Origin of the sequence: Leptolyngbya sp. FACHB-321 (genome assembly GCF_014695975.1) — a bacterium.
In the GTDB taxonomy this organism is placed as follows: domain Bacteria; phylum Cyanobacteriota; class Cyanobacteriia; order Leptolyngbyales; family Leptolyngbyaceae; genus Stenomitos.
The window spans coordinates 115,344-173,014 of sequence record NZ_JACJPI010000065.1 but is presented as its reverse complement, the minus strand read 5'-3'; the positions used below and the strand labels follow the sequence as shown (position 1 = coordinate 173,014).

Here is a 57,671-nt window from a genome sequence, read left to right as displayed (position 1 = left end):
TAATGGGTAGTTCATTATATTCTTTATGCTGCCTCACTTTCGCAGTCAGTGTTAACCCATCTAAATTCGGCATTTGTACGTCAGAGACGATCGCGTCAAAAGTACGAGTTGGCAGCTTATTTAGTGCATCTAAACCATCAACCGCTGTAATAATTTCATAGCCTGCACTTTCGAGAATGCGTTTTTCCTGAGTCCGAATCGCGATCGAGTCTTCAACCAGCAGTACCACTTGCTTCTGGTTAGCTGCTTGCATGGAAGTTTGAGCATGATCAACAATCGTTCTCTTTTGCACCGAGGCAATAAGATCAGTCGGATTCAGCACCATACATACTTCTCCCGTCCCTAAAATGGTCGCTCCAGAGACGTTTCGGACTCGTTGCAGCAACTGGCTTTGTGCTTTTAAGACGACATCTTGTTCATCTACTAATGCATCAACCAAAAGCCCTAGTCGTTCTTCACCAACCTTGAGAATGATGCAGGGGAAAGAAGCTTGGGGTGCCGCTTTGGGAACGAGTGAGGGGGCTTTTAGCTCTAGTAAATTGGCGAGCTTAACGATCGAAATCGGCTGTTGAGCAAACAGGAAAGCTGTTTGACCCTCGATTGTAAATAGATCGCTTGGCTGCATTAACAACGAGGTTTCAATAAACTCGACGGGAATGGCGTAAGAAACGCCCTCGACGACGACCAATAGAACGTGGGCAGTTGCCAGGGTTGGACGAAGCTGAATCTGAAAGGTGGAGCCAACATTGGGGCGTGATTCCACCTGGATCGTCCCTTTAAGGCGATCAACATTCGTTTTTACAACATCCAATCCCACCCCACGTCCAGAGACTTCGGTAATTAACGAGCGGGTGGAAAAACCAGGTGCAAAGATGAGCGCTTGAATCTGACGATCGCTCATTTTTGCAAAGTCATCTGGACGACAAACACCTCGCTGCACCGCTGTTTGCTTGATGGTTTCAATCATTAAGCCGCAACCATCATCGCTCACTTCAATCACAATATTTGTTGCGGTTTGGTAGCCGCGCAGGTAGAGAGTGGCAGTGCGCGGTTTACCCAAGTGTTCGCGTTCATCCGGCAGCTCAATGCCATGATCGATCGCATTTCGCAGCAGATGCATCAACGGATCTTTCATCTCTTCGAGAATGCGTTTGTCAGCGCGAGTGTCGCCACCTTCAATCACCAACTCGATCGCTTTACCTTCCTGCCGTGCCAGATCTCGAACCATGCGAGCGAACGGCTGAAACAGAGTAGACAACGGCAAGAGACAGAGAGCCTGAATACCCGCTTCCAGCTCCGTGACAACGCTTTCTAGCCGTGAACTATCTTCATAGGCAGCCTGCCGTAATTGATTGAGCCTCTGTCCCACCTGCTCTAGCCGCTCTTGATGGCGCTGCTGGGAACCTTGCCCTGATGAAAACTGCCCTTTAACACCCCGCTGCCCTTCATACCACGCAGTACGATGGCTGAAGGCATCACGGTTCCAGTCTTCCCATAGCGTCAGCAGTTCTTCAATGTCTACCAGACGGTGATTGATCCGAGTTTTAGTAACGGTCAACTCACCTGCCTGAGTCATCAGCGTGTCAAGCTTTGCCGTTTCTACCCGAATAGTATTGATGCGGTGGACTGAAGTGGAGAGTGAAGCTTTGGGGGCATGGAGAAGTGAGGGAGTAGCATACTGAAAGGGTTCTAGATCTCTGTGCTGCCATGTTTCTATGTCTCGCTGCTCTGCGTCCCTCTCTTCTATGTCCCTCTCGTCTTCCCTAGTGCTAAGGGTTGCTAACTGCACAGGCTCTAGCAGAATGGCTTTTCCATTGTTTTCATGCTCAATCGCTTGCTCTGGCTCCTTGGGTGCACCCATCAGGTAAGCCATCACATGGATCACGTTGGTTTCAGCAGTTTCTCCCGTAACGGCTGCATGCACGAGTTGACCCATTGCATCCAAACCTTGATAGAGGCGATCGCTCAACTCAGTTGAATAGACAGTTTCTCCCCGTTTGACTGATCCTAAAATATCTTCAAACTGGTGAGCTAGGGTACCAATATCCTTGATGCCCAGCATATTAGCATCACCCTTGAGAGAGTGAATTTCGCGCAGCAGGTTTTCCAGTGTAGCGCTATCATCTGGATATTTTTCTAAATGGAGAACATTTGCTTCCATTTGCTGCAAGTGTTCTTCACTAGTAGCTTTAAAGATGTCACGAAGCTCATCATCGTCAATAAACATAATATTTACCATTCCTTAAACGATCGCTTTTAGATTCAAAGCAGCTTCGTTCAGTTTTTGCGTGCCAACTTTGGTTTGAGTAATACCAGACGCTGTTTGGATAGCGTTCTGATTGAGAGTGCTCATCGCGTCACCCACCTGTTGAATGGCGATCGCCTGTTGCTTGGCTGTCAACGAAATTTGCTGACTGGTCAGGGCAATGTCATTCACCGCTGAAATAATCGTCTCCACCGTTTTACTACCTTCATCCGTCACCATTACGGTCGAATTCGTAGCATTTTTAATGTCAACAACGAGTGCATTAATCCGCTCTGCTGATTTCTTGCTTTGGTCAGCTAGTTTACGAATTTCAGCTGCTACCACACCAAAGCCTTTTCCATGTTCGCCTGCTCTCACTGCTTCGACAGCAGCATTGAGTGCCAGCATATTAGTCTGATTTGCTAGATCGCTCACTAACATCGAGATAATGCCAATCTGACCCGTTTGTTCACTTAAATGCAGAATCTGATCGGTGATTTGTCCCACTTTCTCACGCAAACTAGACCCATTGCTGCTCATAGAACCTGCTTGTAGGTTCTGTCTATCGACGAGAGTCAACACCTGCTTGGCACCATTGGCTGCGGCTTCTGCTTGGTCTGCTGATTGACGCGAGGACGCACTTAGTTCATCCATCGTAGTAGTGGTTTGATTGACAGAGACAGCCTGTTCTGATGCAATCCGCTCTTGTTGCTCAATCGTTGCTGCAATCTCTGTAGACGAACTCACAATGGCATTGACGATCGACGCAATTTTGGCTCCCAGTGGTTTAGCAATGGTTCTGCTAAAGTAAATACCGAAGATAATTGCTGTTGTAGGACCAACAATCATGCCGAAGATAACCCAAAAAGCAATGCGAGAGACATCCTGAACCGCTAAAGTCTGAGCGTTTGCAGCTACATCACTGTTGATTTCCAAAAGCTGAAGCAACTTGGCTTCTGCCACATCAAAAGAAACACGCACCTGGCTGTCTAAGAAATTATTGAGCGTGCTCAGTTCCTTGGCCGAAAGACCACCAACTTGAGCCGTTTGGTACAGCCGCAGAAACTCTGTATGGTCTTGCTTCCACTTTTCCCAATCCGATTGAAAGCTTTTATAAAGCTCAGACTCTTCTTGTGTTTGAGGAGTCGTTTCGTATTCTCTAAAGCCTTCATCAATCTGTTGCCAAGCTCGGCTAACTCGAGTCAGCTCAAGGCTTTTATTATTCTGACTCACAATGGGATTTGTCACTGCTCGTTCGGAAGATTGAATTTGAGTTTGCCCTTCGTTAATTTTCCACAAACCACGAATGCTCGGTACGCTATTTTTGCCCAACACGTGGATGTGCTGGCTCAATTGAGCACTACCGCTCCATCCTACGAGGGCTACACCTAATACGATGGAACCCATAAACATAAATGAACCGATTAACCGATTTTGAAGGGTCATGTTCTTAAGCATAAGTTCTATCCCCTATTACTAATTAAGCAATTATCTCTATCGTTCCCAAACTCTTATATGGTTCCCAAAGCTAAAGCAAGGAAGTAAAAAACTTATTAATATCTCAGATGCAAGCTTTGAAGAAAGACACAAGCCTCTTAGTAGTAGTTTGCTCGATCGAATTCATAAGTTTGGATGACAGCGCGAAACGTTAGCAATAATCAACAAACGTAGACCGCAATAAGTTTTAAGCTTTAAAGCGGTAGCTTATGAGGCACGTTGAAGAAACACTGAGGCGACCCATAATCATTACCTGAAAATGAAAATGCCTTAAACGATCGCTTTTAGATTCAAAGCAGCTTCGTTCAGTTTTTGCGTGCCAACTCTCGTTTGGTTAATACCTGATGCCGTTTGAAGGGCTCCCTGATTAAGGGCATTCATGGCATCGCCAACCTGCTGAATGGCGATCGCTTGTTGTTTTGCAGTCAACGAGATTTGCTGACTGCTCATCACAATATTGATAATGGCACTCACTATCTTTTCAACTGTCTTTGTTCCTTCATCCGTCACCATGACTGTAGAGTTAGTTGCATTCTGCACGTCGGCAACCAGACCATTAATGCGTTCAGCCGACTTCTTGCTTTGATCGGCTAGTTTGCGAATTTCGGCAGCAACCACGCCAAAGCCTTTGCCATGTTCACCGACTCTAACAGCTTCTACGGCTGCATTCAGTGCCAACATATTGGTTTGGTTTGCCAAATCACTGGCGAGGGTTGAAATGGTGCCAATCTGATTAACCTGCTCACTTAAACGCAGAATTTGTTCGGCAATATCGCCAACTTTCTCGCGTAGACTGGAACCGCTGCTCAGATTATCTTGACCTCTACCATCCACTAATATCATTACCTGCTGAGCACTTGCTGCTGCGGTTTCCGCCTGCTCAGTAGACTGGCGAGATGAGGCTCCCAGCTCATCCATGGTGGTAGTAGTTTGATTCACCGCTGCTGCCTGATCTTGGGCAGTGCGCTCTTGTTGCTCAACGGTGGCAGCAATTTCTGTAGACGAGCTAACAATTGTGCTTGCTACTTGATTAAGCGGTCGCACAACTTTGCGTGTAATAAACAGCAGCAGTATGGCACCTAACGTAATAGCAATTAGAGTGGTGCTGATGGAAACCCAAGTCGCAAATTGTTCAGTCCGGCTTGCCTCTTCCCGACGCTCAGTTAAAAGCTTATCCTCTGCATCAGTCATCTCGGTAATCTTACTACGGAGTTCATCCATGTATTTTTTGCCCTTTTCTGAGAGCACCAACGCTCGAAGCTCCCGTTCCTGCCCTTTCCGCTTCAAGCTAATAGTCTGTGCTAATTCATCCTGCTTGAGTTGAGATAGCTCTTCAACTTGATTCAATCGTTCAATTTGTTTGGGATTGTCCCGCATCAGCTTCCTCAACTCGGCAAAGCGAGCCTCTAAAGCTTGTAACGATTTATTGTAGGGTTCTAAGAAGCTGTCTTTATTGGTAAAAATAAACCCTCTTTGCCCCGTTTCTGCATCAACAAGGTCTTTTTCTAATGCCTTTAAATTTGCTTCGACTTCATAAGTATGTGTAATCCAATTGATGGATTGCGTCAGTCCATTCATGCTGATTTTAGAGATAACGCCTACGCCAATCATCATCACTATAATCGTCCCAAAGCCTGTCTGGACAGCTCTTCCAAGTTTAAGAGTGCGTTTCATTTGTTGCGTGTTCATAATTATGATCCTTCAGAGGTAAGCAAAGACACGAGTGCGTCGATTGGTATGTTTGCTTGATTGAGTTTGTGAGTATCGATCGAGGAAATGAACCGTTTGCAATGATCAATCTGGACGGTGATTGACGTAAGCTGTGAATCAATGGGTTACAAGCCGTGCTGAATAAACTGGCAGTGACATAACCAATTTAGAGATACCTAAAAAATCACCGTAGGGATGGCATATCCTAGAAGCGGCTTGCCCTTACGTTTAAGGCGAGAAAACAGCAGTAGCGTCCTTGGGTCTATACGTGTTCATTGACAACTAGCTCCCCTTGAGTGAAGAGCCTGGGTAAATCTAAGAGAGTCATCGTTTGGTTACCGAAAGTCGCTGTGCCTCTGGCATAATCTCGGCTCTTTGCATAAGCAGCAGTGGGAACTGACTTGATGCTTGATGGGTTAACGTAGGTAACATCCAACACATCATCAACAGTAATGCCAGCAGTAATGTCGTCAACCTTGATCACAACTGCCTTACGCTTACCTGATGGAGACACATTCAGCTTGTGATGAAGCGATAGTAGGGTAACGATTTCGCCACGTAAGTTCATGTTGCCAAGGATGTAATCTGGACAGCAGGGAATGGGGGTGACATTGCTGATGTCTGCAAACTCACGCATAACCGCTGTTTCAACGCCAAAATATTCATCTCCAATCTTTAGAACTGCAAATGATAGGAGTCCCGTCAGTGCTTCAGTTTCGGTCTGCTGCCTTAAATTGTGGGCACGATCGCGCAAGATCGCCTGTTCTTCTAACGAGGTATGTGAAAAAAATGTCGTTTGCGATCCAGTGCAAGGTGTCGCTTCCTGAGCTACCGTTGGCAGCACAACTGATTGAAACAGACTCTCAACGTTAAGCAACGTCACTAAATCGCCATCAATTCTGGCAATTCCAGCGGTGGGAGAAGCCTGCTGATTGGTGATTGCTTTATGGGCTAGTTCTGTATCAATACACGCAAAATCAATGAGCTTCACGTCATGCACTTGATTGACGATGATTCCCATCAACTTGTCTTGGTGTTCTAGAAAAATAATGCGATCGCTTAACTGGTATGCGCTAGGTTGATGCCCAAAATGCAAATCCAGATCCATAATCGGAACAATGCTTGCACGCAGATCAATCATGCCTACAATGTCAGTTGGCGCTGAGACCATAGGCATAAATTCGGGTAAGAGAACAATCTCACGCACGCGCAAGGTCTCTACGCCATACAGTAAGCCGTGCAAACTAAATAAGAGATAGAACTGGTTTTCCATTCCAATTTCGATTAAATGCAATATCAGAACGTTGCGTTCAGCAGTTGAGTTAAATGAAATGTTAGAGGCTCAGTCTTAAAGCTCAAAACCTGCTTAAGTAACTGTTAGCCATGTTTCTCTAATTTCAAAAAACCACTTTTGGCGTTTATTCCTAGCGCTAGTATTCCCATACCTAGGGCGTTTACCTATTGCTAAAATAAGTGCTTACAAATCGTTACTTGGGGGAAGATCAGCAGCAAAAAGCTGTCTCAAACTAATTGAGTTTGAATTAATCTACTAAGTAGGATGGCTAAATTAATCATCGCTTAGAGACCGAGTTTCGACCGCGCTTAACCCACCTAAACATAGGACTGAGAGCATTGAGACTTCTACTGCGCGTTCGACCTGAGCGCTCATGCCGGAGGGCACTCAGACTTTGACGTTGAGCTAGCCGAAACGTTGAACGCGCAGTCGAAAGGCAGCTTATCAATAATTATGCTCAGCTACTTATTTATCAGAAGGCTGCTTGAGCTTAACGTGCTGGCACTTCCAAAGCAGATTGCTGCATTAGCTCTAGAGCAGATGCCTGCATTTTTTTCGCTCTACTTACATCTCCTTCTTGCGTGTAGAGAGAGCTTAATTCTAAGTAAGCAGTAATAGCCGTAGGGTCTAAGTAGATGACTCGCTTCAACATATTCTTTGCTTGCTCTAGCTGACCCTGCTCACGAGCAATATGAGCAAGCAAGTAGTAGGGTGAAATGGCTAAGGGATTGATGACGATCGCTTTTTCGCAGTAATACTTTACCTGATCGTTCTCTCCCAAACTAGCATAAGCTTGAGCAGTCAAATGATGTAATTCAAATGAGTGTTGATTCTGAGCGATCGCTCGTTGAGCAATTTGAATAGTGTCCCTATAATCCCCTTTGCAAAAGCATTTTTCTGCTTCAGATAGGGTATCTTGCTTGGACTGCGACGTTGTTGTAGTGGACGCGATCGCGTAATCGAGTTGAAAAGGCGTCCAATCTAAATTTGTAGCTTGCGTGTTTAATTGAGTCTTTATTGTCTTGCTGCGATCGACAGCTACAGGCTGCTTTCTTTCCAAAGTATCGTCACAGCGCTGGTAAACGAATGACTCAGGGAAAATTTTGGTTTGTAAGCACTCCACCGTTTGACCATGTAGTTCAGCATGACCCGTCATCAAATAGCCATCTGAACTGAGCGCTCCACCCAGCTTTTTTAACACATTTGCAATCACTTCGGAGGTGAAGTAAATGAAAACATTACGGCAAATAATCAAATCAATATGGCTGAGGTTGATCTGAAAATCTGAAAAATGATCGGTTACTAGATTACCTGGGGCAAAGGTCACCATTTTGCAGATTTGCTCATCCAGTTTCCAGCCATCTCGATGAGCACGAAAATATTTTGCTTGTGTCTCTTCATCCAAAGTGCGAAAAGACCAGGAACTGTAAAAGCCTTCTTTAGCTTTTGCGATCGCGGCGGCATTAATGTCTGTTCCTAGAATTAAGAGGTTCCAGTTTGCCAGATCGGGAATTAATTGATGTACCAATATTGCTAGCGAATAAGCTTCTTCACCGGTAGAACAACCTGCACTCCAAAGCCGGAGAGAAGGCTTGATGCCATGTGCCGCTGCATAGTGTGATCGCTCACGGATGAGTTCAGGCAATAGTTGTTGCCGCAACAATCGGAACTGCCCGCGATCGCGAAAGAAATAGCTTTCTCCTGTTGTTAACAATTGAATGAGTTGTTGCCACTCATGGTGGACTTTTAGGAAGTCCGTCTTGCCTATATCTAAATGACTAGCTAGATACTGATAATACTGTTCAGGCGATGCCAATTTCAACACTCGCATTCGTACTTGAATTTTCTGCCAAAGAAGGCTAAGGTCTTGCTTCCGAACGTGCAGCCCTGTGTAGCCTTCAATTATTTCTGTAAACTGCTGAATAATCACACGCTACAACCAGAAAAATGTACGTTCCAACCACTTCTTTAAAGTCAGTGCAGCAAAGCATGAGCTGTGATCAGCCTTCTGATGATTTGGCGTAGTTGATCAGCATCAAATGGTTTGGTCAGATAGTCTGTTGCGCCTGCTAATCGACCTTGCACTTTATCAAAGGCACCATCACGACCCGTTACCATCACAATCGGTAGATCTTGAAATTTAGGAATACTCCGAATGGTGCGGCAAAAGTCCAACCCATCAATTTCTGGCATAGAAATATCGAGTAGTAGAACGGAAATATTCTCCTGATAAATTATTGACAACGCATCGATCGCACTGCAACATAACAGCACTTGATAATCATCAGCTAAAGCTCGTTTAATTAGCTGTTGAACCGTGATGCTGTCATCGACTGAGAGAATCTTGGAGCGCATTTGCCCATTGATACACATCTATCTAACTTCCTTGCTCTAAAATCCTTGGTTCATATCCTGGAAGGCATTGTCGGTAATTGGATGGGAATCTGTAGTAAGAACTCCGTTCCTTGCTCCAAGACGGATGAACAACTCAAACTACCACCATGTTTTTCAACTACAATCTGATAGCTAATGGATAAGCCCAGCCCTGTTCCTTTGCCAACAGGCTTGGTTGTAAAAAAGGGATCAAACAGTTTTTGTTTAACGTCATCGCTGATGCCACTACCATTATCTCGGATACGAATAGCAACTTGAGGTGTACAGGCAACCTGCTCCTCATTTGAAGCGTCGAAATCAGGACAATGAATTACATCGGTTTGAATCGTAATGATAGGGTCCGAGCAATCGTCTACAGCGTCGATCGCATTACTCAAAATATTCATAAAGACTTGATTGATCTGACCTGCATAGCATTCCACTACGGGCAATTCACCATATTCTCGGTCTATCCGAATTGGGCGGCCTTTGCTCGTTGCTTTGATTCGGCTTTGCAGAATCAGTAGAGTGTTGCCAATACCCTCGTGGATGTTAACGGGTTTTACATCTGCTTCATCTAGTCGAGAAAAGTTTCGTAACGACAGCACAATTTGACGAATGCGGTCTGATCCCATTTCCATAGAAGCAAGCAACTTCGGCAAGTCTTCAGTGAGAAACTGCAAATCGATCGCATCTGCTTTCGCTTGAATTCTACTCTCTGGTGTTGGATAGCATTCTTGATAAAGTTTTAAAAGTTCCATTAAATCGCGAACGTAGCTGGCAACATATGTAATGTTGCCGCTAATAAAATTAACAGGATTATTAATCTCGTGAGCGACTCCTGCAACGAGCTGCCCCAAGCTAGACATCTTCTCGTGCTGGATTAACTGCGCCTGAGTCTGTTGCAGCTTTTGCAGTGCCTTGACTAAATATTCGGCTTGAGTTTGAGCCGCCAGAGCTGTCGCTCGTGAGCGAGACAAAAGCTCTGCCTGGTCAAGGGCGACTGCTAGCTGCTCAGTGACCGTTTGGAGTAATTGCACTTCACGGTCTGTCCATGTCCGAGAACCATGTCCGTCGCTGCAAACAATGGCTCCCAACTGTCCTGAATTTGTTTTAAGGGGAAGCACTAGCTCTGAGATAATGCCCAATCGAATCAGTTCTGCTTGAGCCTCTGCTGTTAGCTGTGTATTAGCGTAAACATTGTCAATTTTCAGCAGCGCCTGATTAGAAATGGTTGTAGTTAAAAATGATCCGTATTGATTAGAAAAATCATCTAACAGACTTGGCAGCGTCGGTGTTTTCGCTTCATGAGTTATTGTGGAAGTAAGCTGATCACCATCAGACATACACCACAAAAAATGACAGCGATCGACCTTTAGTAAATTGCGAATTTCGTTAACGGCGGTTTGTAGAATAGTATTGAGTTCCAGAGAGTTACGGAGCTGATTTCCTAAATTCAGTAGAATCAACTCTTGCTGGTTGAAAAAATCTTGTTCAATAAACTGCTGCTTGAGCTGTTGAATCTCGACCTTTGTATTCTGGAGGTTGGTTGTATGCCGCTCCAACTCCAGTTGAGCCATCACCTGACGGCTTAAGGTTTCTAAGCCTCTAAGCTGCTTCGGACTTAAGTTGCGGGGTTCATAGTCAATCACGCATAGTGTGCCTAACCCAAAGCCTTCGGCTGTCATCAGAGGCATACCAGCATAAAACCGAATTTTGGGGTCCTGGGTGACTAAGGGGTTATGGGCAAACCGCTGATCGGCTAAGGCATCCTTAACAACGAAAACCTCTGTCTGCTGGATGGCATGGGCACAGAATGCAACACTACGAGGGGTTTCAGTAGCCGCTATTCCTACTCTCGACTTGAACCACTGCCGCTCAGCATCTATCAGGCTAATAAGCGCGATCGGTGTCTGGCAAATTTCGGCAGCTAGAGCAGTCAACTCATCCAGGGATGGTGTAGGTAGCGTATCCAGCACATGGTACTCGTAGAGCGCGTTGAGCCGAGCAGATTCAGCATCTGCTTGCAAGGTTTGAATAGCATCGTGTGGCTCTGCCATCTCTGCTGAGCTTAGCGAACTGTCTTGCTGCGACTTTAAAGTCGTGTTAGTGCGTGGTATCCTCTGCGAGAATAAATCTGATTCCAATACATCTACATTCATTGCCCTGCCTTAAGTTATAGGGAGCTATCTAATCTGAACGCAACAGTATCGGTTTCACCACCAAGGTTCTACTGACTTTCATCACTGTGTTTAAAATCAGCTCAGTGTCGCTCAGTAATCGCTCAAGCTAGCGATCACTCCAAGCCCTTTCCTACAAGCAGTTTCAAACAACAAAAGATTATTAAGAAAAGAGAAGCAGTACAAATATTAAAAGAGAAGCAATAGAGTTGTCGGGAAATCATCATTGATAAGGCACTGCTAGCTTTCGAGTAGCCTTTTCTAAGCAGCGACCGAGTAAAAGTTCCCTAACCCTGCGACTGTCAGCATCAAGTGGTCATCAAACTCTTAAACACGGTTACGCTAAACCTCAGTGATGGCGTTGTAACACTTGACTCTAGCAAACGCATATTCACACACCACTCGCGATTGGCTCAAAGCCCAATTCTGCTTCTTCTGCTTGGCACTCAACTCACTCCCTCGCGGTTGCTTATGTGGTGGATGAATTGTTGCAGCTAAATCACGATGTGAAAAGGAATATAGCTCCTTGTCGTTACGAAGCGTGCTGTAATAGGAACAATTTTCAGTCGATCGCCAATACTGTGAAGCACGGCGCCGTAATGCCTCAGATATTGCTGAATTCCATCTTCCTTCTAAGCAATAAAGTCTGGGTTATCTGCTCCATCTAAAGCGCGACGGTTGAGTTCTTGAGCGATCGCTTGAGTATTATGCGGATGTGGAGAGGGACGAGTCAGGAAGTAAACTGCGCCAAAAGCAGCTTTACCGTTTGCGTTCAAGATACTGGGGTTGCATCTGCTCTTAGCAATTGCCGATCACTAAAATAATGAAAGCTCATTTAGTTAGCAAAAATTAGTGTAAATGTATTATTCGGTTTGGGTTGATTATTTCTACTTACTGGTAACAGTAGATTTTCAAGAGCATTAGGCTATGGCGAAAGAACCTTTACCTAGATCTTGGTTTAATTCCAAACTTATTTATGACCTGATTCAGCACTACTTTCCAACGTGTCAGCACTTTGGAAAGCCTAGCTCGTTATTTAGTGCTTTATACTTGCTAGATGGAAGTGTCAGATGAATCATCTAAGAACATATGGGATTGTCCTAGATACCCTCGAAGCTCTCGCTATTTAGTAGACAAAAATCTTGACCCCGCAACAGCAAATGCACTTGCAGCCTTTGTTAAAGCTACTTACCGCGACTTAAGAAAACAAAGTAACGCTGAAGAGAAGCAGTGAATATGGGACTAGTTGAAGATTTGTCACCTGAATTTAAGCGATGGTGTGAAGCGATCGCTACTGACTAACGTAGCTTACTAGACCTACAAGCATTCGATCGCCTATTAGCGTATCAGTTAGCAACTCACTGGAGTGCAACTATCCTAACTCCAGAAAAGTTTCTCAGCTCAGAGCAGCAAGCATTTCAGGCTCTAATCGCATTGGATTGAAACTCAGTGCTGCGTTAATGATTGTAGATAGAACTTTTGGTCAATTAAAGCTTGCTAAAGGCAACCTGAGATGCGATCGCCCCAACGACAGAATCGGCATCTGAGTGGTCAGTCTGGACACTCATAGCTTGTCAACTTTGCCAGTTAAAGCTTGTTGTCCCAGCACGTTCCCGTGAGCTGGCAAGTGTCAGCAGTGGTTTGAATGTGAGCCAAGAAACTCCTCGATAGCTTAGCTGAGAAGCTCTCTACTGCAAAGGTTTCAAGCAAAGCGCTCATTTTTACACGCCTCGTTACTAAACCCCTTTGTGCAGTGACGTACCGACACTGGCAGCGATAAAGGTTATGAATGTTACTATACACTGCCTGTCAAGCAAGGTGGTTGGTTGTTCAGACGACCGCTGCACTAAAAAATTACCGTTGGATACTGAGGTCGAGCGTTAGCACTCTCCCTTGTTGTCGTCAGTTGTTTTTTCTCAACTTGACTCACTTTAAGGATGATAGATGCCAGCACTTCAAGCCACTGCTCAATCAAGCAATCGTCTGCTCGCAGCTTTGCCGAATACCGTTTATCAGCGCTTACAACCAGCTTTAACACTGGTGACGCTGGCACCCTTGCAACCCCTCTACCAAGTGAGTTGTCCCATCGACTATGTTTACTTCCCTGAAGAAGCGCTCATTTCCTTGGTGTTCCAATTTAAGGATGGTGCCACGATGGACGTGGGCTTGATTGGGCAAGAAGGGATGGCTGGTTTGCCGGTGCTGCTCGGTGGTACGAGTTATAGCCATCAGGCGATGGTGCAGATCGCTGGCAAAGCGTGGCGGCTGCCTGCGGAACTGCTGCTGACCGAATTCAACCGTGGGGCAGCCCTGCACGACTTGCTGCTCCGCTATACGCAAGCGATGCTCGCGCAAACGGCGCAAAACAGCGTGTGTAATCGGTTTCATACAACTGAAGTGCGTCTGGCACGTTGGCTCTTGTTAACCGCTGATGGTTTGGGAGCAGACACGTTTCCACTCACACATGAGGTGATCAGTATCATGCTAGGTGTGCGTCGTGCGGGTATAACCGTGGCGGCGGGTGTCCTCAGCCAAGCGGGCTGGGTGCGTTACTACCGTGGGCGCATCACCATTGTGGATCGGGCTGGCTTGGAAGACTTTGCCTGTGAGTGTTATGAGGTCGTTCGCGATGCTTTTGCAGCAGTATGAGCGGGAGTTGACGGAGCCGTCAGCGCTTAGTGTGCCGCAATAGTTATGGGGAGCACTAGCGCAATGAAAAAAACATAGGGGTCGAGTCGCGCTACGCGTAAAGCAATGCCACTACTTTTGAGTGACTTAATTTGGCATCGATCGCTCAAGAGTTATGGTCTAGACCCCTGATGCTATCGTCGACGTTAGTTGCTGAAACACCCCGAAAACGTTTGGTTCGTTGCCCCCAGAGAGCAGTGCAGCGCAGAATAAGAATTTCAGGCGTTGAAAATGGAAAAAGTCGCCTTTGTACTACCCACTTTTGCTTCAAATTAGTCCAAGGTTAGACCAAGATCACTAGTACAGCACCTTCGGTGGCAACAACTCGATGGTGTTGGTCGGCAGAGACTGCAAGTATGAGCTCTACAACAGCACTGGCAGCCCGCTCTCAATATCTACCACACCTTTGATAGGCGCTGGTGTAGCATCACCGATAACGGTAATTTCCCACTCCAACAGAGAAGCGGTTTGATCCGGTCTACCGATCGCCAAGGACCAGTAGTTTTCCGCCAAAAAACTGGCAGACTGCCGCAACTCATACGCGACCCGTGCCGAAACCTGAAACTCGTTAAAATCATCCAACTCGTGAATTACATCACTGGCTGTCTTATGCGCTGTAAGCTGTCCACCCACTTCGCTTAGCTGCATCACCCTACCTCAAGTTCAAAGCTGCTTTGCTGATCAACCTAGCACAGGTCAACTGTCCATTTGACCGCTCTTAAAGGTCACGGAGCGATCGCACTACTCTCGGTTTCAGGTCTCTGACGCTTCATCTTGCGCTTTCAGTTGAGCTGCCTCAGCTAGCATTCGTTCTGCTTCTGCCTCCAGCTGTGCCGCACGATCAGCGTTACCACCGTCTGGGATACCCGTAATTTCTTCCGTTTTCGCTAACGCCTCAGGGCACTTATCAGCCTCGTCGATAGAGTCATGCTGATGCTCGCAAAGCGGATGCATCCCACCTTCTCCATCGGAGTTAGCCACTTTCCGATATTTGTCCGTACCATGACCATGCTCATCCGTGATTTCGAGCACCTGTACCATCCAAGCCATACTAAATCCCTCGCTTTGTCTCCTCTACCATCATCCCATTGGACTGATCGTTTTGCACGCTCGTATGCGTCGCCTTGAGCAATCTGGTTTTGCAGCTTGGACAGCGCGTGCGTTGCTGCCGCGACTTGGCTACCAAACAGACGAGCGGTTTGAAGATGCCAGCGATCACGCTAGGCTTGCCAGCACAGGCACGAAAATCATACTTCTACCCAGCAACGCCGTAAAACTCAATTGTCCGGGAGAAAGGCTTCGCTTGCAGATGCTTGCAGCAGTAAGCAGCCAAGGGAAAATAGAGCCAGGGGAATACCAATCACCCAACGCTGACGATCGCGGGCTTTGTAGCGCATGGTTTGCTGAACGAACTGTTCTCCTTTTTCCATTTCTTGAAACGTGAGGGTATAGCCTGTGACGCGGCGCAGGTCATCTCCGGTCATTTCTTCCCCTTGCCAGCGGCTCGTTTGTTCCATCGAGCCCAGATGGTTGATTTCCGATCGCAAACGGTCTGCTCCGTTAATTGCCTGGTCTAACAGGCGCTGTTCCTCATCGGATAAAAATGCAGAGCGGACAGCGGGCTGATAGGTTTCCATCAAATTGAGCAAAGGCTGATCGGCGTGAGGATTGATGGCTAGCCAACAGCCGGATATTAGGAGAACCATAAAACCACCCGTTCGCACGCCTGAAAGGGCTTTGGCAAGCACCGTGCGGCGTTGCTCCGGTGAGGTGAGAAGGACTGGTTTCAATACTGCGGCTAAAGCCAGCGCTGCACCAAACACACAGACGATCGTTGCCCCTGTCGGCAAGTCCCAAACGTAGGAGGCACCCAGACCGATCGTGCTTGCCAGCGTTCCCATCGTCCAGCCAATGAGCAGCGTAACCAAAATTGAAGTGCTGTAGAGTGTGCCGATTGCGGCTGGAATAATTAAAAAGCAGAACACGAGCAGCACACCAGCAATGGCAACGGAACTCGTGACGACCACGCCAAAGGAGACGTAGAACAAAAAATCCCAGAACCAGATTCGTCTATTCGTTTGCGCCGCTTGTTCTGGCTGAAAGGAAAGCTGGATGAACTGCTTGCGAGCGAACCAGTGAAATACGCCAACCGCACTGTAAAGCAACACAACTTTGAACAAATCTGCTTCTGTAGTTGTAAGAAGGCTACCCACCAGAATTTGCTTGATGTGTTCTGCGCCCTGTGGGGCTTTGTCTACTAATAGAAACGCTGCCGCTGCTGACACGACGTACACCACGCCGATAAATGTTTCCTGCGAGACTCGCCCCGTCCACTGGCGGCTAAAGGAGAGAATGACGGCTCCAATGATGGTGAAAACAAGGGAGTAACTATAGGCGGCGATCGACTGGGGCAGATAGCCCAGCATGAACGCGACTGTTGCGCCCAGAGCCGAAATCTGCGCCAGCGCCAGATCCACAAAGATAATGTTGCGCGTGAGAACGTGAATGCCCAAATAGGTGTGAATGCCCGTGAGTACCAGGGCAATGAGAAAGGGAATGGTGAGCAGTTGTAGCGCATCAGACATCAGACTTTCGGTCTCCCTAGCGCCGTTGCCAGCACATGAACGTTGTAATCAAACAGGGAGAGATAATTGGGCACTTCAGGAATAGCACCCACGGAAGAAACAAGCGTCACTACCGCTGCGCCCGTGCGGTTGCTTAAAAGGCGAGGCACGCGATCGGACTCATACAGTTCCTGAATTACCACTGGGACGTGTTCATCCTTCATCTCTCGCAGCAATTTTGTGAGATGGGACGGGCTGGGCGGAATTCCCGGTCGTGGTTCGATGAAATCAATGATTTTGAGCCGAAAGCGACGTGCCAGGTAGGGGTAACTGTTGTGATAGGCGATTAACGGAACTCCCTGATAGGGTGCTAGCTGGCGCTGCCACTCGGCGACCTTTTGTTCCAGGGTGGCTAAAAAGATCAGGCGATTCGCTTCGTAGGTCTTGCTGCTCTCTGGATCAATTTGTGCCAGTGCCGCCGCAATAATCCCAGTCATCGCATCAGCATTCAAGGGGTCAAGCCAATAGTGGGGATTTCCCGCACCGTGATTGTGTCCATCGGAAGGCGCAAGGCTGACAGAACGAACTTCGAGGAGAGGAATAACTGTCGAGACATCCACATACCCAGCCCCACCTCGCTGTAAGGCAGGATTGCCGCTTTCCTGGGTCAGGCGATCGAGCCACAAATCGTGATCCAGTCCAACTTTGACGACCAGTTGCGCCGATCGCAGTTGTTGCACATCAGTTAGTCGGGGTTCAAACGTGTGCGGATCTTGGGCTGGTAAGGCAATGCTGCTGACGCTGACGCGATCGCCCCCAACAACCGTTACCAGACTGGCAAGATCTGAGGTCGTCGTGACAACTTTAAGCGATACAGCCGCGACAGGGCTTTGCCAGCAGCCCCACCACAGCAGCACTGCCAGCACCAAACGCCAGAGACCCATCATGCGGTTCGCTTCCCAACCCAGAGGCTCTTCGGCAGCAGGCAGGAAAGCCCTTTTTCGTCAGCAGTCAGCTTGCTCAGGCGGCAGTCCATTCGCATACTGGTTAGCCCGTAGGCATCCAGACGCGTCAGTTTTTCCTTCTCTTGCAGCAACTCGATCAGTGACATCGAAGCACTCTTCATCACAGCGTTCAGGTCTTTGCCGCTTGCCGCTGCGACATAGTACTCTGCGTTGCTGGTGGTGGGATACTGCACCGTCTTCTTCGCCTGTACCGTTTTGGGGTTCAAACAGTGAATGCCACGCACACGATTCACAACCTGCGAAATGCGACAGTCAGACACCTGGGGCATGAGTTTGGTCGCGTCCTCAATCGAGATTTTGCGCTGGTCTGCCAAGAATTTCGCCGTTTCGGTTTTGGCATTTTCGAGAGCTTTGTTTAGGTCTTCGTCGATGCCGATCGTGATCCAATCTTTAGCCGTCTCCCCTCTAGGAAAATCGAGCTTCTGTCCTTTAACTACCGAAATATTCAGCACCAGTTCTTTAAAGGCCGTTTCCAACGCCGTCAAATTGATTTCGCCATTCCCTTGAGCAGCGTGAGAATCGCCCGTCCAGACGAGTCCACCCTTCACAAATACTGGTAGATACAGGGTTGAGCCAGCGGTGAGATCACGAATATCCAGGTTGCCGCCGTAGGGACCAGGTGGTACCGAGCTATACTGCCCAGGCTCTGCACGGGCAACCCCCAACGTCCCTGGAAACGGAGCCAAAGGAATTTCAATGCCTTTGCTGAACTGCGCCACTTTGCGCTCCAGATCCAGGTAAAGATATTTCACCTGCCCATCGGGAAACTGGTCGGGGAAGAGACCAAACATGCCGGGAATATTGAAGTTCGCAGCATAGGATCGGGGGGTAACCCGAAGAATGCGGATCTTCAGCACGTCACCCGGTTCTGCGCTTTCCACAAAGATGGGACCAGTGAGCGTGTGCGGTCCGCGTCCAGGAAAGTCGGTACGCAGCTTTTTGAGTTCCTCGATCGTCTTCCCTGGCACCACCTGATTGTGGGAGTGCATCATGGTTTCCACCACCACTGTATCCCCAGATTTGATGGACAGTACAGGCGGCTGAGCGTTGTTAAACCAGCCCCACTGCGTTGTTTCCAGCGTTGCAGGCAGCAGATGGACGGTGCCCGGAAAGCTGGCATTTGTGACTCGCATTTGAGCGGTCAGCTTCGGGTTAATTTCGAGTGCCTGTTGAGCAAACGCAGAGGTTGCAAAGGCGATCGCGCCCACTATGAACCCAAGTCCCAGCCACTTCGGTAACTTCATCCTAAATAATTTCTTGAGAGCACTCCTCATGAACACAAGCCTCGATGATATGAACAGCGAAAGGTGAGAACGCAGGGTCAGACGTAAGGTAATCACAACCGCCAGAGACACTGTTTAAAGAACAGTCAGGCTTTATTTTGTACGGGAGAGACTGCTCTCGATTTGTCGTGAAAGCTACAGAAACAGGACCGATGCCGTTGCGGGCTGTCATCCTGGCTTAAGCGGCTGTTCAGTCAGCCGAGAAATTTGTAGGAGAATTGGGACTAACCTCTTGCTACCGATCGCTCAGATCAAGAAAATTTCTCAGCCACCAGCCGTCAGGGTTTAGTCCTAACTATTTAAGCGGTGAAAGCCAAGCCGCGTTGCGTTTTGAACCTGAGTACAAGTGATGTGTTTCTCTGCCTCAGTTAGCTTTGCTGCCAGCGCTCTACTACTCCCAGCTGGTGCCTACTCGTTACGGTTAGCATTGCAGCACAACCCTGGGTATCTAGCACTCGCAGCAATTCCACTCGCGTTTGGGGTGCAACAAGCCTGTGAAGGACTGGTTTGGCTGGGTCTGGCAGCGCGTTCTCCCGCTGAAGTGCGTTTGGGCGCTTGCGGCTTTTTAGCCTTTGCCTATTGGTTCTGGTTGTTCTGGGCACCTTGGGCGGTGGCGATCGCCGAAGCAAATCCCCTGGTGCGGCGAGTGGGCTGGAGTTTGGGTGTGCTCGGTTTTGCCTATGGGGCGCTGCTTTACCTGCCACTGGTCTTACAACCGAGTTGGCTAACGGTGCAGGTTGTCCATCATGCCATTGAGTACGACACCCGCTTGCTGTTTGACCCCTGGTTCTCTCAGGAAGCCGAGCGCATGGTCTATGCGCTCATTATCCTTATCCCGTTTGCGCTTGCTTCTAGTCATGCTCTTAAGGGGTTTGGGGCAACTATCTTGCTGTCGGCGATCGCCTCCCATTGGCTACTGCACCAGGTCTTTGTTTCGGTTTGGTGTTTCTTTGCAGCGCTTCTGTCGCTGCTCCTTATCTTCATTTGCCAAGCAGCGCCACAAGGCGCAGCGGAGACAGGTAAGTGAACGTAATTTGGAACAGCGCCGTCAATCCCGTCTCAGTTTAAGCAAGGTCATGATGCTCTACAGGAGCGGCTTCGCTAACGCTGTGGCGCTTCACGACTCTGGTTTTCTTACCGTTCAGAAGCCAAAAGACCGCTTCTGACAAAGAACATATCTCACTGCTTTATCTGCTTAAAACTGAGCAAGCGATCATAGCCGGAGGCAGAAGCGGCTTGTTTTGCAGCACGTTACCGTGTCGCAAAGTCAGCAGGATTCTGGTCTCGCCGATGCTTAACCGGAATGGGTGGACCTTGTCGATCGCCAGCCAATGCAGCCGTTGCTTCCAACGATGCCCTCAACCGTTTGGCGGCATAAATCGACATATCGCGCGGCACATTAATGCGATCGCGCAAGTAGCGTAAAGCGCTATCAGACCCGGCTGGCGGTGGACAAAGCTGGTTTGTCATCAGGTTGGTCAGAGCACAGCGCAAGGCTTCATCTATCAGCCTGTCGTCAGCAGGGTTGACGCGAATCAAATTGGCGCGGTGCTTGATTACCCGGTGAAGTGCTTCAGCACGGGCGGTTTCTGGCTCTGGATACATCACATCCGGCAGCCCATCCCAGGGACCATTATCAACTCTCGCCTTGTTAATTTGCGTTTGTGGTTCACTGTTTTCCCAGCAGCCTCCCATTTGGGGCGGCAAATCATGCACATGAGTATGGAAATCGCTCTGAGTGCCCCGGTAGGTCGATCGGCTTTCCATCGCTGCAAACCAGTCTGACAGTTTTGGGTTGGACTCACGTAGAGAATAGCCTTTGTAATAGTAAAGACTGGCATTCATCCGTTCAACGTAAGGCGTAAAGATAACGTCAACTGTGCCAAACTCGTCCAGGAAATAAGGACCCGGCGTAGCAGCCAGCGCCGCTTCAACTTTGGCAACAACGCTTGTGAATTGCTCGCGGTTTCCCTGTTCTTGCCGTATCGAATTCGATGGATAGCAGAGCCAAGCGCACCAGGAGCGAAACAACAGCCGTTCTAGGTAGCGTAAAGGCAACACTGTGGGATGCTTCATGCCCAGCCCCAATGGACCAAAGGCTTGCTCCAATGCAAGCAGGATGTCATCGCTTTCAGTAATGAGGCGATCGTCTAGCGCCAGAGCAGGCAGCATACCTGATGGCACTTTGCGTTTGTACCAGCTTTCTTTTTCCCCATAACAAAACATCGTTACTTTTTCGATGCGGTAAGGAATTTGCTTTTCTTCCAACCATAGCCAAACTTTTTGGCAGTAGGGGCACCAGGCATGGTTGTCACGGTAGAGCGTGACCCGCACGTCGGCTTCAGTTTGACCAAAGAGACGTAAACGCGCTTGAGCGTTAGTAGCGCCATTGACAGGATCGATTTGAAAAGTCGTCAGGGCTTCTAGCTCAGACCAACTGAGGGGGGCGATCGATGGGGAAACGGATGTCATTTTGAGTTTGTGTTACCTTTCTGCAAAAAAGCTTGGTTTTCTGTACGGCTCAAAGGCAACCTTAAGCTAGCTTCAGCAAAGCGTTTAAGGGCTTTTGTCACTGCCATCTATGCCCTTTGTTCGCCTTCACTTCAAGCGGTTACATCTGAAACGAGAAATTAGCTCCATTATAAGGAGAAGTAGAAAGCCTCCGATCGCGCTTCAAGCTGGCACATAGAACGTTGCTCTTGATAACCTGACTTTTGCACCTTTGCATGAATCAACAGTTACTTAGAAATGTGAAGCAACTGTTGCGAAATGTAACAGACGGGCTGACAGCTTGAGGCAGTGTTCCAACCCTTTAAGTCACTGCTCGGCACTTGCCAAGGCGCTTGTAGTAAGGATTAGATTGCTTGCTTGAAAAGTCTGTGGAGCCGCTTTCGCCTCGGTTTCGCGATTGTATAGGCAGCAAAGACGAATACCAAAATTGCCACCTTTGGCTACTTTTCAACACAACGTTACCCTCAGATTCAATTCATAATCTGTTGTTATCAAACGATACAGAATGTTTGAAGCTCGGCTTATTGTTGGCTCCCCATTAGCTGATACTATGAGAGCAATCTGACGGAACGGGTGAGCAATTCGTTCATTGCACCCAGGTCGCCGGAGCACAAAGATTACGATTTCAACGAATTCCCTATTGCTATAAGGTGTTTGCTGAGTTTCGGGCGGATGCAGGCAAGCCCTTGTCTTGCTTCTCGTTACGGCGATCGAAGAAATTTTGTAGAGTTACACAGGAAGGGAGATTTTAATGTCTTACGCGCAAACAAGAACCCAGGCGAAGTCTGGGTATGATGCTGGGGTAAAAGAGTACAAGTTAACCTACTACACCCCAGACTACACACCGAAAGATACAGATATTCTGGCAGCATTTCGTGTGACGCCTCAGCCCGGTGTTCCCTTTGAGGAAGCTGCCGCCGCAGTAGCAGCAGAATCATCTACTGGTACCTGGACGACTGTTTGGACTGACCTACTCACAGACCTCGATCGCTACAAAGGTCGCTGCTACGACATCGAACCCGTTGCTGGTGAAGACAACCAGTTCATCGCTTTTATTGCCTACCCCTTGGACTTGTTTGAAGAAGGGTCTGTTACCAACCTGTTTACCTCGATCGTTGGTAACGTCTTTGGTTTCAAAGCGCTGAAAGCTCTTCGTTTAGAAGACTTGCGGATTCCCGTTGCCTATCTGAAAACCTTCCAGGGTCCTCCCCACGGTATTCAGGTGGAGCGCGACAAGTTGAACAAGTATGGTCGTCCTCTACTGGGCTGTACCATCAAGCCAAAGCTTGGTTTGTCTGCTAAAAACTACGGTCGTGCAGTGTATGAGTGCTTGCGCGGTGGTTTGGACTTCACCAAAGATGATGAAAACATCAACTCTGCTCCATTCCAACGGTGGCGCGATCGCTTCTCCTTCGTAGCAGAAGCCATCTACAAAGCTCAGGCTGAAACAGGTGAAGTCAAAGGTCACTATCTGAATGTGACCGCTCCTACCTGCGAAGAAATGCTGAAGCGGGCTGAGTACGCTAAAGAACTCAACATGCCCATCATCATGCATGACTACCTGACCGCAGGCTTCACAGCTAACACCACCCTGGCTCACTGGTGCCGCGACAATGGCATCTTGCTCCACATTCACCGTGCTATGCACGCTGTGATGGATCGTCAAAAGAACCACGGTATCCACTTCCGCGTGCTAGCTAAAGCGCTACGGATGTCTGGTGGCGACCATATTCACACTGGTACAGTCGTTGGTAAGCTCGAAGGTGATAAAGCGATTACCCTCGGTTTCATCGATCTACTGCGTGAAAACTACATCGAGAAAGACCGCTCTCGCGGTATCTACTTCACTCAAGACTGGGCATCTTTGCCTGGCGTGATGGCAGTCGCTTCTGGTGGTATCCACGTATGGCACATGCCTGCGTTGGTAGAAATCTTTGGTGATGACTCCGTACTGCAATTTGGTGGCGGTACACTGGGTCATCCTTGGGGTAATGCTCCAGGTGCAACCGCTAACCGTGTGGCTCTAGAAGCCTGCGTTCAGGCTCGGAATGAAGGTCGCGACTTGATGCGTGAAGGTGGCGACATCATCCGCGCCGCTGCGAAGTGGTCGCCTGAACTGGCTGCTGCTTGCGAACTGTGGAAGGAAATCAAGTTTGAGTTTGACGCAATGGATACCATTTAATCGTCACGGATGAAGGATGAAGGATAAAAGACGAATTGATAGTCTTAACTTCATCCTTCCCAACTCATCTTGTTTGCTATGGATCTAAAGCAAATTGCTAAAGATACTGCCAAGACGCTCATTAGCTACTTGACGTATCAGGCTGTGCGAACAGTGATTGCTCAACTTAGTGAAACTGATCCGCCTTGTGCTTTCTGGTTGCAAAACTTCTCCTCAAGAGAAAAGATTCAGGATGGTGAGGCATATCTAAAGGCTCTGTTTCAAGAGCGTCAAGATCTTGCGTTTCGCATCCTTACTGTCAGGGAGCATCTGGCAGAAGAGATTGCCGATGTCTTGCCTGAAATGCTTCGCACAAGCACACAGCAAGCAAACATGGCTCAGCGTCGGCAGCAACTAGAGCGGATGACGCAACTGGATCTATCGGTTCCTAGCGCCCATCCAGAGCAAGAGCCAAATTCTGAAGAAACGGGATGAACCTGGTTAGCTGTTAGCAGTAGACGCATCGTCTCAAGCTAATCACTAGCCATTGACAACTAGCAACTATTACCCAATCAAGAAACCTATGAAGACCCTACCGTTTGAGCGTCGCTATGAGACGTTTTCCTACCTGCCGTTGATGGACAACGCTCAAATCTCTCGCCAAATCCAGTACACGCTGGATCAGGGCTTTTTCCCTGGCGTTGAGTTTACGAATGACCCTAGCGCTGAAGCCCACTACTGGACATTGTGGAAGCTGCCCATGTTTGGCGCACGCTCTCCCCAAGAAGTGCTGAATGAAGTACAGCAATGCAAGTCCGAGTACCCCAATAGCTACATTCGTGTGGTGGCATTTGACAACATCAAGCAATGCCAGGTGATGAGCTTTATCGTTCAGAAGCCACGCTAACGGCGGCTTGTTGATCACTCATGTGACTCGAAGCGGGGTAGGGTGGGCAATGCCTGCTTTATCCCGCTTTTAATGTTGTAATGATCATTGAAGAACCTAACCCAGATGTCCGAATCTGCTTTGTCGGTGAGTCATTTGTCAATGGCACAGGCGATCGCACGCATCTCGGTTGGACGGGTAGGCTGTGCCAAGCTCTTTCCCAACGCGGCGATCGCATCACCTATTACAACCTGGGTATTCGGCGCGAAACCACCACTGAGCTTTTGGCTCGCTGGCAGCAAGACTGTGATCGTCGGCTCCCTCCAGGTTGCCATCACCGTGTAGTCTTTTCCTTTGGAGTTAACGATACTACGTTGGAAAATGGCAGTACGCGTGTCACTTTGGTGCAATCGTTGGCAAATGCTCGACAGATTTTGAGTGTGGCTCAACAAACCTATCCAATTTTGATGGTGGGTCCTGCGGCGATCGCTGACAAGGCGCAAAATTTTCGCATTAACGAGTTGTCAGTACACTTTGCTCATTTGTGTGAAACGCTTAACGTACCTTATCTGCATATCTTCACGTCTCTGAGCCAATCAGCTACATGGATGCAAGAAATAGAGGCGGGCGATGGTGCTCATCCTGATGCTGCTGGCTATGCCGAACTTGCCCGTTTTGTGCAAAAGTGGTCTGCTTGGAACGCTTTCAATTCTCTCTAACTCCTCCCTACTCTCCGCTAACAGCCAAGACCTATGAGTTATTACATTTCGCCTCGCTTTCTCGACAAGCTTTCGATTCACATTACCAAGAATTATCTCGACATTCCTAGCGTCAAAGTGCCGCTGATTCTGGGCATTCACGGACGTAAGGGCGAGGGCAAGTCTTTTCAGTGCGAACTAGCGTTCGAGCGGATGGGTATCAATGTTGTTTATATGTCTGCTGGAGAGCTAGAAAGTCCAGATGCAGGTGATCCCGGACGGTTGGTGCGCCTGCGCTACCGAGAAGCGGCTGAACTGGTAAAGGTGCGTGGCAAGATGGCAGTGTTGCTAATTAATGACATCGATGCCGGTGCAGGCCGAGTAGACCAATATACTCAATACACCGTTAACACTCAGAATGTAAACGGTACACTGATGAACATTGCCGATAATCCTACAAATGTGCAGCTTCCAGGTAGCTATGAACTAGAACCCAATCGCCGTGTGCCAATTATTGTGACGGGGAATGATTTTTCCACCCTTTACGCGCCGTTGATCCGCGATGGGCGGATGGACAAGTTTTTCTGGGAACCCGATCGCGCCGATCGCATTGGCATCATTAGTGGCATCTTTGAGGCAGACGGCGTGCAGCGTGGAGCCGTTGAGACACTGGTGGATACCTTTCCCAACCAATCGATCGACTTTTATGGAGCGATACGATCGCGCCTCTACGACGAGCAGGTCAAAGCCTTGATTGACGAAGTTGGAATCGAGCGCATCTCTCTACGAGTAGTCAATAGTGAACAGTCAGCACCCATCTTTCGTAAACCAGATTTTAGCCTGCCGCACCTTTTAGAAGTGGGCAATCAAATCGTTGGAGAGCAGCGACGTGTGCAGGAAATGGGCTTGGCAGAGCAATATAATAAAGCGTTGTATTTCAACCGCAAGCTGGGCAACACCGCTGAACAAGCACCTGCGAAGGAAGAAGCACCTGCCGCTAATGCTCAGTATTATCACAAGTACGACTCTGGTAATGCCGCTAGCAATGCTGCTGGCAGTGGCAACGGACAGAACAATCATCAGCCCTCATCCTCCAGTTATGGTGGTCAGCCCTCTAGCACCAAGCTCACTCCAGACGTGGTCACGCAGGTAAACCAAATTTTGAAACAGGGGCTTCGTCTGGGCATTGAGTATGTGAATGAACGTCGCTTCCGTACAAACTCCTGGAATTCTTATGGTTCTTTCCAGGGTCAAGCGTCTGAGGCGATCGCGGCTTTAGAGGCTTGTCTGGGCGAACGTCCAACAGATTACGTGCGTCTTGTAGGCATCAACCCAGAAGATCGACGCAGAGTAGCCGAAACCATCATTCAACGACCAAAAGGTAAAGTCGCTACTGCATAGATGTTTGAAGGGTTTGTCAAGAAGCCAGAGGTCAAAATGCAAATCTCCTGGCTTCTGGCTTGATATAGACTACAGCTTGATCTGCGATCGTCGCTGACGCAAGCGAGCTAGCCCTAATCCACCTAAACTCAATAGTAATCCAGCTACCGTTGAGGGTTCCGGTACGCCCTCTACAGCGACGACACCGATCGGACGAATTAATCGACTGCTTGTAAATACATCGCCTGAAAACGTTCCTGCACTACCTTGTGCCCCAGCATAAGCCAGTACAGAGCCGAGGTTAGCATTCGTCCGATCAAAGCCGACTGCATAAAGATCATCGCTGTTAGCACCTGAGCCAAACGTCAGGCTACCAATAAAATTGCTGCTGGGAGCCGTGCCCGTGTAGTTGGTCGAGAGCACACTCAGCAAATTGCCTGCCAAATCATACTGACGAATACCACCCGCAAAATCACTGACATAGAGACTGTCATCCGTCGGTGCAAGTGCCAGACCCAGAAGGCTAATGAATTCACTTTCTGGTAGGGTTGTTGGCTGATCAATGAGAACATTGGGAGCTTCACTAGGGGCTAAACCTGCCACTTGCTCTGGGGTGTAGCGCAAAACTTGACTGGCAAAGGGAAACGTTAAACCGCCACTGATATTATTCGCTGAACCCTGTGTCGTGACATAAAGGCTACCATCGGGTCCAAATAAAAGCCCGTTTGGACCGTTCAAGCCGTTGACTGAACCCAGCCCGCTATTATTGTCAGAGGCAAAAACGCCTAGAAAAGCACCTGTTGTTACGTCGTACCGCAAGATTTGATTAGTGCGGAAACTGCTAACAAAAAGGCTACCGTCAGGTGCAAAGGCGTTACCATACGGGCGAGTCAAACCACCGCCAGAAGCGGCTACACCCAGAAATTCGCCTGTAAGGCTGTAACGCAGAACGGCTGAGTCTTGAGGGTAAGCAGGGTCAAACAAATTGAGTCCACTGTTGCCGCCGCTGCTGACATAAAGGTTGCTATCGGGTCCGATCGTCAGCGCATCCGGTGCTTGTAAGCCACCTAGTCCAGGTGTTGTAAAGTTACCTTGAAACGTGCCTGTGCTTTCATCAAAAACAACAATATTGTTGTCCTCGGTATTGCCAATCAACAGGGCAGCGTCGGCTTTAGAGGTAATTAAACCTAAAAGCGTAATAATACTGAGCAGAACAGGAGCTTGCAGGCGATTTTTCATGAAGTATTGCGTCTGAGTGCTAATGCTACGCCCATCTTCGGGAGGCTTAGGATTCAAAACTGTATTAGCTATGACAAAGTAGCGGTATTTTCATGCAAGGACTTGCTGAAGTAAAGTTACCGTAAAGCGGCATAAGCATTACCGATGCCAAACAAGTTTGCAGCCGCGTTCTGCCACTAGCAATGGATTACTAGAAGCCAGTCGTTAGCAGTCGTTCGTCAAACGCATATAACAGTCTTTACCCAGGTGGGAAAGACCCACTACTTAATATCCCAATGCCTCACCTTACAAGCCGGGCTTGTCGCGTTCTACTGTCCCAACGCCTTATGAACTAATGTTGCCACCTCGGCTCTGGTAGCCAGCTTATCAGGGCTTAAGCGCTTGGTGTTGTCCTCATCTAGCACTAGTCCTGCCTCGATCGCCGCCGCAGTTTTGTCAGCCGCATAGGCTGGGATTTCTGCTGCATCTTGATACTGATTCAGCACCTGTGCCGCTGGTTGCTTGGGTTGTAAATTCAAGCCTGTTGCTAGCGCCAGTAGCACTTGCAACCTGGGAATCTGGCGATTGGGCTGAAAGCTACCGTTGGGAAAGCCACTCATAAACTGGGTCTGCGTTGCCTGATTGATTGCCGGGATCGCCCAATAGTCTGGCTTTAAATCATTGAACTTCAAGGCTTCACGACTGGCTGGTTTGTTAAAAGCCCGTCGAACGATCTCAGCAAATTCTGCTCGAGTGATCGGTTTGTTGGGTCGAAAGGTGCCATCTGGAAACCCATCTAAAATGCCTCTGGCACTCAAAGCGGCGATCGGCGCACTTGCCCAAAAGTTTGCTGGTACATCTGTAAATTGCTTCAGTTGGGCAACAGGCGTGGTCGAAGCAGCAGATGGCGCTGGTGACGGTGTTGCAGGTGCTTGAGGCACAACCGCAACGAAGGGTGTTGATTGCGGTGCTGGTGTAGTGCGGCTTGCTGCTGGATCGATCGGCGAAGGCGCAACTGTAACAGGTTGGTCAACTGATCCATTAATCGGTGGTGTCGCGTCTGTAGTAGCTGGTGCAGATGGCGTAGCGACTGGTGGACTGGATGCCGTCGGCTCCTGGAAGAAAGGCACGTTCATACCGCCATCTTTTTGGCTGATTGACCAAAAGAAAATGCCTCCGATGCTAGTAAGCGCAACGAAGACGGCAATCAACTCATCGGCACCAAGGCGCTTGCGATCAGAACCTGGATCAGGAGAAGGTGTCATTTTAAAGACGCTCTTAAGCAACAGATACTCAGCTAATCCTAAAGCAGAGTCATCAAAGTAGCGCAGTTAATCTTAAAAAAGACAGCAATGTCAGTTAAAAGACCCAAAAACAATCAGGATAAACGCAACTCGCGTTCTACAAACTCGTAACGCTTGATGTGAGCTTCACTGCTATAACCGTACCCCCACGGTTGTAGGCGCTGTGCGGGATACAGGAAACTAGAGAAGTCGATAACTACTACGCTGAGAGGCAAAAGCCAATGCTGCTATCGCCGCAACGTGAAGCCCAAACACTGGGGACAAAGGCGATTTGCTTTGTTTCCCCTAACGGAGAAGTGACTGTTAAACAATTTGATGAGCCAAGCTTTCCCCAAAAAACATTAGAACCGATCACACCATCGCCATCTCATTAGATCTTTTTGTCATCCATGCTCTGTAGCAGTAACACTACTGCGATCAAGCCTGTGCCTGTGGTTTTTGCAAAGCCTCTTACAGCCCAAATGTAGGAGGCTTTGCTTTTAGAAACCACTTAGGGTGACACAAGACCTGAACATAATTTTTTCTTGCTCCTTGTCTTCCTTCCTCAGCTATGCCATACTGGCGCCAAATATACTGTAAGTCTATTGGCTTGCCGTAGTATTCTAAAAAACGTACTTTGAGAGCGAGTAAACCTGTTATGGCGTTTGTAGGAGTAGATAGTATGGCGATCGCAGGTAGAGAGAGCGTCGTACCGCTTGAGTTAAGGCTCCAGCGTGCGAAACAGCTTAACGCTCGTGGTCTTTCGAGTCTCCTGCTGACAACTGTTTCAGTGTTAAAGCGGGTTTGGTGGCACACAAAGTCGTACCTACCAATCGTGGGTATTTTGCTACTAGCAGCGGGAAGCTTGCTCTTGCTGCAATTGCACTGGCTGTCTCGACGGTTATTACAAAGCCCGTTGAGAGAAAAAGCAATCGCGAAAGATCTAGGCTAGAGCGTCAGTACCAGGGCAATAGCAATCATTCATATCGTTGTCATTTGCCTGCTACATACGGGAATAGCGAAGTTACAGGCACCTGACCGTTACTGATAACGATTGGATTGGAATAGATCTAGCCGTTTTTGAGCCGCAGTAAGTGCTTGCAACGGAGTGCTGCGCCCTAAGAGGGTGGCTTCGATCGCCCGTCCCAGTGCTTCAGAAAGACGGTTGTAGCCAGGGACAATCGGGCGTGAGCGCCCATACGCTGTTTGCGACAAAAACACATCAACGGCAGGCTGTTGTGCCTTATATGCCTCATAAATATTGCTGTGTCGCGATCGTAGATTTGTCGGCAAGTAGCCCGTACCGATCGCCCACTGTGTCTGAAACGATTCACTCAAGACATATTCTGCAAAAACTCGTGCTGCTTGCTCATGCTCTGGTGTCGTTTTAAGCAAAAAGAGATTTTCGCCTCCGATCGCTGTTGCCTGCGTTACCTGCATTGGAATCGGCAGCACTCCAAAATCTACACCTGTTGCAAGCAACTGACCTAGCGTCCATGGACCCGATAGTTGCATGGCGACCTTACCTGCCAAAAAGCCGTCTAGCTCATAGCCTCGCTCTGGTGCTGACAGTATGGCAGACCCATCATCAAGCAAGTCGCGCCAGTATTGTAACGCTGCGATCGCCCCAGGACTCGTTAGCTGAACTGTTGTATGAGATGAATCGATCGCGTGAAGCGTCCCCTCGTTCGCCCCCTGATCCCCAGCCGTCAACTCTCCACCCCCGCTCCACAAAAACGGTAGCCACATGAATACTGTCCACTCGCCTTTACCCAATGGCAGCAGCAGTCCATGTTGGTCAGTGCGTCCATCACCATCAGTATCGCGGGTGAGTTGGTGGGCAACCTGACGCAGCTCTGTCCAGGTTTTTGGCAGTGCGGTGATGCCTGCTGCCTGAAAAAGGCTGGGACGGTAAAAGATGCCCACATTGTTTGTACCAAAGGGAATCGACCAGAGATGGTTTTCTAGCACCATACTGTCGAACAGCGCGGGATCAAGCTGCGATCGTAACGGTGAAGCGTTGAGCCAGTCCTCTAACGGGTACAGCGCGTCGAGTTCGACTAAGCGCCCTGTCAGAAGGGGAGAGTACCACAGCAAATCGGGTACTGACTTACCAACGATCGCTGCCAGAATCTTGGGCAACTGCTGATCGCTCTGTCCGACATACTGCGACTCTACATGAATTGTGGGATGTTCCTGATTGAACTGGTCTACCAGACGTTGCAGCACAGCGCGATTTGGCGGTGGGTTGACCCCCTGCCACAGCGTTAACTGCGTGACAGCAGGCGGTGTCGCTACTGCAAGCTGACATCCAGGTAGCACCAGCAGGCAAAGACAGAGCAGGCAGCAGCCCAGGTATTGGCGCACCCTCATTAGCATGAGCAGCTTGGGGATCGTTGTAGGGTCATTGTTTTAGAACTTGTGTCTGGAGCGCCGTTGCATTGCTGCGCCGACAGTGACATTCAACTGGGCACCAATGAGCATCACCAGTGAGCTGAGGTAAAGCCATAGTAGGAGCACAATGACTGCCCCGATTACCCCGTATGCTCGATTGTAGCTGCCAAAGTGAGCGACATAAAAGCGAAACAAGCCTGAAAGGACTGCCCAAAAGATTGCTGCGAGTATGGCACCTGGCAGAATGGGGGTGCCGACTGTCCAGCGGCTCGGTCCAAAGCGATAGATAAAAGCACTTGCTAGAGCAATAATGATCAACGCTAGAGGCCAGGTAAAGAGCCGCCAGAGGGCAAAGACTCCTGGCTCCATAGCACCACTGCGATATGCCACTACCTGCACAATAAAATCGCTAATAAAGACTAGCACCGAGGCAATAATCACTAGCTGAATGGTGCCGATCGTGAGTGCTAGGGAAACCAGCTTTGTCTTCCAAAAGGGTCGGATTTGCTGCGGGGGCACCTGGTAAATCTGGTCAAGTGCAACCATTGCGGAACCGAGGACGCTAGAAGCTGCCCAGAGCGAGATTAAAAAGCTTACTGAAAACAGACCTTGATTGCGTTGATAGCCAATCTCACCAATAAAGTTTTGAATGAGCATGAGTGCTTCCTCAGGTGCAACCTGGCTCACCTGCTCAGTTAAGTCGTTAAGGCTCTCTTCAGAACCGCCAAACAAGCTAATCGCGGTTAGTATTGCCAGAATGCCTGGAAACAGAGCCAACATGGCATTGTATGCCATTTCAGAAGCGAGACCAGGCAACCGTCGCTGCCCCACTCGATCGATGATTTCGCGCACTGTGGCTGGAGTGAGATGGCGAAAAAAGCGAAAAAAGCGACCTTTCAACATAGTTGAGCGCTGGATTTAACAATCCTCTTTAGTTTGTGAACGCTGCTCTAGATCGACTGCTAGCTTCTAGCTTTTAGCCTAGCCCTAAAGCTCACGTTGCTGCTGACCGCTTTACGCTGCCCCGTTTGCTTCTAATCGTTACACTCTCACGTTTTTTAGCAATGGAGCTAGCCTTTGCGTGTAAGATTCAGTGCAGGAATTTCGTTATGAACATTTAAACCCTGTACTTTGTCTCTAATTGTGCTTTGAACTTCAAAGAGGAGTGCCATCAATGGAAATCATGCAAAAAAACAACCGTCTCCAAGTTTCGGCTGGCGTTCTAGCTGTGGTGATCGCCACAGCGGGTCTCAGCCTCCCTGCCGTTGCCGAAACAGAAGCAGCTCAACCCGCTCAACTCGCTCAAGGTTCGATCATCGGTCAGTGCCGCGCCGTCAATAAAAAGGTTTCGGTTTACAAACAGGCATCCACTACCGGCTCAATAGTGAGTACCCTCAATCCTGACACTAGAGTCACGCTTGCCGATACTGGCAGCGGCGGCTTTATCGGCATCAGCAGCCCTGTAAGTGGCTATGTCCAAACAGCGAATCTGAAGCCCTGCACTGGCACGACACCACCAACCGGAAACACCTGCCGTCGTGTTCTGCAACCACTTGGTCTAAGCATCCGTAAAGAACCGTCTCCAACTGCTGCTTACGTCGGTGGTGTGGCTAATCTGGCGCGTGTTACCCTGACGACCAATCCAGCAACCGCCCGACTCGGTGCCGATGGTCGCAACTGGATACAGATTGCAAGTCCTGCTGCTGGCTGGGTTTCTAACGGTTTTCCAGGTGGTAGCAGCAACCTGACGCTTTGCCCCTAGTGCAGGATGGCATTGTCATGATTTGGTCATGACGTAAACAGGTAAATGCGTGTCATTACGGCATCCATTTACCTGTTTACCGTGGGTCTGGTGGTTGCAGTCCAGCCGCTTAACTTGGGTAAAGGATGCCTTTAAACTAAAATTAAGCTGTGAAGGGATAAGACGACTAAGGTCAAGCATCGACATGAAAGCAAAAATTTTAGAGGCGATCGAAGCTTTCTCTGGTATTTACAGCGGCTGGATTCTATGGAATCTCTTTTTAGCCTTCATTCCGTTGGTCTTAAGCTTCTGGCTCTTTCGGCGGAAAACAAATGAGCGATCCTTTTTGTGGTGGTTGGTCTGGGTCGTCTTTATTGCCTTTTTGCCCAACGCGCCTTACTTGCTCACTGATATCATTCATTTAATTCGTGGCACTCGTGCAGGCTACGCCACTTGGATTATTGCTCTGGTCTTTATTCCACTACACATCATGGCGATCGTGAGTGGGTTTGAAGCATACGTCATCGCACTAATTAATCAGGGACGTTACTTAAAGCGACAGGGCGCACAACGCTTTGTTATGTGGTCAGAATTGGTGATGCATGGACTTTGTGCGATCGGCATTTACCTGGGCAGGTTTCCGCGCTTTAACAGTTGGGATCTTGTGACTGACCCTGGCAATGTTCTGTTGGTTGCACTCAATGAATTGACGGCAAAGCGTCCCTTGCTGGTTATTGTGATCACGTTCATTATCCTCACCGTCTTCTACTGGGTTATGAAGCAGATCACGCTTGGTTTGGTTATGCGCTTTCGGTATACGCAAGCAAAGAGGGCGTTTAAGTCTGAGTAACTTGACCTTGTCGGCGTGAAAGAGCCGGAGTTGGTCTCATGGCAATGGTCTGCGATCGCAGCCTTTCTCAGGCATCAAAATTTTTCAGGCAAAAGACATGAGCGATCGTGCTAGTAAAAACCGCAAAATCCAGCTTGCCTCGCGTGTGAAAAGTGGCTTGGCTGGTCTTGTTTGTGCAGTCTTAGTAGCAAGCTGCGGTAAAGATGGTGCCATACTTAACCCCGATCCGCTAGCACCCTTTGTGCAGGCACGTTATGGCGTTGAAGGTGCGGTTGCCACGTTCAAGCAAGAATTTCAACCCAGTAGTGGGAGCGATCGCCTCAGTGAAAGCGATTGGAACAAGTACAGAAGGGGCAGGCAGCTTTACAACCAGGCAGCGTCTTCGATCAATGCTGTTGTTGTGCAAGTCATGCTGGCAAATCAAGCCCGTACTGAACTGGCAGCCGTCGAATTCAAGCAACGGCTAGAAACTGCGATCAACCATGCCGTCGCTTTTCGAGACTATGTCGAAACGACAAGACGAGACCGCTCTAATGTAGGCGATCGAGCAGCGGGGCAAGCGCAACCGTTTTACTTTCCCATTCCAGTCAACCCGATCGGTGTACCAGATTTACTCAATTCAGTTTTTGGGCAAATCAATACTGCTCTCGGACAAGCTAGAAATGCTGAACAGACTAAGCGTGACAGAATCGAAGGGGTATTGAGAAGCCTGCTGCTGCCAACGTTCGATGAAGCAGGCAGACGATCACCAGACTCGTTTCCGCCACCAAATCAGTAAGCAAACGCCGATGTGGCAACCTGAGAACGTACCAAGCGTAGGCTGAGAGCCTTGGCGGTACACATAGATAACTTCCTGTTGGGCTTCAGAGAGGCTTCAGTGCTAGCTGTAATGCTGTGGTGAACTGATCACGGTTCCTCCAAAACGCCAAAAGTGCGTGCATCATAATGTCATTAATGCGTTGAGTCTACTGGTTGCCTACGGAATGGATGCGGCGTTGCCTCTGCTTGCGATCGCGTATGGTGGACAAGCATTGGCTAGAGGCTTGTCCGCACTTCATCGCCGCACTTCATCGCCATAGTGCCGCCTTGCAACGGGTCGGTAGTGTGATGATTGTAGTAACTGTGTTATTTTGCTCGGTTGGAATGTGCAAGTTCAGCTCTGGTTTGCGTCGCTGTTTCCGTCTCTACCCTTTTAAGTACAACTTCGTTAAAGGACAGCACCACCCATGTCAATGCCTACAACGCTTCTTTCCCGTTCCATACGCAGGTTGTCTATTCTGTCTCTGGTCGTGCTTGCCTTGATTGGCGGTGCCTTCTATCTTAGGTTGTCTCGATCGAGTGCTGAAACGCCACAATCTCTTGTGCAAGGAACGTTTCCTGATCCGGCAGTTAATATGCCAGCGTCCCAGGCAAAGGGAATGCAGACTGCGGTTTTGGCAGGCGGCTGCTTCTGGGGCGTAGAGGCAGTGTTTGAACATCTCAATGGTGTTTCAGATGTTGTCTCCGGATATGCGGGTGGCAGTGCAGAGACAGCAAATTATGGGCTGGTCAGCTTTGGGCAAACGGGTCATGCCGAGTCTGTAAGAGTTACGTACGATCCCGCCAAGATTTCCTACGGACAGCTTCTCAAAGTCTACTTTGCGGTAGCGCATGACCCAACACAGGTTAATCGGCAGGGTCCCGATGCTGGGAAACAATACCGTTCAGCCATCTTTTATGAGAATGATGAACAGAAGCAAGTCGCGCAGGCATACATCGATCAGCTAAACCAGGCAGGCACCTTCCGCAAGTCGATCGCCACTCAGCTAGCGCCATTGAACGGTTTTTATGCGGCTGAAGCAGACCATCAGAACTTTATCGATCGCAATCCAAACTATCCCTATGTCGTGATTCATGACCTGCCAAAGCTCAAACAACTTAAGGAACAGTTTGTTGCCCTTTACAAAAAATAAGTCTTCATTAGTCGCAGTTTTATGGAAGCTTCTGTCCCAACCAAACGCCAACCTAAAGCCTTTGTAAAAGGTTTAACCCGTGGGTATCTGTGCCACAGGTATTAAGCAAATTGAATGTCTTACTTAGCCTGTGGACTTGTTTGGTTTGCTCAGGGCTAGGCTGCCAGGGTTGAGGGTTGTTGTAGGCATAGTACGTCTCAACGCCATCAATGCCAAAACGAGCCACTTCAGGGATTAGAATTTCGGGCGATCGCTTATAGCGTGCTGGGTGTGCCAGTACCGCTAACCCTCCCGCTTGATGGATAGCGCTAATCACTTGCTCTGCCTTTGCGTCGTCTCCCATCGGTGCATGGCGCTGTAGGTAAAGCTGTATAGAAGGGCTTTCTGGGTTAAACGCATAGCCGAGGATATGTACCTCTATGTCCAGCAGTTGGGATGTAATTTCTACACCAACCCAAAGTTGAGGCAAGGCACGATCGCCCACTTGCTCTAACGGCTGTTCATCGAGCCAACGCTGCACAAGGCGATAACCATTAACCGAATGATGGTCAGTGATGGCAAACCCTTGTAGCCCAATGGCGAGCGCCTGCTGCACCAGTAGCTCTGGCTGCAACTGTCCATCAGAGTTTACCGTGTGCATGTGAAAATTAAACGTTCTGGGGCAACTGCCAGCGTTAACCTGCTCAAACACGTGCCTCAGCGCGACAGCGTCCTGTGCAGCAGGGATGGACGAATGCGACGCTGAAGCCAGTTTGACAGACATAGGTGCCTTAAAAAGAGATGAGCTTGTTTTGCTTACATACATATCTTAACTGCTGTCGATCGAGAGTTTGAGCGATCACATTGACCACAGACAGCAGCCTACGTATTACTCTGCTTAACACCCGGAGGGCAATTTGATAATTCCAGACATGTGTTCACAAGACCGTGATAACACAACCGAGCGTCCTTACCAACTGCATTGCTGTTTAAGACTGCAAGCCTGGTTTAGAACCCTCGGTTGCTGTAGTGCTTTGTGTTGAACCGCTCTAGAGGAAACCGCTAGATCTGCTCACAGCCTTGATTGCATCAACTCAGAATCGTGAATTAAAGCACCTGCAAACGTCACTACCTGTCAGGGCAATAACCTGTAGTATGGCTATGCCCCTACAAGGATGAGCTGGACGAAAGGGCTAACTTGATTGAATTCGTGTTTCTAAGCAGATGGTTCTCTCGTTGAAGCTTTCGCTGACGGTACACTGTTGCGGTTCAATCCACCCAAAAACATCGGGACGAATTTCTCCATAAACGCTTGAGGATCGCGCTTCCATGCCCGTTGGGCGATATCAATGCGGGTCATCTGCAAGTCGGGTGCGAGCAAGGTTTGGGGCAACCGCTCCATCAAGTATTGGGGGCGCTCCCAAACCGACATGGTGTTGGCAATATCTAGCAGATTAGACACGCGACGTAGTTCCGCTCCCAGGGTGATATCCATACCGGATTCAAAGGCAGCTTGCTCGATCGCCGAGTAACGTTGCTTTGCTGTTTCTACCTTCTGGCGATTTTCTGGGCTTTGATCCGCCAGTTTTGCTAACCAGCGGTTACCCCAGCGCACGTGCCCTGCTTCCTCAGGAAAGATCCGCTCGATCGTCTCACGAATTTTGATGTTTTCTTCTGTCTGCGGTGCTTGCTTCAGCGCGTAGATATGCGCCGAGAAATATTCACAGCCGCGCTTTTCGGTTACGTTAATGGCTGCCAGAGTCGAGATTAGAAACCCATCTAGGTCGGTTTCTGCATCATGGAGTTCTGCATCCAGCAGCCGTTCAAATTCCTGAATGTAGGAAGAACCGGGTGGAGTGCCAACGCTGGAACCCAAATCAACCAGCAAATCGGTGAGCCACATGGCATGGCGGGCTTCATCAGAAATATGCCGCGACAGATCCTTAATGAGTTCAGGAGACTTACCATCAAGCTGCTCAATCAAATTGGTGAGGTCTTTGCAGCTTCGCTGTTCGCTATAGCGGTAGCGGTTGAGCGTGATGAGGTGAATCTCACGATCGCGCACCACCTGACCAAGAATCTCGCGTGCGCCTAGAGCTTTACTAAGTTTGCGGGGGTAAGCAACAGTCATTGTTTTCTCTTGTTGTGTGTTCTTATTCGTGGGTCGCTATTGACGATCGTAACTTAGCTGTTTTCCTGCATCCGTAGACAATGCAGCGTTAGGAATGGAAGTGAGCGGCTTTTGAGCAACGAGATACTTGCTCATAAAGTGAACCTGCACCGAAACATCGCTAAAGCCAGCTTGCTCTAGACGCTGCACCAGATTATCCTGCGTATAGTGGCGATAGTAAGGCTCATGAAACGTCTCCACAAAGTCTTCCATGGCTGGCACCATGTCGGGTGCGTCAGCAACTTGAATGGAATCACAAATGACAAACGTACCACCCGGCTTCAAAACTCGAAAGCACTGTTCGATCACCTGCTGACGGGCTGCTGGGGGTAATTCATGAAACAGGAAGACGCTGGTAACACCATGAAAGTAATTGTCTACAAACGGCAGAGCCTCAGCATTTGCTTGCATAAGCTGCGGCAGCTCATTTGGTAGCTGCGACAGCGACTGGTTTGCCTTACGCAAATAGGCATCTGACAGATCTACACCATAAAGGGATGCCTTGGGCAACATTCCCCGCAGTTGCTTTAGTGTGCGTCCGGTGCCACAGGCAACATCCAGTACCCGTATCTGACGTGGTTCTACAACATCAAAAGTAGCTAAACCTTGCTTTAGGGGAGCCAGTATCCGTCGCCGCATAGCATCTGCTGCACCGTTAAACAAGATGTCAACCTGCAAATCATAGAGGTTTGCTGAGGTGTCGCTGAGATAGCCATCCGTCTGATGGTGGAAGTTCTGCAAGTAATAACTGGGGTAGCCGCTCGTCTCTAACTGAGGCGAAAAATCTTGATGGCGCTTTTGGTTAACGCGCCCCCAAATCGAGGGCAAGTCAAACCAAATCTGTGGGTAATGACGAAAAAAGTCGTTCCAGTCATTGTCAAAGAGTAAGGGCGCTGGATAAACGCCTCGTTCAGCATCATACCAGTCAGTTTCAATAAGCTGCTGAAGCTGCTGCCGAAGTTGAAGCAACAGTTCGAGGGGCAAAGGTTTTACTTCGCGCTGTGACGGTGCAACGAAGAGATTAGTCAACTGGGTGCTGACTGCTTTATGTGCCAGACCAAAATAGCTTTTACCTTCTTGGAAAGCCTGGTATGCCAGCTTTGTCAAAGTGTCGGGCATTTGATGTAGGAAACTACGATCGACTGTAAACGATTGTAACGAATCCCTTCAGTAAATGCCGCAGATGGGTACATAAATCTGCCTTTTGGCGGCAAGGCGATCACGGCGTTTATATCCAACTAACGCATTTAGCTATAGCAGTTGAGGAGAACGTTGGGACAGACCTAAACCTTGAAACTTCCTTTGAGCAATGGCTTCTACTCATCCCTCATCTTTCATTCTTTTGCCATAACATGTACGGGGTCTAGATAAAGAAGAGCGGCGATCGCTCCCTAGACCTCAGACGTTACCCGTAGGCAAGAGAGGTAGAGGAGCGCTCGCCGCGCAGATGGTAGATGTGTCGTTATTAACAGTTGTACTGTCTAGCAATCGTAGTACAGCGCAAACTCATAGGGATGCGGACGAATGCTCACTGGAATCACTTCGCGATCGAGCTTGTAGCTAATCCAGTTTTCGATGAAGTCTTCAGTGAAAACCCCACCAGCCGTCAAGAAATCATGATCCGTTTCCAGGTTCTTCAGCGCATCCATTAAGGAGCCAGGCGTTGAAGGCACTTTCGCCAACTCTTCGGGGGTGAGTTCGTAAATGTCTACATCCAGTGAATCGCCGGGGTCAATCTCGTTCTTGATGCCGTCAATGCCCGCGCAGAGCATAGCCGCAAACGCTAGATATGGGTTACACGACGCATCGGGGCAACGGAACTCCAACCGTTTGGCTTTAGGGCTATCACCCGACAGTGGAATCCGAATGGAGGCAGAGCGATTGCCCTGAGAGTATGCCAGGTTCACAGGTGCTTCAAAACCGGGCACGAGGCGCTTGTAGGAGTTGGTCGTTGGGTTTGTAAAAGCCAGCAGCGAGGGTGCGTGCTTCAGCAGACCGCCGATGTAGTGCATGGCTGTCTTGCTCAGTTGAGCATATTCGTTGCCAAAGAAGGTCGGCTGACCATCTTTCCAGATGGACTGGTGGCAGTGCATCCCGGTGCCGTTATCGCCAAAAATCGGCTTGGGCATGAAGGTAGCCGTCTTGCCATGCTTCTTCGCAACGTTTTTGATGCAGTACTTATACGTCAACAAATAGTCAGCAGCTTTCACCAAAGATGCAAACCGGAAGCCCAATTCGCACTGTCCGCCTGTAGCAACTTCGTGGTGGTGCTTCTCGATCGGCACACCGCAATGCTTCATTGCCAGCAGCATTTCAGTACGGATGTCTTGCAGCGTATCAGTCGGCGCAACGGGGAAGTAACCTTCTTTATTCCGAGGCTTGTACCCCAGATTGCCACCCTTGCCGGTGGTTGGATTATATTCTTCACGGCCTGAGTTCCACACGCCTTCGTCGCTATCAACGTAGTAGTAGCCAGCGTTTTGAGTTTGGTCGTAGCGCACGTCGTCAAACAAGAAAAACTCGGCTTCAGGACCAAAAAAGGCAGTGTCACCGATGCCGCTTGCTTGTAAGTAATCGATCGCCTTTTGAGCGATCGAGCGAGGGTCACGGCTGTAGGGCTGTCCTGTGCGTGGCTCGATAATGCTACAAATCATGCTCAGAGTCGGTTCTGCCATGAAGGGGTCGATCCAGGCAGTATCTGGATCAGGCACCATTGCCATGTCTGAGTCATTAATGGCTTTCCAACCCCGGATGCTAGAGCCATCAAAGGCAACACCCTCGCTAAAGCTGCTTTCATCGATCATGTCGTGGAACAGGGTCAAATGTTGCCACGTTCCTGGCGTGTCAATGAACTTCAGATCAATCATCTGAATATTGTCACGTTTAATCCATTCCAGGATTTCCTGCGGGGATGCCATGTATTACTCCTTGTTGCGGTACTGTCTCTAAAGTTGGAGGAAAGAAGAACGGTAGAAATAATTTGAGCGCGGCAGTGAAAGCGTTGCATCCTGAGGTTTGATGCTGAAACGTTGGAGCTGTGCGATCAACTGATCCACAGCTTCAAACGCTCAGACACAGAATAATGAGCTTGAACCGAGACAGAAGCCTACAGTCTTAGTCAGCTTTCAACCAAAGCCACAAACTTCCCCTGCTTTTCTAAAGCTAATGAAAGAATTGTTAGGAAGAGGCTGCCTTAGCAAACCCTCTCCAGGCTTAGAGCTTACTTGTATCTGAATCATCCTAGAGATTGGCTTGAGTCAATTTTGTATCAATCGCTACAAAGTGTTGCTCTACCGGTTGAGACTTAAGTTTAGGTTAAGGGCAGGGTGTTTAAGCGAGCGTGTAGAGTGACTGCTCTAACGTAGTTTTAAGAACTTGTAACACTTGATGTTTACAATTGCAACATGGCACGATTCTGTTTCAGGCAATGGTAAACTTGACCGTACGCTTGGACTCAAAGAACCGTCAGTTCTACGATTTGAGCCGTATGTGACTAGAGATTATACGCCTAGAATGATGAGCGTGAATTGATCAATCACTGTTGTTGTCCATGGGGCATGGCTTACTTTGAATCTGTTGATCGCGATGTGCCTTTAGGCTTGCCACTGAGCAAGATTTTTGTCGTCGAACGAGTCAACCATAACTAAGAACATATTAAGGATCGTTGGGAGAAGAGTTTCATGCGTGATGCAGTAACGAGTTTGATTAGAAATTACGATATTACAGGTCGTTACCTCGATCGCAATGCCATTGATAGTCTCAAAGCGTATTTTGATACGGGTATTGCAAGGGTACAGGCATCGGCAGTCATCAATGCGAATGCAGCGGCAATTGTCAAACAGGCAGGTTTGCAGTTGTTTGACGAACTGCCAGAGTTGATTCGTCCTGGTGGCAATGCTTATACAACTCGTCGCTATGCCGCTTGCTTGCGCGATTTAGACTACTACCTGCGCTACGCTACCTACGCCCTTGTGGCTGGCGATACGGATGTGTTGGATGAGCGGGTGCTAGAAGGGCTACGCGAAACCTACAATTCGCTGGGTGTACCACCTGGACCGACCGTGCGCGGTATCCAAATCTTGAAGGCGATCGCTCAAGAAACCGTGGCTGAAGCTGGCATTACCAACGCTGCGTTTCTAGATCAGCCGTTCGATTACATGGCACGCGAATTGAGCGAGAAGAATATCTAGCTTGCCGAGAGTTCATATCCTAAACTCAGTTGTAGAGGGGTGAGGCGCGATCGTGTCTCACCTTTTTCTTTGCTTACTAAAGCGTTCACGGGCTAGGGTCATGCTGCTACTGAACCGACGATCGTCCCTCACGCGTCTGATCCTTTCCGCTCTAGCTCCTTGGCACATACCTTTTCAATGTCACTGTTGATCGCCATCGCTCCTTTGCGCTGACCAGAACCGCTAAAATGAGGTGAGAGTCCCAAGCCGTAAAGTTTTTATGACCGTGCGATCGTCCGTTGACTTTTTGGATGCCTTTGATGTTGTTGTTGTAGGAGCCGGACACGCTGGCTGTGAGGCGGCACTGGCAACGGCGCGGCTGGGCTGTCGCACACTCTTGCTCACCTTAACGCTGGACAAAATCGCATGGCAGCCGTGTAATCCTGCGGTGGGTGGTCCGGCGAAGTCTCAACTGGTGCATGAGGTAGATGCGCTCGGTGGGGAAATCGGCAAAATGGCAGACCGCACCTACCTCCAAAAGCGTGTGCTAAATGCGTCACGCGGTCCGGCTGTTTGGGCGCTACGGGCGCAGACGGATAAGCGCGAATATGCGGCTGTCATGAAAACGATCGTGGAAAACCAGTCAAACCTGACGATCCGCGAAGGCATGGCAACTGATCTAGTCTTGGGCGAGAACAACGAAATCATCGGTGTGCAAACCTACTTCGGCGTAGCGTTTCAGTGCAAAGCCGTAGTGCTGACCACAGGCACCTTTCTGGGCGGCAAAATTTGGGTCGGCAATACGTCAATGGCAGCCGGACGAGCGGGAGAATTTGCTGCTGTTGGGATGACCGAAACGCTCAATCGGCTGGGCTTTGAAACGGGACGGCTGAAAACGGGGACACCTGCGAGGGTCGATCGTCGCTCCGTCGATTTCACCAACCTGGAACCTCAACCCGGTGATGCAGACGTGCGCTGGTTTAGCTTCGACCCTGAAGCGTGGGTGGAACGGGAGCAAATGCCCTGTTACCTGACACGCACGACGGCTGAAACTCATCGCATCATTCGCGAAAACCTGCATCTATCACCCGTTTATGGTGGTTGGGTAGATGCCAAAGGTCCGCGCTATTGCCCCAGCATTGAAGACAAAATTGTGCGCTTTGCTGATAAAGAAAGCCATCAGATTTTCATTGAGCCAGAAGGACGCGATACGCCAGAGCTTTATATTCAAGGCTTTTCAACGGGCTTGCCAGAAAGGATTCAGTTGCAAATGCTGCGATCACTCCCCGGATTGGAACACTGCGCCATGTTGCGTCCTGCCTATGCTGTCGAGTACGACTATTTGCCTGCAACGCAGTGCTATCCCACCCTGATGACCAAAGCGGTTGAAGGGTTATTCTGCGCTGGGCAAATCAATGGTACGACTGGCTATGAAGAAGCCGCAGCACAAGGGCTTGTAGCAGGCATTAACGCGGCTCGGTTGGTGCAAAATCAGGAGATGATTATCTTCCCGCGTGAGCAAAGCTATATTGGCACCTTGATTGACGATCTTTGTACAAAAGACTTGCGCGAACCCTATCGAGTGCTGACTTCACGATCGGAGTACCGCCTACTGCTGCGATCAGACAACGCTGACCAACGCCTGACTCCCCTGGGTCGGGAGATTGGGCTCATTGACGATCGCCGCTGGCATTTATTTAACCATAAACAAGAACGGATTGTTGCTGAAAAAGAACGGCTGCATGAAACTCGCGTGAAAGAGCATGATGAACTGGGTCAAAAGATTGCAGCGCATACGCAGCAGGCAATTAAAGGCTCGCTGACCCTAGCCGATTTGCTGCGGAAGCCAGGGTTCCACTACGCCAATTTGGAACAGTTTGGGTTAGGCAATGCAGAGTGCGATCGCGCCGAAAAAGAAGGGGCTGAAATCGACATTAAATATGCTGGGTATATTCAACGGCAACAGCACCAAATTGACGCGATCGTCCGGCAAGAACATCGCAAGCTGCCACCTGATTTAGACTACAGCGCGATCGCCACCCTCTCTAAGGAATCTCGCGAAAAGCTTGCTAAAGTGCAGCCCCTCACAATTGGACAGGCAACTCGCATTGGCGGTGTCAATCCTGCTGATGTGAATGCGTTACTCGTATACCTCGAAATCCAGGCACGTCAGCAAGCAGAAGCGGGAGTTTTATAACGGCGTGTACGATCAATTTTGATGCGATCGTTCAGATAACCGACGAGCATTTTGCACAGCTTTGTCGAGCCAATTCTGATGCCAAGTTTGAACGCACTGCGAAAGGAGAATTGGTTATTGTAGCTCCTACAGATGGTGAAATAGGAAGCTATAACTCTGAGTTAAATGCAGATTTTGTCATCTGGAATCGGCAAGCAAAACTTGGGGTCGTCTTTGATTCTTCAACGTGTTTTCGGTTGCCGACCCAGGCTCTTCGATCACCCGATGTTTTCTGGATTAAACAAGACCGTTGGGATGGCTTAACACCAGACCAAAAAGCAAAATTTCCACCGATCACGCCGGATTTTGTCCTGGAACTCATGTCGCCCAGTAATGACTTTAGCGATGTGCAGGCAAAGATGCGGGATTGAAGTTGATCCTAAAAGGTGAGGGTGCGATCGCTCCCGTCATCCTCAAAGCGTTGTTCGCCTACACCGACTAGCTCGACAATAACGGTTCGTGTTGGTGGAGTCCAGTTGCCTTGTCGTGCCTGAATGTGAAGGGTCGTGCGTTCGCCTTCTGCGGTCACGCGATACACAGTCGTTGCCCAAGCACCATCACGGTACTCAAAGCTACGCCCATCATCTTCGTACAGGGTAAACTCACCGTCACCTGACCAGACGCGAAGACGAAGCTCGTCGATCGGGCGTTCGTCTACATACTGCATCACGGGCTGCATGGGAATGACAGCTCCGGCTTTGGCGTAAAGGGGCATTCGTTCTAGCGGTGCATCAGCCAGGATGTGGGTGGCACCCTCGTAGCGCGTACCCGTCCACCAGTCATACCAAACGCCCTCTGGCAAGTAGACGGCACGACACTCGACACCAGGACGATAAACAGGAGCCGCCATAAGTGACGGACCAAGCAACACCTGATCGTGCAGGGCATAGGTTTTAGGATCGTTGGGATAGTGATAGACCAGCGGACGCAGAATCGGTGCGCCTGTCGTAGCAGCTTCCCAAAAGGCAGTGTAGAGGTAGGGCAAGAGACGATAGCGCAACTCAATGTATTCGCGGCAGATGCGTTCGGTTCGTTCTCCAAAAACCCAGGGTTCGTGCTGTTCCGTCTTCATAGAGGAGTGTGCCCGCATCAAGGGATAGAGCAACCCAACCTGCATCCAGCGGGCAAACAGTTCTGCCGTTGCGTTGCCAGCAAAACCACCGATGTCAGCACCGACAAATGCCACCCCAGACAATCCCATGTTGCAGAGCATGGGTATGGAAAGCTCCAAATGCTCCCACCAGGACTGATTATCGCCCATCCATACGGATGACCAGCGCTGTACACCGGCATAGCCCGATCGCGTCAGCACAAACGATCGCTCGGTTGGACGCAGCCGCTCCAAACCTTCGGCACAGGCTTGTGACATACCCGATCCATAAAGGTTGTGAGCTTCGGCATGAGTGGCTTGTTCGTCGGCTGGACCCTGCGGCGAGTCGAGCGGAAACCAGATATGAACACCTTCATCACCAAAGGGTCGATCAACAATGGCAGGCTCGTTCATGTCATTCCAAATGCCTGCCACGCCTACATCCGTCAAGGCTTTTTGGGCATCGCCCCACCAGTGACGCACCTCTGGCTTCAGGAAATCGGGAAAGACCGCTTTATCAGGCCAGACGTAGCCATGGAAGATTTCGCCGTTTGCTTTGCGTACAAAGTAATCTTCCTCTAATCCGTCGTCAAAAATGGTGTAATCCGCTTCCGGTTCATATTTCACCCCCGGATCGACGATCGTCACGACCTGAAAACCTGTTTCCTTCAGATCGCGCATGAGTTTCGCTGGTTCCGCAAAGCGCTTGGGACTCCATGTAAACACGCGATAGCCATTCATGTAGTCAATGTCGAGATGAATCACATCACAGGGAATCCGGCGATCGCGAAACTCCCGTGCCAGCTTCCGCACAATGCTTTCAGATTCATAGCTCCAGCGACACTGATGATAGCCGATCGACCATTTGGGCGGCAGCGGCATTCGTCCCGTAAGCTGCGTATAGGTTTCCAAAATTTCAGCAGGCGTAGGACCGTAGACAATGTAGTAGTCCAGTTCGCCGCTGTGGGTTTCCATCTGCCACACGCCGGGTTTGCTGGCTCCCATGTCAAACTGGCTCCAGAAGGTGGTGTTGAAGAAGATGCCATACCCAACATTAGGACGCAGCGCCATGAAGAACGGAATCGCCTGGTACATCTCATCCGCTACTGTCGTATAGTCCAGCGCATCGAGTGTCCAGTTTGTTTTGCGCTCCGAGCGCTTATCTAGCAACCCAGTGCGTTCACCAAAGCCGTAGAAGTGCTCATCCGCGTCCATCTTCTTCCAACCAGCTACCGTCTTTTCTGACCAGCCAATGCCTGTTTCGGCATCCTCTGCAAAGGGTCTGCCTGCTTGGTCAAAGCAAACAAGCCGACAGGGATTGCGCTCAATGCGGATGCGTACTTTAGCAGTTTTGATCTCGATCGCCGCCTCTGTTTCCTGCACATCCATTGACACAGGCGACCACTCTGAATCATCTTTGGCAACTGCCCAAGAGCGCCGTGGCAGGAGTTTTCCCGTTGGTGCCAGCCGTACCCGCACTAACGATGGGGTCAGCACGGTCACAGATAGAAGCGCATCACCACACTGACAATAAACACCGCGATCGTCCTGTTCAACAGAACTCACAGCGCCCAAAGTTGACCAGGAACGGGCGTGGATGGGAAGTTTGCCAAAGACTTGGGGCATAGGGGAAAAGGATGAAGAATAAGAGAGGAAGGATACAAAGAGGAACGTTATTGATCCGTTATCTTTTAGCCTTTCAACAGTGACTCAGTACCATCGATCCAGATTTCGGTGCCGCTAATGTGGCTAGAGGCATCGGAAGCTAAGAAAAGCACTAGCTGGGCAACCTGTTCAGATTTACCGGGTTTCCCTTCAGAAAGAGGAATTTTGCCCTTGGGAAACTCGACAGGCGTTTGAATTTGCTCCAGATCTCGCCGTTTGGTACTTTCGTTGATGGCAGTTTCAATTGCCCCTGGGCAAATCACATTCACTCGAATATGGTGCGGTGCTAGCTCTAGAGCGACCATTTTAGTAAACGCGACTTGAGCCGCTTTAGACGTGGCGTAGGCAGTGGCACCTGTATTGCTAAAAATCCGAGTGCCGTTTACAGACGCAGTGATCACGACAGAACCACCCTGCTGTTTTAAGTGAGGAACGGCGTATTTTGTGGTTAGAAAAGTGCCTTTAAGATTCACGTCCAGAGTTTTATCCCATTCTTCTGGAGTGAGATCTTCGATCGGTGCCCAAACACCGTTAATACCTGCATTTGCAAACACGATGTCAATGTGTCCGCATTTCTCAATAATCTGCTGAAAGGACTGCTCTACTTGATCGGGTTGAGAAATGTCGGCGATCGTCACGATGCCTTTGCCACCATTTTTCTCTACTTCGTCGATCGTTTGCTGACTTTCTTCAAGCGTGTGATCGATCGCGGCAATCGTTGCGCCTGCTTGTGACAACGTGAGTGCAGTCGCTCGACCAATGCCAGAACCTGCACCTGTAATTACGGCAACTTTGCCTTCCAGCGTTCGTTCTACCATGACTCGCTCCTGCTATGCATCATTTCACCCGTTTAAAGGTCATGCAGTCAGTCGGGCTTCGCCTCTGTCTTTGGTAGAGTCCTGATGCTCTGTCTGCGGTGGATGTAATGACGATCGCGGTCTCGCTACATTGCAGGCAGCATTATGAGGTTTTTATGACATACACCACGTCTAACACTGCCAGCGCACAATTAAACGCCTTTCAAAGCTTGGATGTTGATCAGCAACTTGCGCTGTTTTGGTTTATTTACACCGAGATGGGCAAATCCATCACACCGGCTGCACCAGGAGCCAGCACCGTTTCTCCAACCATTGCCGAAGGGCTGTTTAATCAGGTTAAAGACCTGCCGCATGACGAGCAGTTACAGCTACAGCGCGATTTGATTACTCACAAAAATACGCTGATTTCACGCGAATATGGCGCGATCGGCGACACTACAAAACTATTGTTCTGGTACCTGCTGGCTCAGGGTATGGAAAATGGCACTGTAAGCCCTATGCCAGAAGACTACAAGCTTTCGCAAGAAGCAGATGCTCTGTTTACGCAGATTAAAGGGCTAGAGTTCAACGAACAAATTACGCTGTTCCGTAACATCGTTGCGCCAATGGGTGTAGACCCCAACAACGTAGAACACGATAGCGAAACGGGCCTGTAAGCGAGAGGGCCATCGCTCTTTCTACTTTTCGCTGAAGCACTGTCTCGATAAGCTTTAGCTAGAGTACGACAGGCTTCTTGCAAAAGGCTTTTTCAAAACTTACTTTTGGTAGGGGTATAGCGTTGCTGTGCCCCTGCTTTGCGTAATTAGTTGTGTTGTAATACCAAATCCCAACATAGGTGCCACAGATCAAGCAACCAAGCCCCTCTCACCCTCAAGCCCTCGCCCTTAGGAAAGGAAAGTTGCCTTTTGCTCCCCTCTTCTTTAGGAGAAGGGTCGGGGATGAAGGTAACAGATCTGTAGCCTTTGCAAGTTGATTTGGTGTAAGAGGGGCGATCGTCCCCTCAAGGCTCTACTCGAATCTTTTCAACTCAAATCTTTTTCAACTAAGATCTAAGACTGACCCTTCAACCTACCTTTCATGACTGCTGTCTCTCGCCGCTACCATATCACCACCTTCGGCTGCCAAATGAATAAAGCCGATTCTGAGCGTATGGCAGGCATCTTAGAAACAATGGGCTTTGAGTGGGCAGAGCAGCCTGACAATGCCGACCTCATTCTCTATAACACCTGTACGATTCGTGATAATGCCGAACAAAAGGTGTATTCCTATCTGGGCAAGCAAGCAGCACGGAAGCAAACGCAGCCGGACTTAACTTTAATTGTGGCTGGTTGTGTAGCACAGCAAGAAGGCGAACAACTGCTACGCCGCGTGCCGGAATTGGATCTAGTCATGGGTCCACAACACGCCAACCGCCTGCAAGATCTGCTGGAGGATGTGTTTAGCGGCAATCAGGTTGTGGCGACCGAACCGCTTCACATTATGGAAGATATTACCAAGCCCCGACGCGATAGCACCGTCACTGCTTGGGTGAATGTTATCTATGGCTGCAACGAACGTTGTACCTACTGTGTAGTGCCAAACGTACGTGGCGTAGAACAATCTCGCACACCCGAAGCCATTCGTGCCGAGATCGAGGTGCTGGCACAGCAGGGCTTTAAGGAAATTACACTGCTGGGGCAAAATATTGATGCCTATGGGCGTGATCTCCCTGGCTCAACGCCGGAAGGCCGTCATCAGCACACTCTGACCGATTTGCTTTACTACATCCATGATGTACCGGGCATTGAGCGCATTCGGTTTGCGACCAGTCATCCCCGTTATTTCACCGATCGCCTGATTCGTGCCTGCGCGGAGTTGCCTAAGGTCTGCGAACACTTCCACATTCCCTTTCAATCGGGCAGTAACGAAATTCTCAAAGCAATGGCGCGGGGCTATACCCAGGAGAAATATCGCCGCATTATTGACACCATTCGCCAAGTGATGCCCGATGCCTCGATTAGCGCCGATGCGATCGTGGGTTTTCCAGGTGAAACAGAAGAGCAGTTTGAGCAAACGCTGCAACTCATTGACGACCTTAGCTTTGATCTGGTGAACACGGCAGCATATTCACCCCGTCCCAACACACCTGCTGCCCTATGGCAAAATCAGCTAAGTGAAGCAGTGAAGAGCGATCGCCTCCAGCGGATCAATCGGCTTGGCTCGACTAAAGCAATGGAACGATCGGAACGGTATCGTGATCGCACCGAAGAAATTCTTGTCGAAGCACAAAATACTAAAGACCCTACTCAAGTGATGGGGCGCACCCGCAGCAACCGTCTCACGTTCTTTGCTGGCGATATTGCCACCACTAAAGGCAAACTAATCGATGTGAAAATTACCGATGTACGGGCGTTTAGCCTCACTGGAGAAGTGCCAGCTTCCGTGACGTTGGCTTAAATCGACTAATTAGCTTGGCTTGAATCGACTAGTTAGCAGAGTTGCTTTGCGGTTTATGCTAAGTCGATTGTGTGTCGAGCGTACGCTTTTCTCGTTTGAGCTTTTCTTCCATGTCCTGGATTTGCTCTTTGCGTGCTTCTAGCTCCAGCGCACGGCGATCGAGTTCCTGACTTTGCAACGTGAGCGACTGCCGCCATTGCTCGGCTCGCTCCGTTTCTTGTTGCAAAAACGCTGGCGTAATGCCACTTACCAAAAACTTCTGCATAATATCCAGCAACCAGTCTTTGGCATCTTGAGCAGTCAACACTTGCCGGGTAGAGGTCAACTCCACCAAAACTAGCATTCCTTCGCTGAGGCTATTTGCTTCGGCTGTAAGGATCGTTTCTTCTTCAGGCAAAAGCGTCCACGCATTTTCAGACCGCTGACGTGCGAGTAACTGTAGCCCCGTCTTGCCCAAAAGCCCTTTTTTTTGTACCTGTGCCAGATACAGCATTCCCTATCTCTGCCTTCGTTGGGTTAAAACAACCGTCTCTTGTCTCGTCTCGACCTTCAAGTGTGGGGCAAACAGCTTGATTATAAGTTCCCACTGCTGCCAGCAGTCTCATAGGCTGTCAGTAGTGATCGCTTGAAATGAGTATAACCTGTCTCATTCTCAACGGATGCACTGACTTCGTTGAGTAACGTGGCGAGCACTATCGCACTGCCTTAAGTAGATGCTCGTTAGCGCACGTTGACAAAGCGTTCCTGCGCGATCGCTCTCATTTTCTGTAAATCTTCACGACGAGAGACAGATAAAGGAATAGTCGCTTTGATCGTTTCGAGCAGCATGGCAGTGTCCAGTGGTTTTTGCAGGTAGAGCGCGCGGTAGAGAGCGGCAATCACGGCTTGCTCTATCTCGGCACCACTAAAGCCATCGATCGCTGCCACCAATGCCGCCAGATCAAACTGCTGGGGCGCGTGCTTATGGCGCGTCAGATGGATTTGCAAAATCGTAGTGCGTTCGGCTTCGTTGGGTAGATCGACAAAGAACAATTCGTCAAACCGTCCTTTTCGTAAGAGTTCGGGCGGCAGTTGGGAGAGGTCGTTCGCAGTCGCCACCACAAAGATTTCCTGAGATTTTTCCTGCATCCAGGTGAGGAAGGAGCCAAAAAGACGACGACTCAGCCCGCCATCCGCGTCGCTGCTGGTACTGCCGCCGAGGGTCTTCTCAATTTCATCAATCCACAAAATAGTAGGAGCCATCGACTCTGCCAGGGCAATCGCTTGCCGAAAGTTCTTTTCCGATTCGCCTACATACTTGTCATACAGACGGCTGGTGTCGAGCTTCAGCAAGGGCATCTTCCAGGCACGAGCGATCGCTTTAGCTGCCAATGACTTGCCGCAGCCTTGAATGCCCACAATCAAAATGCCTTTGGGTGGTTTCAGGTTGAGCGCTTTTGCCTGAGCGCTGAAGCCAACTCGCGCTTGAGACAGCCATTGCTTAAGTCCGTGGAAGCCACCCAAGTCTATGGCCACATCGCTGGTCGGGAAATATTCCAGCACGCCTCCCTCGCGGATGATCTGAGCTTTGCGCTTCAGTATCCGTCCTACATCTTGCAGCGTTAGTTTGCCATCTTCTAGCGCCGCATAAGCAATGATCTGCCGCGCTTGCTTTAAGGTCATGCCCGTTAATGCTTGCACCAGCGCAGGCACATCAGCATCCTGAAGTTCAATTTGGACGCGGTTTCGCACTCGCAGCGATCGAATCGCATCCATCACCACTTGCTGCAACTCATCCCGTCCCGGCAGCTTCAGGTCAAAGTAAACGACATCATGAGCGATCTCAGGCGGCAATTTGATGGGGTCACCTGTGAGGACGATCGCCGATCGGTTCTGAGCAAAAAGCTGAATGACCTCGCGAAACTGACGGGCAACGGCAGCATCTTCCAAATGTCTGGCAAAGTCCTTGAGCAAGAAAACTGCCTTACAGCCAAGTTCTTGCATCTGTTGCAGTGCTTTGAGCGGATCAGTGGTGTCTTCAAAGGCAGCAGGCTTCTGCCTTCCAGAAGGGGCACACTCATCCATCCAGCGATTGTCGGGCGCACTGAAAAAATCTTTGCTGGCGACACTGTGCGATCGCGCTAAACCCTGCGTGATGCTCCACTCCAGCAACTGCACTTGCATCTCTTGCGTCGCCTCTTGCAACAACGTCTGCACCCGCTCTTCCTCAACCGTTTCAATCACGATCACTGGATGGAAGGACATAACCAGGGTCTGTAGCTCGTGGATGCTAGCAGCAAGAGAGAGTTGAGACTGTAGCATGGCGTTTACTTTTAGAGCAAAGAGGTTATGAGAAGAGTAATCAAGGAGATAACGTCGTACCCACAGTTAACTACGCTAGAGTGCCCGGTTATTTCTCAAACGCACTACCGCCCAAGGTTGGGTGCAATGAGCGATCGTCATCAAGCCCCGCATGGCAGCGTTCTCGGTTTGCGCTCATGCCTAAATGCACTTACAAATACTGCCGCAGCATCTTCTCCAACTGCTGTACCGTCGCCCGCGGAGATGGACGGGGCAAAGGGATAAAGGATGAAGGATGAAGTGTTGAACTTTGAATTGCTTCCCCTGCTCCCGCTTCCTCCTCTGCTTTCCCTCTCCCTTCACTCCCCACCAGCACCAACACGGGAATCTCATACTGGTACGCCTGAAACCAATCGTCGCGAGTGGTAATATCGCGCACGTCTAACGCAAGGTCAAGGCTCTGGATCTGTACTAGCTTTTCTTGCAGCCCTTCGCACAGATGGCAACCCGGTTTGCTGTAAAGGATGAGATGAAGGCTCAAGTCTTGTTCCTGCTGCTTTAAATGGCTGTATGCGTGCTGCTCTAGCAAGTCGTGCTGCTAAAGCGCGATCGACTTCGTTGCGATCGTGCTTCCACAACGTTACCCTAGTTCGCTATCGTAGAGAATGCAGAAGACTTAAGGTAACTCGTCGCGATGACCCAATCTACGCAACCGCTGATTCAACCGACCCAGCTTGATCTAAAGAAACTTAACCAGCGTTTTGAGAACGCCCACCCTAAAGATATCCTTGCCTGGAGTGTCGAGAGCATTCCAACAGGGTTGGTGCAAACCAGCGCGTTTAACGTCGATGACATCCTGATTACTGATCTGTTTTATCGCGAGCTGAAACCCGCTCAACCCGTACCTGTGCTGTTTTTAGATACGCTTTACCACTTTCCCCAAACGCTTGAACTGGTTGCTAAAGCGAAAGCGCTCTACAACCTCAATTTGCAAATTTACAAAATGCCGGAGATTGACTCCCGTGAGGCGTTTGCTGCTAAGTACGGTGAAGCATTGTGGGATACGGACATTGCTAAGTTTCACCAGATCACCAAAATCGAGCCGCTACAGCGTGGCTTGGCAGAGCTAGGCGCGATCGCCTGGATCACTGGACGACGACGCGATCAGGCAAACACTCGTGCCGATATGCCGATCTTTGAACTTGATACGCAAGAGCGCCTCAAAATTAACCCGATCGCTAACTGGACGCGCAAAGAAACCTGGGCATACGTGTTTGAACACGATGTTATCTACAACCCCCTGCATGACCAGGGCTATCCCAGCATTGGCGACGAACCCATTACAACCCCCATTGCTGAAGGTGAAGATGAGCGCGCCGGACGCTGGCGGGGTATGGGCAAGACGGAGTGTGGGATTCATATCTAGATGGAGTAGGGAGTAGGGTAGAAAGGCTAAAGGCTAAAGGCTAAGGGCTAAAGAAATGCAACCGTTTCAGTACGGCGCTTGTCTTTCAACTTAAAACTAAGAACTTAAAACTCTCCCCTCTCCCCTCTCCCTCTATGGCTAAAACAATTCTCATTACGGGTGCTTCGACGGGCATTGGCTATGCAACTGCGCTCCTGTTTCAGCAGCAGGGTTGGAATGTGGTGGCAACGATGCGTTCGCCTGAGAAGGCTGTCTCGTTGTCGGCACTCGATCGCGTTTGCTGCGTGCGTTTGGATGTCACCGAACCAGAATCGATTCAGCAGGCGATCGAGCAGGCGTTGGAGCGCTTTCAGTCGATCGATGTGCTGGTAAATAATGCAGGCTATGGCTTAATCGGACCGTTTGAAGCGTGCAGTCTGGAGCAGATTGAGCGTCAGTTTGCAACGAATGTGTTTGGCTTAATGGCAGTGACGCGATCGCTCTTGCCACACTTTCGCGCACAGCGATCGGGCATCATTATGAACGTGTCTTCCATTGGTGGACATATGGGGTTCCCGCTCTACAGCCTTTATCACTCCACAAAATGGGCAGTGGAAGGGTTTTCAGAATCGCTGCAATATGAACTGGAACCATTCAATATCCGCGTCAAACTCATTGAACCGGGTCCGATTAAGACTGATTTTTATGAGCGATCGGCAGACCTTGCCAGTAAACCGGGGCTGACTGCGTATGATGCGTTTGTTGCAAAGGTCACGGCAGCGATGAAAAATGCGGATAAGACCGGGTCACCTCCAGAAACAACCGCACAGGTAATTTATCAGGCGGCAACAGATAACTCTCGACGGCTACGCTATCCTGCGGGTGGCAATGCGGGAACGGTGATTTTCTTACGCAACCTGCTGCCCGATTCCTGGTTTAGTGCCATCATTCGGGGTGCAATGGTGCGCTAGAAACTGGGCGTAATTATTGCTGCATTTTGGCTTCGCTCAATGCTCTCAGTCCTATTTGTCGGCAGGTTAAGCGCAGTCGAAACCCGGTCTCTCAGTCGTGCTTGATTTAGCCCTTCTACCTAGAAGGTGCTTAAAGCAGTCGGAGTTCTGTGTCAGGCGCTCAGTCTGACTCATATAGCAGTTGAAGAGAGCGTTAGGACAGACATAAACCTTGAAACTTCCTTTGAGCAAGGGCTTCGATTCATCCTTTTGCTATAGTCACGTTTTGAACCTCGACTTCTGCATAGACCGTGCTACCTGAGAGAATGGGATCTACACTGGACAAGGGCTGTCAGTATCAGGTAACAGCGTGATCAAAATTCTGCATTTGTCAGATATTCACATGGGCAGCGGGTTTGTCCACGGACGGGTCAACCCTGAAACTGGCTTGAACTCACGGCTGGAAGATTTTGTTGCCACCCTGGGACGCTGCATCGATCGCGCCCTTGCAGAACCTGTTGATTTGGTCCTGTTTGGCGGCGATGCGTTTCCTGATGCTACACCCCCGCCGATCGTGCAAGAAGCGTTTGCGAAACAGTTTCAGCGTTTGGTTGCCGCGCAAATTCCTGCTGTGCTGCTGGTAGGCAACCATGACCAACACGCGCAAGGGCAAGGCGGAGCAAGTTTGTCGATTTACCGCACACTGGCAGTGCCCGGTTTTGTTGTAGGCGATCGCCTGGAAACTCATTGCATTGAAACCCGCAACGGTCTGGTGCAGGTGATCACCTTACCCTGGTTGACGCGATCGACCTTGCTGACCCGACCCGATGCTGAAGGGCTGTCGTTGGGTGAAGTTAGTTTGTTGTTGATCGATCGCCTCCGTGTGGCTCTAGAGGGTGAAATCCGTCGCCTTGACCCAGACATTCCCACCGTTTTGTTGGCTCACTTGATGGCAGACAATGCCCGCTTTGGAGCCGAGCGCTTTTTGGCTGTGGGCAAAGGCTTTACTGTGCCGTTAGGGTTGCTAGCGCGGGACTGCTTTGACTATGTAGCGCTGGGGCACGTTCATCGCCATCAGGTGCTATGCGAACAGCCACCAATTGTTTATCCCGGTAGCATTGAGCGCGTCGATTTCAGCGAAGAGAAGGAAGACAAAGGCTTTGTGCTGGTCGCGCTGGAAAAAGGACAGACGACCTTTGAGTTTTGCCCTGTATCGGTTCGCGCCTTTCGCACGATCGAGGTGAACCTCTCCGCTTCTGACACCCCTCAAGCAGATCTACTGCAAGCGCTTAAGCCAGAGGTGCTTCAGGATGCCGTGGTGCGATTGGTGTATCATCTGCGATCGGAGCAGCTTGACTACATTGACACTGTAGCGATCCATCAGGCACTTAGCCCTGCCCATAGCTACACCATTCACCCCGAATTAGTCAGTCAGTTTTCTCGCGCTCGGTTGCCTGAACTCGGTGTAGGTAGCAATATCGACCCACTAGATGCGCTCAAAGCCTACCTAGTGAACCGAGAAGACCTGCAAGAAATTTCTGTCGAGATGCTGGATGTTGCCCAGAGTTTGCTGGCAGAAGAAGAACACGCATGGCTCAGTCAAGCCGAGTTAGTCTTTGAACTGGACGCGATCGTCCCTTTCAAGCAAGAGGCTGAGCAACCGCAAGAAACCCAGTTACGCCTACTGTGAGTCTGACGCACCAGCTCTCATCAAAAGAAGCCAACACGGAAGAGGATGTAGAGACCCCAGGCAGCGGCGATCGTACCCAAAATAGTAGACCAAATGGGATGTCCGCTCCGGCTGACGCGACCACCTGCTGTCCGAATCGTTTCCACATCAATCCAAGGCGTTGCGCCACGCCGAAACCAGCCTGTAACGACAACATCTTGATTTAGCAACGCTGTTGGACGGACGGCTTGAGTCAGCAGATTGCCGATCGGTCCCCACGTTGACAACCAGTGAAGCCGCACGATTCCCGTTGTGGTTTGCAGCAGTAGATCCTGGCTCAAAAGGTTACTAAGACTACGACGACCCAGCAGTTTGCCCTCTAACTGTACCGAGCGACCATCGACTGGCACCTGATCAGCAGGCATTAACAAGGGGACTAAAGAGGTGGCAGCACGATCGGTTTTAGCATTGGAGAACGGCACATCCGGAAAGAGCGGGTTAATGCGAATAAAGGTGCCAATGCTAAACCCAATCAGCGGTAAGCCATGTAGCAAAGCGCGATCGCCATACATCCATGACAGTTGGCTCAGGTTTGATCGCATCCCGTACCAGCCTAATGTCTCCAACAGATAGGCAAACACAAAACTGAAGACCAATCCAAAAAAGGGTGCGCCTTGCAGCAACAGCGTGCGCCATTGACGGGCAGTCAGCGTTATCTTCTTGCTGGTTGGCTGTGACCACTCCAGTTCAGTCTCTAGTTGCCAATGACGCGCATAGACCGTGAGCAAGTGCAGTCGATCGCCTGTTGGTGGATGAGAGTTGTTAATCGCTAACCAGTGGCGGTAGGGGTTTGTTCGCTCCCATGCCAGCA

General features: G+C 49.6%; 51 protein-coding genes (2 of these 51 cut by a window edge). 22 read left to right on the top strand and 29 right to left on the bottom strand.

The window, feature by feature from the left end; genetic code table 11:
• The 9 genes from H6F76_RS17735 to H6F76_RS17695 all read right to left on the bottom strand — a co-directional run.
• A protein-coding gene (locus H6F76_RS17735; protein ID WP_190510291.1) for a hybrid sensor histidine kinase/response regulator crosses the window boundary here: on the bottom strand, positions 1-2,227 show its 5' portion. Its footprint begins 128 nt before the window's first position; only the first 2,227 of its 2,355 coding nucleotides appear in the window; it begins with the start codon at positions 2,225-2,227; its stop codon lies beyond the left edge, outside the window.
• A gap of 15 nt (positions 2,228-2,242) precedes the next feature.
• Positions 2,243-3,703, bottom strand: coding sequence for a methyl-accepting chemotaxis protein (locus H6F76_RS17730; protein ID WP_190510289.1), 1,461 nt, complete (start codon positions 3,701-3,703; stop codon positions 2,243-2,245).
• Between the two features lie 309 nt (positions 3,704-4,012).
• Positions 4,013-5,431, bottom strand: coding sequence for a CHASE3 domain-containing protein (locus tag H6F76_RS17725; protein ID WP_242036720.1), 1,419 nt, complete (start codon positions 5,429-5,431; stop codon positions 4,013-4,015).
• A 283-nt stretch (positions 5,432-5,714) separates the two neighbouring features.
• Positions 5,715-6,725 (bottom strand): chemotaxis protein CheW, encoded by a 1,011-nt coding sequence (locus H6F76_RS17720; protein WP_190510287.1) that lies wholly within the window; start codon positions 6,723-6,725, stop codon positions 5,715-5,717.
• Between the two features lie 511 nt (positions 6,726-7,236).
• The gene (locus H6F76_RS17715; protein ID WP_190510285.1) at positions 7,237-8,676 is read right to left on the bottom strand and encodes a protein-glutamate O-methyltransferase CheR; all 1,440 of its coding nucleotides are present in this window, start codon (positions 8,674-8,676) and stop codon (positions 7,237-7,239) included.
• 44 nt (positions 8,677-8,720) lie between these two features.
• The gene (locus tag H6F76_RS17710) at positions 8,721-9,101 is read right to left on the bottom strand and encodes a response regulator (RefSeq protein ID WP_242036719.1); all 381 of its coding nucleotides are present in this window, start codon (positions 9,099-9,101) and stop codon (positions 8,721-8,723) included.
• A gap of 50 nt (positions 9,102-9,151) precedes the next feature.
• Positions 9,152-11,179 (bottom strand): GAF domain-containing protein, encoded by a 2,028-nt coding sequence (locus tag H6F76_RS17705; RefSeq protein ID WP_190510281.1) that lies wholly within the window; start codon positions 11,177-11,179, stop codon positions 9,152-9,154.
• A 462-nt stretch (positions 11,180-11,641) separates the two neighbouring features.
• Positions 11,642-11,749 (bottom strand): hypothetical protein, encoded by a 108-nt coding sequence (locus H6F76_RS17700; RefSeq protein WP_190510279.1) that lies wholly within the window; start codon positions 11,747-11,749, stop codon positions 11,642-11,644.
• Positions 11,750-11,931: 182 nt separating this feature from the next.
• Positions 11,932-12,075, bottom strand: a complete 144-nt coding sequence (locus H6F76_RS17695; protein ID WP_190510277.1) for a hypothetical protein — start codon at positions 12,073-12,075, stop codon at positions 11,932-11,934.
• Between the two features lie 1,168 nt (positions 12,076-13,243).
• Between H6F76_RS17695 and H6F76_RS17690 the strand changes: the two genes are divergently transcribed.
• Entirely contained in the window at positions 13,244-13,948 is a 705-nt protein-coding gene (locus tag H6F76_RS17690) for a Crp/Fnr family transcriptional regulator (RefSeq protein WP_190510275.1), read from the top strand.
• Between the two features lie 402 nt (positions 13,949-14,350).
• Here the strand turns inward: H6F76_RS17690 and H6F76_RS17685 are convergent, their stop codons facing one another.
• From H6F76_RS17685 to H6F76_RS17665, 5 genes are all read right to left on the bottom strand, one after another.
• The gene (locus tag H6F76_RS17685; protein WP_190510273.1) at positions 14,351-14,635 is read right to left on the bottom strand and encodes a hypothetical protein; all 285 of its coding nucleotides are present in this window, start codon (positions 14,633-14,635) and stop codon (positions 14,351-14,353) included.
• A 105-nt stretch (positions 14,636-14,740) separates the two neighbouring features.
• On the bottom strand, positions 14,741-15,037 hold the full coding sequence (locus tag H6F76_RS17680) for a hypothetical protein (protein WP_190510271.1): 297 nt from the start codon (positions 15,035-15,037) through the stop codon (positions 14,741-14,743).
• A 227-nt stretch (positions 15,038-15,264) separates the two neighbouring features.
• Positions 15,265-16,572: a metal ABC transporter permease gene (locus tag H6F76_RS17675; protein ID WP_190510269.1), complete on the bottom strand. Its 1,308-nt coding sequence runs from the start codon at positions 16,570-16,572 to the stop codon at positions 15,265-15,267.
• Complete coding sequence (locus H6F76_RS17670) at positions 16,572-17,498, bottom strand: metal ABC transporter substrate-binding protein (RefSeq protein ID WP_190510267.1); 927 nt, start codon at positions 17,496-17,498, stop codon at positions 16,572-16,574. Before H6F76_RS17670 ends, H6F76_RS17675 begins: the two co-directional genes overlap by 1 nt.
• Positions 17,495-18,820, bottom strand: a complete 1,326-nt coding sequence (locus tag H6F76_RS17665) for an acetamidase/formamidase family protein (protein WP_190510265.1) — start codon at positions 18,818-18,820, stop codon at positions 17,495-17,497. Before H6F76_RS17665 ends, H6F76_RS17670 begins: the two co-directional genes overlap by 4 nt.
• Before the next feature lie 388 nt (positions 18,821-19,208).
• Here H6F76_RS17665 and H6F76_RS17660 point away from each other — a divergent pair, with 388 nt between their 5' ends.
• Positions 19,209-19,886 (top strand): DUF6629 family protein, encoded by a 678-nt coding sequence (locus H6F76_RS17660; protein WP_206754393.1) that lies wholly within the window; start codon positions 19,209-19,211, stop codon positions 19,884-19,886.
• 224 nt (positions 19,887-20,110) lie between these two features.
• On the opposite strand, the gene H6F76_RS17655 is transcribed toward H6F76_RS17660, so the two are convergent.
• Complete coding sequence (locus H6F76_RS17655; protein ID WP_190510261.1) at positions 20,111-21,331, bottom strand: glutathione S-transferase family protein; 1,221 nt, start codon at positions 21,329-21,331, stop codon at positions 20,111-20,113.
• Positions 21,332-22,121: 790 nt separating this feature from the next.
• On the opposite strand from H6F76_RS17655, the gene H6F76_RS17650 reads away from it, so the two are divergent.
• The 5 genes from H6F76_RS17650 (at position 22,122) to H6F76_RS17630 (ending at position 26,516) form a co-directional block, all read left to right on the top strand.
• Positions 22,122-23,552: a form I ribulose bisphosphate carboxylase large subunit gene (locus H6F76_RS17650; RefSeq protein WP_190510259.1), complete on the top strand. Its 1,431-nt coding sequence runs from the start codon at positions 22,122-22,124 to the stop codon at positions 23,550-23,552.
• 78 nt (positions 23,553-23,630) lie between these two features.
• Entirely contained in the window at positions 23,631-24,026 is a 396-nt protein-coding gene (locus H6F76_RS17645; protein WP_190447356.1) for a chaperonin family protein RbcX, read from the top strand.
• Between the two features lie 88 nt (positions 24,027-24,114).
• A complete protein-coding gene (locus tag H6F76_RS17640) occupies positions 24,115-24,438 on the top strand; it encodes a ribulose bisphosphate carboxylase small subunit (protein WP_190447360.1) in 324 nt (107 codons plus the stop codon).
• Positions 24,439-24,518: 80 nt separating this feature from the next.
• Entirely contained in the window at positions 24,519-25,136 is a 618-nt protein-coding gene (locus H6F76_RS17635; RefSeq protein WP_190510257.1) for a GDSL-type esterase/lipase family protein, read from the top strand.
• Positions 25,137-25,169: 33 nt separating this feature from the next.
• Complete coding sequence (locus H6F76_RS17630; protein ID WP_190510254.1) at positions 25,170-26,516, top strand: ribulose bisphosphate carboxylase small subunit; 1,347 nt, start codon at positions 25,170-25,172, stop codon at positions 26,514-26,516.
• Positions 26,517-26,585: 69 nt separating this feature from the next.
• Here the strand turns inward: H6F76_RS17630 and H6F76_RS17625 are convergent, their stop codons facing one another.
• The gene (locus H6F76_RS17625) at positions 26,586-27,791 is read right to left on the bottom strand and encodes a PEP-CTERM sorting domain-containing protein (RefSeq protein WP_199322175.1); all 1,206 of its coding nucleotides are present in this window, start codon (positions 27,789-27,791) and stop codon (positions 26,586-26,588) included.
• Between the two features lie 251 nt (positions 27,792-28,042).
• Positions 28,043-28,978 (bottom strand): S-layer homology domain-containing protein, encoded by a 936-nt coding sequence (locus tag H6F76_RS17620; RefSeq protein ID WP_190510252.1) that lies wholly within the window; start codon positions 28,976-28,978, stop codon positions 28,043-28,045.
• Between the two features lie 260 nt (positions 28,979-29,238).
• On the opposite strand from H6F76_RS17620, the gene H6F76_RS30020 reads away from it, so the two are divergent.
• Together H6F76_RS30020 and H6F76_RS17615 are read left to right on the top strand one after the other, a co-directional pair.
• Positions 29,239-29,391: a hypothetical protein gene (locus H6F76_RS30020; protein WP_190447371.1), complete on the top strand. Its 153-nt coding sequence runs from the start codon at positions 29,239-29,241 to the stop codon at positions 29,389-29,391.
• Between the two features lie 263 nt (positions 29,392-29,654).
• On the top strand, positions 29,655-29,948 hold the full coding sequence (locus H6F76_RS17615) for a hypothetical protein (protein ID WP_190510250.1): 294 nt from the start codon (positions 29,655-29,657) through the stop codon (positions 29,946-29,948).
• A gap of 89 nt (positions 29,949-30,037) precedes the next feature.
• Here the strand turns inward: H6F76_RS17615 and H6F76_RS17610 are convergent, their stop codons facing one another.
• Positions 30,038-31,369: an ABC transporter substrate-binding protein gene (locus tag H6F76_RS17610; RefSeq protein ID WP_242036718.1), complete on the bottom strand. Its 1,332-nt coding sequence runs from the start codon at positions 31,367-31,369 to the stop codon at positions 30,038-30,040.
• A 39-nt stretch (positions 31,370-31,408) separates the two neighbouring features.
• Positions 31,409-32,293 carry a YihY/virulence factor BrkB family protein gene (locus tag H6F76_RS17605; protein ID WP_190510246.1) on the bottom strand — a complete coding sequence of 295 codons (885 nt, stop codon included), beginning with the start codon at positions 32,291-32,293 and terminating at the stop codon, positions 31,409-31,411.
• 271 nt (positions 32,294-32,564) lie between these two features.
• Here H6F76_RS17605 and H6F76_RS17600 point away from each other — a divergent pair, with 271 nt between their 5' ends.
• From H6F76_RS17600 to msrA, 5 genes are all read left to right on the top strand, one after another.
• Positions 32,565-33,152, top strand: a complete 588-nt coding sequence (locus H6F76_RS17600; RefSeq protein ID WP_190510244.1) for an SH3 domain-containing protein — start codon at positions 32,565-32,567, stop codon at positions 33,150-33,152.
• 184 nt (positions 33,153-33,336) lie between these two features.
• Complete coding sequence (locus H6F76_RS17595; RefSeq protein WP_190447381.1) at positions 33,337-33,981, top strand: DUF1361 domain-containing protein; 645 nt, start codon at positions 33,337-33,339, stop codon at positions 33,979-33,981.
• Between the two features lie 97 nt (positions 33,982-34,078).
• The gene (locus tag H6F76_RS17590; protein WP_190510241.1) at positions 34,079-34,759 is read left to right on the top strand and encodes a hypothetical protein; all 681 of its coding nucleotides are present in this window, start codon (positions 34,079-34,081) and stop codon (positions 34,757-34,759) included.
• A 157-nt stretch (positions 34,760-34,916) separates the two neighbouring features.
• Positions 34,917-35,060 carry a hypothetical protein gene (locus H6F76_RS17585; protein WP_190510240.1) on the top strand — a complete coding sequence of 48 codons (144 nt, stop codon included), beginning with the start codon at positions 34,917-34,919 and terminating at the stop codon, positions 35,058-35,060.
• A gap of 147 nt (positions 35,061-35,207) precedes the next feature.
• Positions 35,208-35,933, top strand: a complete 726-nt coding sequence (msrA, locus tag H6F76_RS17580) for a peptide-methionine (S)-S-oxide reductase MsrA (protein WP_190447387.1) — start codon at positions 35,208-35,210, stop codon at positions 35,931-35,933.
• A gap of 52 nt (positions 35,934-35,985) precedes the next feature.
• Here msrA and H6F76_RS17575 read toward each other — a convergent pair whose 3' ends face one another.
• From H6F76_RS17575 to glnA, 4 genes are all read right to left on the bottom strand, one after another.
• The gene (locus tag H6F76_RS17575) at positions 35,986-36,696 is read right to left on the bottom strand and encodes a PHP domain-containing protein (protein WP_190510238.1); all 711 of its coding nucleotides are present in this window, start codon (positions 36,694-36,696) and stop codon (positions 35,986-35,988) included.
• A 432-nt stretch (positions 36,697-37,128) separates the two neighbouring features.
• On the bottom strand, positions 37,129-38,043 hold the full coding sequence (locus H6F76_RS17570) for a ferritin-like domain-containing protein (protein ID WP_190510235.1): 915 nt from the start codon (positions 38,041-38,043) through the stop codon (positions 37,129-37,131).
• Positions 38,044-38,079: 36 nt separating this feature from the next.
• A complete protein-coding gene (locus tag H6F76_RS17565; protein ID WP_190510233.1) occupies positions 38,080-39,201 on the bottom strand; it encodes a class I SAM-dependent methyltransferase in 1,122 nt (373 codons plus the stop codon).
• A gap of 362 nt (positions 39,202-39,563) precedes the next feature.
• Positions 39,564-41,000: a type I glutamate--ammonia ligase gene (gene glnA, locus H6F76_RS17560; RefSeq protein WP_190447395.1), complete on the bottom strand. Its 1,437-nt coding sequence runs from the start codon at positions 40,998-41,000 to the stop codon at positions 39,564-39,566.
• A gap of 762 nt (positions 41,001-41,762) precedes the next feature.
• Between glnA and apcB the strand changes: the two genes are divergently transcribed.
• From apcB to H6F76_RS17545, 3 genes are all read left to right on the top strand, one after another.
• Complete coding sequence (gene apcB, locus H6F76_RS17555; protein WP_190447397.1) at positions 41,763-42,272, top strand: allophycocyanin subunit beta; 510 nt, start codon at positions 41,763-41,765, stop codon at positions 42,270-42,272.
• A gap of 259 nt (positions 42,273-42,531) precedes the next feature.
• Complete coding sequence (gene mnmG / locus H6F76_RS17550) at positions 42,532-44,448, top strand: tRNA uridine-5-carboxymethylaminomethyl(34) synthesis enzyme MnmG (protein WP_190510231.1); 1,917 nt, start codon at positions 42,532-42,534, stop codon at positions 44,446-44,448.
• On the top strand, positions 44,400-44,858 hold the full coding sequence (locus H6F76_RS17545; RefSeq protein WP_347276057.1) for a Uma2 family endonuclease: 459 nt from the start codon (positions 44,400-44,402) through the stop codon (positions 44,856-44,858). The genes mnmG and H6F76_RS17545 overlap by 49 nt, the downstream gene beginning before the upstream one ends.
• Before the next feature lie 8 nt (positions 44,859-44,866).
• On the opposite strand, the gene H6F76_RS17540 is transcribed toward H6F76_RS17545, so the two are convergent.
• Together H6F76_RS17540 and H6F76_RS17535 are read right to left on the bottom strand one after the other, a co-directional pair.
• Positions 44,867-47,203 (bottom strand): glycoside hydrolase family 31 protein, encoded by a 2,337-nt coding sequence (locus tag H6F76_RS17540; protein WP_190510229.1) that lies wholly within the window; start codon positions 47,201-47,203, stop codon positions 44,867-44,869.
• Positions 47,204-47,268: 65 nt separating this feature from the next.
• The gene (locus H6F76_RS17535) at positions 47,269-48,060 is read right to left on the bottom strand and encodes an SDR family NAD(P)-dependent oxidoreductase (RefSeq protein WP_190510227.1); all 792 of its coding nucleotides are present in this window, start codon (positions 48,058-48,060) and stop codon (positions 47,269-47,271) included.
• Between the two features lie 155 nt (positions 48,061-48,215).
• Between H6F76_RS17535 and H6F76_RS17530 the strand changes: the two genes are divergently transcribed.
• Together H6F76_RS17530 and miaB are read left to right on the top strand one after the other, a co-directional pair.
• A complete protein-coding gene (locus H6F76_RS17530) occupies positions 48,216-48,716 on the top strand; it encodes an orange carotenoid protein N-terminal domain-containing protein (RefSeq protein WP_190510225.1) in 501 nt (166 codons plus the stop codon).
• 421 nt (positions 48,717-49,137) lie between these two features.
• Positions 49,138-50,496 carry a tRNA (N6-isopentenyl adenosine(37)-C2)-methylthiotransferase MiaB gene (miaB, locus tag H6F76_RS17525; protein ID WP_190510223.1) on the top strand — a complete coding sequence of 453 codons (1,359 nt, stop codon included), beginning with the start codon at positions 49,138-49,140 and terminating at the stop codon, positions 50,494-50,496.
• 58 nt (positions 50,497-50,554) lie between these two features.
• Here the strand turns inward: miaB and H6F76_RS17520 are convergent, their stop codons facing one another.
• The 3 genes from H6F76_RS17520 to H6F76_RS17510 form a co-directional block, all read right to left on the bottom strand.
• Complete coding sequence (locus H6F76_RS17520; RefSeq protein ID WP_190447408.1) at positions 50,555-50,989, bottom strand: hypothetical protein; 435 nt, start codon at positions 50,987-50,989, stop codon at positions 50,555-50,557.
• Between the two features lie 227 nt (positions 50,990-51,216).
• Positions 51,217-52,797, bottom strand: coding sequence for an AAA family ATPase (locus tag H6F76_RS17515; protein WP_190510221.1), 1,581 nt, complete (start codon positions 52,795-52,797; stop codon positions 51,217-51,219).
• Positions 52,798-52,987: 190 nt separating this feature from the next.
• On the bottom strand, positions 52,988-53,365 hold the full coding sequence (locus tag H6F76_RS17510) for a glutaredoxin family protein (protein WP_242036717.1): 378 nt from the start codon (positions 53,363-53,365) through the stop codon (positions 52,988-52,990).
• A 105-nt stretch (positions 53,366-53,470) separates the two neighbouring features.
• Between H6F76_RS17510 and cysH the strand changes: the two genes are divergently transcribed.
• The 3 genes from cysH to sbcD all read left to right on the top strand — a co-directional run bounded on the left by cysH (position 53,471) and on the right by sbcD (position 56,821).
• Positions 53,471-54,202, top strand: a complete 732-nt coding sequence (gene cysH, locus H6F76_RS17505; RefSeq protein ID WP_190510219.1) for a phosphoadenosine phosphosulfate reductase — start codon at positions 53,471-53,473, stop codon at positions 54,200-54,202.
• Positions 54,203-54,336: 134 nt separating this feature from the next.
• Positions 54,337-55,152, top strand: coding sequence for an SDR family oxidoreductase (locus tag H6F76_RS17500; protein WP_190510217.1), 816 nt, complete (start codon positions 54,337-54,339; stop codon positions 55,150-55,152).
• Positions 55,153-55,501: 349 nt separating this feature from the next.
• Entirely contained in the window at positions 55,502-56,821 is a 1,320-nt protein-coding gene (gene sbcD, locus H6F76_RS17495; RefSeq protein WP_190510215.1) for an exonuclease subunit SbcD, read from the top strand.
• 20 nt (positions 56,822-56,841) lie between these two features.
• On the opposite strand, the gene H6F76_RS17490 is transcribed toward sbcD, so the two are convergent.
• A protein-coding gene (locus tag H6F76_RS17490) for a M48 family metalloprotease (RefSeq protein WP_190510213.1) crosses the window boundary here: on the bottom strand, positions 56,842-57,671 show its 3' portion. It continues 1,690 nt past the right edge of the window; only the last 830 of its 2,520 coding nucleotides appear in the window; the start codon falls outside the window, past its right edge — the gene reads right to left on this strand; it ends in the stop codon at positions 56,842-56,844.

Coding starts and splice junctions, on each gene's coding strand:
- H6F76_RS17590 (WP_190510241.1), top strand. CDS start 34,079: ATGAGCGATCGTGCTAGTAAAAACCGCAAAATCCAGCTTGCCTCGCGT.
- H6F76_RS17515 (WP_190510221.1), bottom strand. CDS start 52,797: ATGCTACAGTCTCAACTCTCTCTTGCTGCTAGCATCCACGAGCTACAG.
- H6F76_RS17605 (WP_190510246.1), bottom strand. CDS start 32,293: ATGTTGAAAGGTCGCTTTTTTCGCTTTTTTCGCCATCTCACTCCAGCC.
- H6F76_RS17685 (WP_190510273.1), bottom strand. CDS start 14,635: ATGCAGCTAAGCGAAGTGGGTGGACAGCTTACAGCGCATAAGACAGCC.
- H6F76_RS17640 (WP_190447360.1), top strand. CDS start 24,115: ATGAAGACCCTACCGTTTGAGCGTCGCTATGAGACGTTTTCCTACCTG.
- H6F76_RS30020 (WP_190447371.1), top strand. CDS start 29,239: ATGCTGCTATCGCCGCAACGTGAAGCCCAAACACTGGGGACAAAGGCG.
- H6F76_RS17660 (WP_206754393.1), top strand. CDS start 19,209: ATGTGTTTCTCTGCCTCAGTTAGCTTTGCTGCCAGCGCTCTACTACTC.
- H6F76_RS17535 (WP_190510227.1), bottom strand. CDS start 48,060: ATGGTAGAACGAACGCTGGAAGGCAAAGTTGCCGTAATTACAGGTGCA.
- H6F76_RS17690 (WP_190510275.1), top strand. CDS start 13,244: ATGCCAGCACTTCAAGCCACTGCTCAATCAAGCAATCGTCTGCTCGCA.
- H6F76_RS17575 (WP_190510238.1), bottom strand. CDS start 36,696: ATGTCTGTCAAACTGGCTTCAGCGTCGCATTCGTCCATCCCTGCTGCA.
- H6F76_RS17705 (WP_190510281.1), bottom strand. CDS start 11,179: ATGGCAGAGCCACACGATGCTATTCAAACCTTGCAAGCAGATGCTGAA.
- H6F76_RS17670 (WP_190510267.1), bottom strand. CDS start 17,498: ATGATGGGTCTCTGGCGTTTGGTGCTGGCAGTGCTGCTGTGGTGGGGC.
- H6F76_RS17725 (WP_242036720.1), bottom strand. CDS start 5,431: ATGAACACGCAACAAATGAAACGCACTCTTAAACTTGGAAGAGCTGTC.
- H6F76_RS17520 (WP_190447408.1), bottom strand. CDS start 50,989: ATGCTGTATCTGGCACAGGTACAAAAAAAAGGGCTTTTGGGCAAGACG.
- H6F76_RS17500 (WP_190510217.1), top strand. CDS start 54,337: ATGGCTAAAACAATTCTCATTACGGGTGCTTCGACGGGCATTGGCTAT.
- H6F76_RS17675 (WP_190510269.1), bottom strand. CDS start 16,572: ATGTCTGATGCGCTACAACTGCTCACCATTCCCTTTCTCATTGCCCTG.
- H6F76_RS17620 (WP_190510252.1), bottom strand. CDS start 28,978: ATGACACCTTCTCCTGATCCAGGTTCTGATCGCAAGCGCCTTGGTGCC.
- H6F76_RS17540 (WP_190510229.1), bottom strand. CDS start 47,203: ATGCCCCAAGTCTTTGGCAAACTTCCCATCCACGCCCGTTCCTGGTCA.
- H6F76_RS17710 (WP_242036719.1), bottom strand. CDS start 9,101: ATGCGCTCCAAGATTCTCTCAGTCGATGACAGCATCACGGTTCAACAG.
- glnA (WP_190447395.1), bottom strand. CDS start 41,000: ATGGCATCCCCGCAGGAAATCCTGGAATGGATTAAACGTGACAATATT.
- H6F76_RS17630 (WP_190510254.1), top strand. CDS start 25,170: ATGAGTTATTACATTTCGCCTCGCTTTCTCGACAAGCTTTCGATTCAC.
- H6F76_RS17720 (WP_190510287.1), bottom strand. CDS start 6,725: ATGGAAAACCAGTTCTATCTCTTATTTAGTTTGCACGGCTTACTGTAT.
- H6F76_RS17595 (WP_190447381.1), top strand. CDS start 33,337: ATGAAAGCAAAAATTTTAGAGGCGATCGAAGCTTTCTCTGGTATTTAC.
- H6F76_RS17655 (WP_190510261.1), bottom strand. CDS start 21,331: ATGACATCCGTTTCCCCATCGATCGCCCCCCTCAGTTGGTCTGAGCTA.
- H6F76_RS17600 (WP_190510244.1), top strand. CDS start 32,565: ATGGAAATCATGCAAAAAAACAACCGTCTCCAAGTTTCGGCTGGCGTT.
- H6F76_RS17610 (WP_242036718.1), bottom strand. CDS start 31,369: ATGAGGGTGCGCCAATACCTGGGCTGCTGCCTGCTCTGTCTTTGCCTG.
- apcB (WP_190447397.1), top strand. CDS start 41,763: ATGCGTGATGCAGTAACGAGTTTGATTAGAAATTACGATATTACAGGT.
- msrA (WP_190447387.1), top strand. CDS start 35,208: ATGTCAATGCCTACAACGCTTCTTTCCCGTTCCATACGCAGGTTGTCT.
- H6F76_RS17530 (WP_190510225.1), top strand. CDS start 48,216: ATGACATACACCACGTCTAACACTGCCAGCGCACAATTAAACGCCTTT.
- cysH (WP_190510219.1), top strand. CDS start 53,471: ATGACCCAATCTACGCAACCGCTGATTCAACCGACCCAGCTTGATCTA.
- H6F76_RS17615 (WP_190510250.1), top strand. CDS start 29,655: ATGGCGTTTGTAGGAGTAGATAGTATGGCGATCGCAGGTAGAGAGAGC.
- H6F76_RS17650 (WP_190510259.1), top strand. CDS start 22,122: ATGTCTTACGCGCAAACAAGAACCCAGGCGAAGTCTGGGTATGATGCT.
- mnmG (WP_190510231.1), top strand. CDS start 42,532: ATGACCGTGCGATCGTCCGTTGACTTTTTGGATGCCTTTGATGTTGTT.
- H6F76_RS17665 (WP_190510265.1), bottom strand. CDS start 18,820: ATGAAGTTACCGAAGTGGCTGGGACTTGGGTTCATAGTGGGCGCGATC.
- H6F76_RS17680 (WP_190510271.1), bottom strand. CDS start 15,037: ATGGCTTGGATGGTACAGGTGCTCGAAATCACGGATGAGCATGGTCAT.
- H6F76_RS17730 (WP_190510289.1), bottom strand. CDS start 3,703: ATGCTTAAGAACATGACCCTTCAAAATCGGTTAATCGGTTCATTTATG.
- miaB (WP_190510223.1), top strand. CDS start 49,138: ATGACTGCTGTCTCTCGCCGCTACCATATCACCACCTTCGGCTGCCAA.
- H6F76_RS17635 (WP_190510257.1), top strand. CDS start 24,519: ATGATCATTGAAGAACCTAACCCAGATGTCCGAATCTGCTTTGTCGGT.
- H6F76_RS17645 (WP_190447356.1), top strand. CDS start 23,631: ATGGATCTAAAGCAAATTGCTAAAGATACTGCCAAGACGCTCATTAGC.
- H6F76_RS17565 (WP_190510233.1), bottom strand. CDS start 39,201: ATGCCCGACACTTTGACAAAGCTGGCATACCAGGCTTTCCAAGAAGGT.
- H6F76_RS17570 (WP_190510235.1), bottom strand. CDS start 38,043: ATGACTGTTGCTTACCCCCGCAAACTTAGTAAAGCTCTAGGCGCACGC.